The organism is Qipengyuania qiaonensis, assembly GCF_019711515.1.
GTDB lineage: Bacteria > Pseudomonadota > Alphaproteobacteria > Sphingomonadales > Sphingomonadaceae > Qipengyuania > Qipengyuania qiaonensis.
On the sequence record NZ_JAIGNO010000016.1, the window covers coordinates 1 to 46,173 of the forward strand.

General features: G+C 60.7%; 44 protein-coding genes. 27 read left to right on the forward strand and 17 right to left on the reverse strand.

Annotation, left to right across the window (positions count from 1 at the left end; translation table 11 throughout):
• Positions 1-95: 95 nt before the first annotated feature.
• The gene (locus K3174_RS15435; RefSeq protein ID WP_221560334.1) at positions 96-1,178 is read right to left on the reverse strand and encodes an isoaspartyl peptidase/L-asparaginase family protein; all 1,083 of its coding nucleotides are present in this window, start codon (positions 1,176-1,178) and stop codon (positions 96-98) included.
• 185 nt (positions 1,179-1,363) lie between these two features.
• Here K3174_RS15435 and K3174_RS15440 point away from each other — a divergent pair, with 185 nt between their 5' ends.
• The gene (locus tag K3174_RS15440) at positions 1,364-2,326 is read left to right on the forward strand and encodes an SDR family NAD(P)-dependent oxidoreductase (protein ID WP_221560335.1); all 963 of its coding nucleotides are present in this window, start codon (positions 1,364-1,366) and stop codon (positions 2,324-2,326) included.
• A gap of 10 nt (positions 2,327-2,336) precedes the next feature.
• Here K3174_RS15440 and K3174_RS15445 read toward each other — a convergent pair whose 3' ends face one another.
• Positions 2,337-3,338, reverse strand: coding sequence for a zinc transporter ZntB (locus K3174_RS15445; protein ID WP_221560336.1), 1,002 nt, complete (start codon positions 3,336-3,338; stop codon positions 2,337-2,339).
• Between the two features lie 120 nt (positions 3,339-3,458).
• Between K3174_RS15445 and ispG the strand changes: the two genes are divergently transcribed.
• The 3 genes from ispG to K3174_RS15460 are packed head-to-tail and all read left to right on the forward strand — an operon-like array spanning position 3,459 to position 5,961.
• Positions 3,459-4,598 (forward strand): flavodoxin-dependent (E)-4-hydroxy-3-methylbut-2-enyl-diphosphate synthase, encoded by a 1,140-nt coding sequence (gene ispG / locus K3174_RS15450; RefSeq protein ID WP_221560337.1) that lies wholly within the window; start codon positions 3,459-3,461, stop codon positions 4,596-4,598.
• Between the two features lie 43 nt (positions 4,599-4,641).
• A complete protein-coding gene (locus K3174_RS15455; protein ID WP_221560338.1) occupies positions 4,642-5,193 on the forward strand; it encodes a retropepsin-like aspartic protease family protein in 552 nt (183 codons plus the stop codon).
• Between the two features lie 60 nt (positions 5,194-5,253).
• Entirely contained in the window at positions 5,254-5,961 is a 708-nt protein-coding gene (locus tag K3174_RS15460) for a murein L,D-transpeptidase catalytic domain-containing protein (RefSeq protein ID WP_221560339.1), read from the forward strand.
• A 6-nt stretch (positions 5,962-5,967) separates the two neighbouring features.
• Here K3174_RS15460 and K3174_RS15465 read toward each other — a convergent pair whose 3' ends face one another.
• Positions 5,968-7,332, reverse strand: a complete 1,365-nt coding sequence (locus K3174_RS15465) for a L,D-transpeptidase family protein (protein ID WP_247712226.1) — start codon at positions 7,330-7,332, stop codon at positions 5,968-5,970.
• A gap of 204 nt (positions 7,333-7,536) precedes the next feature.
• Between K3174_RS15465 and K3174_RS15470 the strand changes: the two genes are divergently transcribed.
• Positions 7,537-8,427 (forward strand): DMT family transporter, encoded by an 891-nt coding sequence (locus tag K3174_RS15470; protein ID WP_345719670.1) that lies wholly within the window; start codon positions 7,537-7,539, stop codon positions 8,425-8,427.
• On the opposite strand, the gene K3174_RS15475 is transcribed toward K3174_RS15470, so the two are convergent.
• Positions 8,424-8,576, reverse strand: a complete 153-nt coding sequence (locus tag K3174_RS15475) for a hypothetical protein (RefSeq protein WP_221560341.1) — start codon at positions 8,574-8,576, stop codon at positions 8,424-8,426. The two genes, K3174_RS15470 and K3174_RS15475, sit on opposite strands and share 4 nt — an antisense overlap.
• A gap of 219 nt (positions 8,577-8,795) precedes the next feature.
• Here K3174_RS15475 and acnA point away from each other — a divergent pair, with 219 nt between their 5' ends.
• On the forward strand, positions 8,796-11,468 hold the full coding sequence (acnA, locus tag K3174_RS15480; RefSeq protein WP_221560342.1) for an aconitate hydratase AcnA: 2,673 nt from the start codon (positions 8,796-8,798) through the stop codon (positions 11,466-11,468).
• A 23-nt stretch (positions 11,469-11,491) separates the two neighbouring features.
• Positions 11,492-12,211, forward strand: coding sequence for a prolyl hydroxylase family protein (locus K3174_RS15485; protein ID WP_221560343.1), 720 nt, complete (start codon positions 11,492-11,494; stop codon positions 12,209-12,211).
• Positions 12,212-12,229: 18 nt separating this feature from the next.
• On the opposite strand, the gene K3174_RS15490 is transcribed toward K3174_RS15485, so the two are convergent.
• The 7 genes from K3174_RS15490 to ruvA form a co-directional block, all read right to left on the reverse strand.
• Positions 12,230-13,264, reverse strand: a complete 1,035-nt coding sequence (locus K3174_RS15490; protein WP_221560344.1) for a PEP-CTERM sorting domain-containing protein — start codon at positions 13,262-13,264, stop codon at positions 12,230-12,232.
• A gap of 216 nt (positions 13,265-13,480) precedes the next feature.
• The gene (gene ruvB / locus K3174_RS15495; RefSeq protein ID WP_221560345.1) at positions 13,481-14,509 is read right to left on the reverse strand and encodes a Holliday junction branch migration DNA helicase RuvB; all 1,029 of its coding nucleotides are present in this window, start codon (positions 14,507-14,509) and stop codon (positions 13,481-13,483) included.
• Positions 14,503-14,730, reverse strand: a complete 228-nt coding sequence (locus tag K3174_RS15500; RefSeq protein ID WP_221560346.1) for a hypothetical protein — start codon at positions 14,728-14,730, stop codon at positions 14,503-14,505. Before K3174_RS15500 ends, ruvB begins: the two co-directional genes overlap by 7 nt.
• Before the next feature lie 31 nt (positions 14,731-14,761).
• A complete protein-coding gene (locus K3174_RS15505) occupies positions 14,762-15,274 on the reverse strand; it encodes a DsrE family protein (RefSeq protein ID WP_221560347.1) in 513 nt (170 codons plus the stop codon).
• A 33-nt stretch (positions 15,275-15,307) separates the two neighbouring features.
• Entirely contained in the window at positions 15,308-15,706 is a 399-nt protein-coding gene (locus tag K3174_RS15510; RefSeq protein ID WP_221560348.1) for a GFA family protein, read from the reverse strand.
• Entirely contained in the window at positions 15,703-16,107 is a 405-nt protein-coding gene (locus K3174_RS15515; RefSeq protein WP_221560349.1) for an NUDIX hydrolase, read from the reverse strand. The genes K3174_RS15510 and K3174_RS15515 overlap by 4 nt, the downstream gene beginning before the upstream one ends.
• Entirely contained in the window at positions 16,104-16,700 is a 597-nt protein-coding gene (gene ruvA, locus K3174_RS15520; protein ID WP_221560350.1) for a Holliday junction branch migration protein RuvA, read from the reverse strand. The genes K3174_RS15515 and ruvA overlap by 4 nt, the downstream gene beginning before the upstream one ends.
• 334 nt (positions 16,701-17,034) lie before the next feature.
• On the opposite strand from ruvA, the gene aroC reads away from it, so the two are divergent.
• Entirely contained in the window at positions 17,035-18,102 is a 1,068-nt protein-coding gene (gene aroC / locus K3174_RS15525) for a chorismate synthase (RefSeq protein WP_221560351.1), read from the forward strand.
• 73 nt (positions 18,103-18,175) lie between these two features.
• On the opposite strand, the gene K3174_RS15530 is transcribed toward aroC, so the two are convergent.
• Entirely contained in the window at positions 18,176-18,913 is a 738-nt protein-coding gene (locus K3174_RS15530; RefSeq protein WP_247712227.1) for an alpha/beta hydrolase, read from the reverse strand.
• Positions 18,914-19,311: 398 nt separating this feature from the next.
• Between K3174_RS15530 and K3174_RS15535 the strand changes: the two genes are divergently transcribed.
• The 4 genes from K3174_RS15535 to katG all read left to right on the forward strand — a co-directional run bounded on the left by K3174_RS15535 (position 19,312) and on the right by katG (position 25,223).
• On the forward strand, positions 19,312-20,223 hold the full coding sequence (locus tag K3174_RS15535) for a LysR substrate-binding domain-containing protein (protein ID WP_345719671.1): 912 nt from the start codon (positions 19,312-19,314) through the stop codon (positions 20,221-20,223).
• Between the two features lie 285 nt (positions 20,224-20,508).
• A complete protein-coding gene (gene ahpC, locus K3174_RS15540) occupies positions 20,509-21,075 on the forward strand; it encodes an alkyl hydroperoxide reductase subunit C (protein ID WP_221560353.1) in 567 nt (188 codons plus the stop codon).
• A gap of 170 nt (positions 21,076-21,245) precedes the next feature.
• Positions 21,246-22,835 carry an alkyl hydroperoxide reductase subunit F gene (ahpF, locus tag K3174_RS15545; protein WP_221560354.1) on the forward strand — a complete coding sequence of 530 codons (1,590 nt, stop codon included), beginning with the start codon at positions 21,246-21,248 and terminating at the stop codon, positions 22,833-22,835.
• A gap of 195 nt (positions 22,836-23,030) precedes the next feature.
• Positions 23,031-25,223, forward strand: coding sequence for a catalase/peroxidase HPI (gene katG / locus K3174_RS15550; RefSeq protein WP_221560355.1), 2,193 nt, complete (start codon positions 23,031-23,033; stop codon positions 25,221-25,223).
• 136 nt (positions 25,224-25,359) lie between these two features.
• Here katG and K3174_RS15555 read toward each other — a convergent pair whose 3' ends face one another.
• From K3174_RS15555 to K3174_RS15565, 3 genes are read right to left on the reverse strand one after another with little or no spacing between them, the layout of a single operon-like run.
• Positions 25,360-25,920, reverse strand: a complete 561-nt coding sequence (locus K3174_RS15555; RefSeq protein WP_221560356.1) for a Smr/MutS family protein — start codon at positions 25,918-25,920, stop codon at positions 25,360-25,362.
• Entirely contained in the window at positions 25,917-27,110 is a 1,194-nt protein-coding gene (gene mltA, locus K3174_RS15560) for a murein transglycosylase A (protein WP_221560357.1), read from the reverse strand. Before mltA ends, K3174_RS15555 begins: the two co-directional genes overlap by 4 nt.
• A 25-nt stretch (positions 27,111-27,135) precedes the next feature.
• Positions 27,136-27,789 (reverse strand): Tim44/TimA family putative adaptor protein, encoded by a 654-nt coding sequence (locus K3174_RS15565; protein WP_221560358.1) that lies wholly within the window; start codon positions 27,787-27,789, stop codon positions 27,136-27,138.
• Positions 27,790-28,042: 253 nt separating this feature from the next.
• On the opposite strand from K3174_RS15565, the gene secB reads away from it, so the two are divergent.
• From secB to K3174_RS15585, 4 genes are all read left to right on the forward strand, one after another.
• Complete coding sequence (gene secB / locus K3174_RS15570) at positions 28,043-28,576, forward strand: protein-export chaperone SecB (RefSeq protein ID WP_221560359.1); 534 nt, start codon at positions 28,043-28,045, stop codon at positions 28,574-28,576.
• A gap of 30 nt (positions 28,577-28,606) precedes the next feature.
• Positions 28,607-30,178 carry a murein biosynthesis integral membrane protein MurJ gene (murJ, locus tag K3174_RS15575; protein ID WP_221560360.1) on the forward strand — a complete coding sequence of 524 codons (1,572 nt, stop codon included), beginning with the start codon at positions 28,607-28,609 and terminating at the stop codon, positions 30,176-30,178.
• 4 nt (positions 30,179-30,182) lie between these two features.
• Complete coding sequence (gene trpS, locus K3174_RS15580) at positions 30,183-31,196, forward strand: tryptophan--tRNA ligase (RefSeq protein WP_221560361.1); 1,014 nt, start codon at positions 30,183-30,185, stop codon at positions 31,194-31,196.
• A 146-nt stretch (positions 31,197-31,342) separates the two neighbouring features.
• A complete protein-coding gene (locus K3174_RS15585; protein WP_221560362.1) occupies positions 31,343-32,044 on the forward strand; it encodes a DUF4136 domain-containing protein in 702 nt (233 codons plus the stop codon).
• Between the two features lie 145 nt (positions 32,045-32,189).
• Here the strand turns inward: K3174_RS15585 and dut are convergent, their stop codons facing one another.
• Entirely contained in the window at positions 32,190-32,675 is a 486-nt protein-coding gene (gene dut / locus K3174_RS15590; RefSeq protein ID WP_221560363.1) for a dUTP diphosphatase, read from the reverse strand.
• A gap of 201 nt (positions 32,676-32,876) precedes the next feature.
• Here dut and rfbA point away from each other — a divergent pair, with 201 nt between their 5' ends.
• The 11 genes from rfbA to K3174_RS15645 all read left to right on the forward strand — a co-directional run bounded on the left by rfbA (position 32,877) and on the right by K3174_RS15645 (position 44,963).
• A complete protein-coding gene (gene rfbA / locus K3174_RS15595) occupies positions 32,877-33,767 on the forward strand; it encodes a glucose-1-phosphate thymidylyltransferase RfbA (RefSeq protein WP_221560364.1) in 891 nt (296 codons plus the stop codon).
• The gene (gene rfbC, locus K3174_RS15600) at positions 33,767-34,312 is read left to right on the forward strand and encodes a dTDP-4-dehydrorhamnose 3,5-epimerase (RefSeq protein ID WP_221560365.1); all 546 of its coding nucleotides are present in this window, start codon (positions 33,767-33,769) and stop codon (positions 34,310-34,312) included. The genes rfbA and rfbC overlap by 1 nt, the downstream gene beginning before the upstream one ends.
• Positions 34,309-35,157 (forward strand): dTDP-4-dehydrorhamnose reductase, encoded by an 849-nt coding sequence (gene rfbD, locus K3174_RS15605; RefSeq protein WP_221560366.1) that lies wholly within the window; start codon positions 34,309-34,311, stop codon positions 35,155-35,157. Before rfbC ends, rfbD begins: the two co-directional genes overlap by 4 nt.
• Entirely contained in the window at positions 35,150-36,208 is a 1,059-nt protein-coding gene (gene rfbB / locus K3174_RS15610) for a dTDP-glucose 4,6-dehydratase (protein ID WP_221560367.1), read from the forward strand. Before rfbD ends, rfbB begins: the two co-directional genes overlap by 8 nt.
• Positions 36,209-36,566: 358 nt before the next feature.
• Positions 36,567-37,958, forward strand: coding sequence for a glycosyltransferase family 2 protein (locus K3174_RS15615; RefSeq protein ID WP_247712228.1), 1,392 nt, complete (start codon positions 36,567-36,569; stop codon positions 37,956-37,958).
• Between the two features lie 9 nt (positions 37,959-37,967).
• Positions 37,968-38,783: a DUF5672 family protein gene (locus K3174_RS15620; protein ID WP_247712229.1), complete on the forward strand. Its 816-nt coding sequence runs from the start codon at positions 37,968-37,970 to the stop codon at positions 38,781-38,783.
• Between the two features lie 271 nt (positions 38,784-39,054).
• The gene (locus K3174_RS15625) at positions 39,055-40,218 is read left to right on the forward strand and encodes a KpsE/RkpR family capsule polysaccharide export protein (protein ID WP_221560369.1); all 1,164 of its coding nucleotides are present in this window, start codon (positions 39,055-39,057) and stop codon (positions 40,216-40,218) included.
• 3 nt (positions 40,219-40,221) lie between these two features.
• Complete coding sequence (locus tag K3174_RS15630; RefSeq protein WP_221560370.1) at positions 40,222-41,004, forward strand: ABC transporter permease; 783 nt, start codon at positions 40,222-40,224, stop codon at positions 41,002-41,004.
• The gene (locus K3174_RS15635) at positions 41,001-41,648 is read left to right on the forward strand and encodes an ABC transporter ATP-binding protein (RefSeq protein WP_221560371.1); all 648 of its coding nucleotides are present in this window, start codon (positions 41,001-41,003) and stop codon (positions 41,646-41,648) included. Before K3174_RS15630 ends, K3174_RS15635 begins: the two co-directional genes overlap by 4 nt.
• 144 nt (positions 41,649-41,792) lie before the next feature.
• Entirely contained in the window at positions 41,793-42,209 is a 417-nt protein-coding gene (locus tag K3174_RS15640; RefSeq protein ID WP_221560372.1) for a hypothetical protein, read from the forward strand.
• Between the two features lie 12 nt (positions 42,210-42,221).
• Positions 42,222-44,963, forward strand: a complete 2,742-nt coding sequence (locus K3174_RS15645; RefSeq protein ID WP_221560373.1) for a glycosyltransferase — start codon at positions 42,222-42,224, stop codon at positions 44,961-44,963.
• 16 nt (positions 44,964-44,979) lie between these two features.
• On the opposite strand, the gene K3174_RS15650 is transcribed toward K3174_RS15645, so the two are convergent.
• The gene (locus K3174_RS15650) at positions 44,980-45,636 is read right to left on the reverse strand and encodes a hypothetical protein (RefSeq protein WP_221560374.1); all 657 of its coding nucleotides are present in this window, start codon (positions 45,634-45,636) and stop codon (positions 44,980-44,982) included.
• Between the last annotated feature and the right edge of the window lie 537 nt (positions 45,637-46,173).

Here is a 46,173-nt window from a genome sequence, read left to right on the forward strand (position 1 = left end):
GTCCGGGTTCGGGCATGTAAGCGACAGGCAATACGCCAATATCACAAAAGGGGCCGGAGCAATCCGGCCCCTTTTTCTATGCTTCCGCTATCGGGCTACTCGTCGGCGTAGATCGCCACTTCGTTGAAGCCCTCACTTGTCGCTCGGCCACGGTACATTCCGCTGGTATTGAAACTGAATATGGCATGCCCATCAGGGGTTACAACGATCACCCCGCCATCACCGCCGAGATTTGCGACCTCGTCAATCACTCCCGTCGCTATCAATTCGATGTCATCGTTTGACAGTGGTGGTCGTGCCCAACATTCTCTGAAAGTGCCGGGTTCAGTTGGGCCGTCACAAGTAGCCTGCTCCATCAACCGTGCCTGACGAATTTCGGAGCAAATCTCGTGCGCCACCCCGACACGAATGAAGAACTCGCCCCACCCCGTCGCGGAAACGGCACAGCTACGATTGTCGGCATAGGTGCCGGCTCCGATGATTGGCGCATCGCCGATGCGGCCCCAGCGTTTACCGGTCATTCCGCCTGTCGAAGTGCCCGCTGCCATGTTACCGTCCTGATCGAGCGCTACCGCACCGACGGTGCCGAACTTCACGTCGACATCGATGGCCGAAAGCTGTTCTGCTTTCATCCGCTTGAGCGATTCCCTGCGTCGTTCGGTTTCGAACCATTCGGGTGACATGCGTTCAAGCCCCTGTTCGGTAGCAAAGGCTTCCGCACCTTCGCCTGCCAGCATCACATGCGGGCTATCGACCATCACCTTTCGCGCCAGCCGGATCGGGTGGCGGACACCGGTCACACCCGCAACCGCGCCCGCATCGCGCGTGCGCCCGTCCATGATCGACGCGTCGAGTTCGATATCGCCGTCCCAGGTCAGCACGGCCCCGCGCCCGGCATTGAACAGCGGATCGTCTTCCATCGGTTCGATTGCCGCTTGAACGGCATCCATCGCGCTGCCCCCTTCACGCAGCACCTTTGTGCCAGCTTCGAGCGCATTCTGCAGCGCCGCGCGATAGGCAGCATCCTGCTCGGGCGTCATGTCGTCACGAGCGATTGTTCCGGCGCCCCCATGGATCGCGATAGACCAGCGTGGTTCCTCCTGTGCCTTGGCAGGTACTGCAGCGAGAAATGAAAACGCGGCGACCGCGTAAGCGACGAGTGCAAAGGAGTTTCTCATGAGCGGAAGATAGCAACCAGAGTTACCTACTCAATCCGTTCCAGCGGTTTTTCAGATGTCCGCGATACGCGACATCCCCCACGCACCTGATCGAGAGAGCTTGTGTTGATACAAAACCCGGTGCGGGATTAATCATCCCGCGCTTCCTTTTATGCGCTATGCGACGGCAAAACTGGAGAGAGCGCATGAGCAAATTTGGATTTGACAGCACGGCGGACGATGTTCTCGAAGCCTGCGACCTTAGTGGGCGCACCGTGCTGGTTACCGGCGGATATTCGGGTCTTGGCAGGGAAACCGCCAGGGCGATGGCGGCGAGAGGCGCGCATATCATCCTTTCGGGTCGGGATGCGACAAAGCTGGGTGCGGCAGCCGACGATATTGCAGAGGCAACCGGTGGTCGGATCGACACGCTGGTCTGCGATCTCGCTTCTCTCCAGAGCGTGCGCGCCGCCGCGGAAGAGGCCAATGAACACTTCGACAAGATCGATCTGCTGATCAACAATGCGGGCGTGATGGCCTGTCCGCTTTCGCGCACTGCGGACGGGTTCGAGATGCAGTTTGGCACCAACCATCTCGGCCACTTCCTGCTTACCAACCTGCTGATGCCGCTTGTCGAAAGGGGCGACTCTCCGCGCATCGTCAACCTGTCCAGCCGCGGCCATCATATCGACCGCGTCCACTTCGAAGATCCGAATTATGAAAGCCGCGAATACGACAAATGGCAGGCCTATGGCCAATCGAAAACAGCCAATATCCTGTTTGCAGTCGGGTTGGAGAAACGCCTCGCAGGCAGGGGTATTCACGCCTTTGCGCTGCATCCGGGCGGGATCCAAACCAATCTCGGGCGACACATGAGCGAAAAGGACATGGCCGATCTGATCGAGCGGATTCGCCAATCTGCAGAAGAGAGCGGGCAGGAACCACAGGGTTTCAAAACCATACCGCAGGGTGCGGCAACGACATGCTGGGTCGCCACGACCGACGAATTGGCGGATGCAGGTGGGCTCTATTGCGAGGATTGCCATGTCGCCGATCAGGACGACGAGGATCGGATGGGGGGCGTACGCAGCTACGCGCTCGACGCGGACAATGCCGAACGCTTGTGGGCAATGAGCGAGAAAATGGTCGGCGAGACGTTCGCTTACTGAAAGGCCGACATCACAGCCATCTGAGCCGGCGGAAGACGACGAGCAGGCCGACGAACAGCAGTGCACAAAGGGCGACCACTCCCCAGAAGGCATCCGGATTGTCCATACCCGGCATGCCGCCGACATTGATGCCGAGCAACCCTGTAAGGAACCCCAGCGGCAGGAAGATGCCAGCCACGATCGTCAGCATGTAGGTGGCATGCTCGCTGCTGGCGAGGCTGCGCGCGCGGATCTCGTCCTGCAGCACCAGTGCACTTTCCTTGCTGATGTCGATATCGTCCAGATAGCGGCGCAGGCGTGCGATGCTTTCGGCGATTTCGCGCCGGTCGTGATCCTCGAACCACGTCGGCGCATCGCGGCTGATCTGTTCCAGTGCTTCGTGCTGCGGCGCCATATGCCGCTTGAGGCCCAGGCAATTGCGGCGGATCGTCGAGATTTGCTTCAGCATGCGCTCGGCGTGATCGTCCGGATCGTCATTCTCGAGATCGTCGAGCACTTCGTTCATGTCGACGATCGACTGGCTCATCCGGGCAATCAGAAATTCGGCGAGGAGGGTGATTGTCGCACCGGCATCGGTCGGGCCATTGCCGCGGTCGATCTGGGCGAGTACTTCGCGCGGCGTCTGCAAGGGATGGCGTCGCAAGGTGACCAGACGCCGCCCGTCGCTCCAGAACTGCATCGAGATCATATCCTCGGGCTCGGCACCCGGGTTGAAGTTGATGCCTCGCAGCGTTCCGACCAGCGTATCGCCTTCGCGAAAGGCCCGTGGGCGGCTCTGGTCGCTGGTCAGCAGTTCCGCGGTCGGCTCCGGGATGTGCAGGTGTCCTTCCAGCCAGTCCCGCACACCATCACGATTGCGACAGACATGGAGCCACAGCACCTCGTGATCCGTCGCCGGTTGCCACCGGAGCGCTTCGTCCCACCCGATCGGCCTGCCCGCCCCGCGCCCATCGAGTACGCGCCCGAACAGCAGCGGGGTTTCGGTCTCGGCAGCGTCGGTGGCCTCGCTCATGCAAGACTGGATGCCGCATCTTTGTGCGCCGGGAAAGGGGTAATGCGGGCGAACGAGGCCGAACGGACGCAGAAGGCTCCGTCATTGCCCCTTCACACTGGGCACTCTATAATGCTGGTCATGTCTTCCGTACGTCCGTGGCGCGATATTCAGCGCCGTCAGTCTCGCCAGATCATGGTCGGCAGCGTTCCCGTCGGGGGAGATGCGCCGATTACCGTGCAGACCATGACCAACACGCCCACCGAAGATGTGGCCGCCACGATCGACCAGATCCGTCGCTGCGAAGATGCGGGTGCGGACATTGTCCGCGTATCCTGCCCCACGGCTGAAGCGACCGAGCATTTCGACAAGATCACAAAAGCGGCCAATGTGCCGATCGTCGCCGACATCCATTTCCACTATAAGCGCGCTCTCGAAGCGGCGGACAAGGGTGCGGCCTGCCTGCGTATCAACCCCGGCAATATCGGCTCTTCGGAGCGTGTTGCCGAAGTCGTGCGTGCGGCCAAGGCCAATGGCTGTGCTATCCGCATCGGCGTCAATGCCGGCAGCCTCGAGAAGGATCTGCTCGAGAAATACGGCGAGCCCTGCCCCGAGGCGCTGATCGAAAGCGCGCTCGACCACATCAAGCTGCTGCAGGATCACGACTTCCACGAATACAAGGTCGCGGTTAAGGCCAGCGACGTTTTTCTCGCGGTCGCCGCCTATCACGGGCTGGCCGATGCGGTGGACTGTCCGCTGCATCTCGGCATTACCGAAGCGGGCGGGCTTGTGGGCGGCACGGTCAAGAGTTCGATCGGCATCGGCAGCCTGCTATGGGCCGGGATCGGTGACACCATCCGCGTCTCGCTTTCCGCCGAGCCCGAACAGGAAGTGAAGGTCGGCTACGAAATCCTCAAGAGCCTCGGCTTGCGCACGCGCGGCGTCCGCGTGGTGTCCTGCCCCAGTTGCTCGCGCCAGGGCTTCGACGTCATCCGCACGGTCGAAACACTCGAAAAGCGGCTGGAGCATATCAAGACGCCGATGAGCCTTTCGGTGCTCGGCTGCGTGGTCAATGGCCCCGGCGAAGCGCGCGAGACCGATATCGGCATTACCGGAGGCGGCAATGGCAAGCACATGGTGTATCTGTCGGGCGTGACCGACCACCACGTCAAGAGCGAGGATATGCTCGACCACATCGTGAGCCTGGTGGAGGCCAAGGCGGCGCAGATCGAAGCGGGCGAAGCCTTGGCCTTCGACCCGCATGCGGAAGCTGCGGAATAGGCCCTTTACCCGAAATTAAGCTTGATCCGGCATCCTTGCGGCCATGCGCGAGGCCCTCCTTCTTGGCATAGCCCTGGTGGCATTCGTCGGCAGCGCCTTCGTGCCCGGCGGCGCCTTCGACTCGGCGACGCGCGGGGCGCAGACGCTCCTGGGCAATGATTCCGGCAACACGGATCACGCGCCGCAGCCACGGAAAACGGAAGATGTCAGCTACGCGGCATGGGTGGCCGGCGTTACCGAGCTACCCCGCGCGGTCGACGGCCATTTCTACACCGAAGCGCTCGTCAACGGTTCGCAGGTCAACTTCCTGATCGATACCGGCGCAAGCGTAGTGGCGCTCACCGGAGCCGATGCGCGCGCGGCAGGATTGTACTGGTCGGATGCGGATGTAGCGCCGATTGCACGCGGTGCATCGGGCCCGGTCTTCGGCATCAACGTGGCTCTCGAGCGGGTATCGCTCGGCGGCCACGAGGCGCGCAATGTTAACGCGATTATTGTGCCGGAGGGACTCGAGATTTCGCTGCTCGGCCAAAGTTTCCTGTCGACCGTCCAGCCGGTTCGCATCGAGCAGGACCGCATGATTCTGGGCGAGTAGGCTGAAACCGCGCAGCAATGTTCATGGCGCGGCCAGCAGCGGCCTGTTAGGGTGCCAGACATGAAAAGACGGGAACTGCTCAAGGGTTCGCTTGCCGCCGGTGCAGCCATGGCCTTGCCAACAAGCCTGTTCGCGCAGGTCAACATCACCGCTGCACGCGATACCAAGCTAATGGCCATCGCTCGGGAAGAACTGGCGCGCGCAGGCGCGAATATCTGGCGCAAGGACGTCGTCGGAATCGCTGATTTCGGATTGCACTCGGCGCAACGGCGTTTCCATTTCGTCGATCTCGAGAACGAGCGCGTAACCAGCTACCACGTCAGCCACGGCACCGGCTCCGACAGCGAACACGATGGCTGGCTCAAGCGATACTCGAATATCGAGGGTAGCGAGGCTTCGAGCCGCGGCGCCTTCATGACACGTAGCTGGTATGTCGGGCGGTACGGCACCTCGATCCGTCTCGATGGGCTGGACCCCACCAATTCCAACGCTCTGCCCCGCGCCATCGTGATGCATCAGGCAAATTACGCGACCCCCGAACATGTCGACCGCTTCGGCCGCCTCGGGCGATCGAACGGCTGTTTCGCCATGGGCCCGGTCCAGTTCGACCGTGCCCTGATCGACCTGGCGGGCGGGCGTCTGCTAGTGTGCGGAAGCTATGGTCTCGCAGAAGACGGCACCCGCGTTGCACCGCCGGTCGCGCAATACGACCTGCTGCGCAACGAATATGGCGGCACGTTCGAACGGACGAACCCGGGCGTCTACTGAGCGCTCTCAGCTCGTCTGCAGATCGTCGACAATCTCTACCACCTCTTCGCTGGTTTGACGTGCACGATCGCTCTGACGGGGCGCGTCGAGTGCCGCAAGCACCGGCGCGTCACGGCCATAGATGTCGGCAAACTTCGTCAGATTGCCGCTCACGTCGACACCGTAGGTGAAATAGGTGATGTAGACCGGCCACTGCTTTTCCATCGCATAGCGCGTATATTCGCGGCTGGCCGTAATCTCCGACACCTCCTGCTGGATTGCCGGCAGTTCTTCGCGGTTCGACGCATTGCCCAGCATCGACATGGTCATGGCCAGCTCGCGTGCGCCCTGCACCCGAATGCAGCCGTGGCTCAGTGCCCGGTCATCCTGATTGAACAGCGCTTTCGCCGGCGTATCGTGGAGGAAAATCGCATGTTCGTTGGGCATGTCGAGCTTCATGAGGCCCAGCGAATTGCCCGGCCCCGGCTGCTGCACCACGGTCACCCAGCCATTGGCGCCCTTGGTAGCCTTGTAGCCGTTCGCACGCGCCCAGCCCGGATTGCCGAGCACCCTCGCGCCGAGCCCTTCGCCCTTCACGATCGACTGCGGCACGGTCCAGGTGGGATTGAAGATCACCGCCTCGACCGTTTCGGCGAGTTGCGGCGTCGCGGTGCGCCCCGGCTTGCCGACCACGACGCGGTAATTCTTGATGATCCGGTCGTTAACCGTCAAGCGGAGCTGATACTCGGGCACATTGGTCAGCAGGTACTGCTTGCCCAGATCGCGTCCGAGCCAGCGCCAGCGATCCATGTTGGCGCGGATGAGCTTGCGCTTGGCCGGATCGGTGGTTTTTGCAAGCTCGCTCTTCAGACGGGCGTAATCGGGCGACACCGGATTGAGCGCGGTCAGCGTGCCTGCAACGTCACCTGTCTCCACCGCCGCCTTCAGCAGGCGGTCCGAAGGAAGCAGATCGGGATCGGGATCGACCACGAACCACTGGCGGCGCGCATCCATCGGCGTGCGACCGTCACGCAGATCCTCGACCAGCCAGACGAAGATTTCGCTGGCGATTTCGTTGAGCGCAGTCCCCTCGCCGCCGTCAATGGCGGCCGACAGTTCGGCACTGCGGTAATCTTCGGGCACCAGCCCTTCCGCCTTCACCGTGGGAATGAAGGCCAGCAGCTTTTCGGCTTCGGGGACGGTCCATTCGCGCACGAGCACGGGAAGTTGCTGGACGACCTCGCCCGACGACATGCGGATATCGTCGAAGCTTTCATCGACGCTCGGCTGCGCCCGTGGTTTGGGGGCATCCGCCGTGTAGTCGGGCAGTTTCTCCTTAACCTTGGCCGGTTCGGGCGGCACAAGATTTTCCGGCCCATTATTCTGAGCCATCACCGAAGTCGCACAAAGCGCCGCACCCATTGCGGAGCCGATAATCAAACGAAAGCGTGTCATAAGTCCTACCAGATGCGCCCCGCGCCCCTGCAGCGCGTGTGGCGGGATAATAACCCAATACACAAGTCTATTCCAATATCCCGGCTTTCACAGGGCTGAATTAGCGATGACTGTGCGACGATGTGCAGATAGAGCAGTTCGGTGACCCGCGACAACACCCTGATGCCGATATTCGTGACCGCATTCGCAGTTGCCTGCCTTTCGTTGATGGATGCCTTCATGAAAAGTGCCGCGCTGGCGGTCGGGGCGCTAACGGCGGCTTGGCTGCGCTCGGTCATTGCGACCGGCATAGCCCTTCCGTTGTGGCTTGGGCGGGGCGGACGCTGGCCGCGCCCGGACGTGCTGAAGATCCACCTGCTGCGGTCTGCGGTTGCGACCTTCATGGCGCTCTCGTTCTTCTATTCGATCACCAAGCTACCATTGGCCGAAGCGATCGCAATCAGCTTCATCGCACCCTTGATCGCCCTCTATCTGGCGAGGGTCATGTTGGGAGAGACCATTCGTCGCGAAGCTATCTTTGCCTCTATACTCGGTTTCGCCGGAACATTGGTCATCATTGGCGGCCGCGTGGGGCAAGCGGATTTCGATAGCGACACGGCGCTTGGCCTGGCCGCCATTCTGGCCTCGACATTGCTCTATGCCTACAGCTTCATCCTGATCCGGCGGCAATCGCAAGTTGCGGGACCGACCGAGATCGCCACGTTCCATTCGGGCGTTTCGGTTCTCATCCTGGGTCTCGCCATCCCGTTTCTGTTTGAAATGCCAGGGCGCGAGACGATGATCGATCTTGTTGCCTCCGCGGTGCTCACCGTCGCGGGGGCCATGGCTTTCGCTTGGGCATATGCCCGAGCCGAGGCACAAATGCTCGTACCGCTGGAGTATTCGGGGTTTCTCTGGGCATCGCTCTTCGGTTGGCTGTTCTTCACGGAAGAACTGACCCTGCCGACCGTGATCGGAACCGCGATCATTATCGCATCATGCTGGGTTGCGACGCGCAAGACCCGCACCGCTACGGTGCCGGAGGCTGTCTAACCGTTGCGAGTGATCTGGCTTGCCCGCCCATTTCCATCGGCAAAAGTGAACGCCGCGACAAAGCATGCGGCGACGCCAAGCGCGGCAGCGATTACTGCGAGACGCAGCTTGCGCTGTGAGCGCGCGCCCGCGTCAGATAACAGAGACATGTAATTCCTCCCTCATTCCGGCCAATAAGGACCAAACGGCATATTTGCCATGATTTTGCCTTAATAATGACCGGGCCCGCCATTGGGTTCCGCCAGCCACCTCATGTTGCAGTGCCGCAGACTTGATTTTTACGGCGTTCCGGCGCAGGTGCGCGGCACATTCTGCCGCATCGACCATTGGTCGAGTGACGGCCCTCTAACGAAAGGACAGACGCGCGCATGACTCAGGTCGGCAAGGACACGCTCGGAACCCGCTCAACTCTCACCGTGAACGGCAAGGATTACGCCTATTATTCCTTCGCGAAGGCGGAAAAGACGATCGGGGACGTGTCGAAACTGCCCTTCAGCCTGAAGGTCCTGCTGGAAAACATGCTGCGTTTCGAGGACGGAGGCTTCACCGTCTCGACAGACGACGCGCAGGCGCTCGCCGACTGGCAGAAGAACCCGTCGACCGGCAAGGAAATCCAGTACCGCCCCGCCCGCGTGCTGCTGCAGGATTTCACCGGTGTGCCTTGCGTGGTCGACCTTGCCGCCATGCGCGACGCCATTTCGAAGCTCGGCGGCGATACCGCCAAGATCAATCCGCAGGTTCCGGTGAACCTTGTGATCGACCACTCGGTCATGGTCGACGAATTCGGTCACCCCAAGGCCTTCGAAAAGAACGTCGAACTGGAATATGCCCGCAATGCAGAGCGGTACGACTTCCTCAAATGGGGTTCGAAAAGCTTTCGGAACTTCTCCGCCGTGCCCCCGGGCACCGGCATCTGCCACCAGGTGAACCTCGAATACATCGGCAAGGGCGTTTGGTCGACCGCAGGCGAGGACGGCCAGATGGTCGCCTATCCCGACACCTGCGTCGGTACCGATAGCCACACCACCATGATCAACGGTCTGGGCGTACTCGGCTGGGGCGTTGGCGGGATCGAAGCGGAAGCTGCAATGCTGGGCCAGCCGGTCTCGATGCTGATCCCCGAAGTCGTCGGCTTCAAGCTGACCGGCGCGATGGCCGAAGGCGTCACCGCCACCGATCTGGTGCTGACTTGCGTCCAGATGTTGCGCGAAGTCGGCGTGGTCGGGCGTTTCGTCGAATTTTACGGTGAAGGCGTCGCCAAGCTGTCGCTCGCCGATCGCGCGACCATTGCCAACATGGCCCCCGAATATGGCGCGACCTGCGGCTTCTTCGGCATCGACGACAAGACGCTGGAATATATGCGCCTGACCGGGCGCGACGAAGACACCATCGCGCTGGTCGAAGCCTATTCGAAAGAACAGGGCATGTGGTTCACGCCCGAGAACGAGCCGGTTTTCACCAAGACGCTCGAGCTCGACGTGTCGAAGGTCGTCCCCTCGCTCGCCGGCCCCAAGCGCCCGCAGGATCGCGTCGCGTTGCCGCAGGTGGATGAGCTCTTCAACAGCGATCTCGAGAAGATCTACAAGAAGAGCGCTCCGGCGCGGGTCGGCGTGGACGGCAAGGACCACGACATCGGCGACGGCGACGTGGTGATCGCCGCGATCACCAGCTGCACCAACACGTCCAACCCCGATGTGCTGATCGCCGCGGGCCTCGTTGCCAAGAAGGCGAACGAGAAGGGCCTCAAGCCCAAGCCCTGGGTCAAGACCTCGCTTGCGCCGGGATCGCAGGTGGTCACCGACTACCTTGAGAAGAGCGGCCTGCAGGACGATCTCGATGCGCTCGGCTTCGATCTCGTCGGCTATGGCTGCACCACCTGCATCGGCAATTCGGGCCCCCTCGCTCCGCCGATCAGCAAGGCCATCAACGGCAACGACATCGTCGCCGCCTCCGTGCTTTCGGGCAACCGCAATTTCGAAGGCCGCGTATCGCCCGACGTGCGCGCCAATTTCCTCGCCAGCCCGCCGCTGGTGGTTGCCTATTCGCTGCTCGGAACGGTCACCAAAGACATCACCGAAACGCCGATCGGTCAGGACCAGAACGGCAATGATGTAATGCTCGCCGATATCTGGCCGACGAATGACGAAGTGCGCGAACACCGCACCAAGAACATCGATCGCGACATGTTCGAAACCCGCTATGCCGACGTCTACAAGGGCGACGAGCACTGGCAGGCGATCAATGTCGAGGCCAGCGACACCTATCGCTGGAACCCGACCAGCACCTATGTCGCCAGCCCGCCCTATTTCGAAGGCATGGGCATGGAACCGGCGCCGGTCACCGATATCGAGGGTGCAAAGCCGCTCGCCATCCTTGGCGACTCGGTCACCACCGACCACATCTCGCCTGCCGGCTCGATCAAGGAAGACAGCCCGGCTGGCACCTATCTGCAGGAACATCAGGTCGCGAACGCCGATTTCAACAGCTATGGCAGCCGCCGTGGCAACCACGACGTGATGATGCGCGGCACCTTCGCCAATATCCGCATCAAGAACGAAATGGTCCCCGGCGTCGAGGGTGGGTACACCACCTATAATGGCAAGCAGATGGCGATCTACGACGCCGCCATGAAGCACAAGGAAGACGGCACGCCGCTGGTGGTCGTTGCCGGCAAGGAATACGGCACCGGCTCGAGCCGCGACTGGGCGGCCAAGGGCACGATCCTCCTGGGCGTGCGCGCGGTGATCGTCGAAAGCTTCGAGCGTATCCACCGTTCGAACCTCGTCGGCATGGGCGTGCTGCCGGTCCAGTTCAAGGAAGGCGACACGCGCACCTCGCTGGGGCTCACAGCGGCCGACAGCTTCACGATCAAGGGGCTTGCCGACCTGACCCCGGGCCAGGATATCGAAGTCGAAGTTACCCGCGAGGATGGCTCGAGCTTCAGCTTCACGGCGCTGTGCCGCATCGATACCGCCAACGAGATGGAATATTACCGCAACGGCGGCATCCTGCATTACGTGCTGCGCAAGCTCGCGGCATAACCCATGATGTGCGCCGCCGTAGCATGTCGGTTCTGAGCCGCTTTTCGAGGCTGCTGGGGCGTTCCGAAATCGATCCACGAGCCGATCCCGCAGTCATGCGCGGGATCGGCGATGCGGTTCGCGATCGCCTTAGGACCGACCCGCAGGTGCAATCGCGCGGCGGCGACAAGGCCGATCTGTTCCTGATGCGCGGGCTGCTGACCGCGCAGGAATGCCGCAAGCTGATCGCCATTATCGACAGCCGCATCCAGCCTTCCGTGCTGTTCTCGGAGAAAGTGGCGCCCAAGGGGCGCACCAGTTCGACGCACTTCTTTTCCGAAGACATGCCCGAAACCCTCGCGCTCTCGCGCAAGATCGGTGATGTGACCGGCATCGCCCGCGTCCATGCCGAACCTCTCCAGGGTCAGCGTTATCGGGTCGGGGAGGAATATCGCCATCATCGCGACCATTTCCGCCTCGATCGCCCGCATTGGCAGGTCGAACGGCGGCGCGGCGGGCAGCGTAGCTGGACCGCGATGGTCTATCTCAATGCCGTCGAGGAAGGCGGCGAGACCGAGTTTCCCGAGCTCGACCTGAGGGTCGTGCCCGAACCCGGCTTGCTGCTGATGTGGGACAATATGGACCGCAAGGGACACCCCAATCGGGCAACGCGGCACGCTGCCCTACCCGTGCAGGCGGGCGAGAAATACGTCGTGACGCAATGGTACCGGCAGGGCGAGTGGAGCCTGCGCCAGCGCGACTAGGGCCGCGCCGTCAGGCGATCAGGCGCCGCGCTTGATACGGAACTTTCGGCGACCGAGGATCGCCGCTGCCGCCATCCCGAACAGCGCCATCATCGGCGGCGCGGGCACATCCGTGCCGCTCGTCGTGCCGGAAGTCGTCACAATGCCCGTGGTGGACACCACACCGGTTGTCGAAACCACTCCGGTGGTGGAAACGACGCCGGTCGTCGAAACGACACCGGTTGTTGAGACTTCACCAGTGGACGTCGAGACTTCACCAGTGGACGTCGAGACTTCGCCCGTAGAGGTGGAGACTTGGCCAGTCGATGTCGAGACTTCCCCGGTAGAGGTAGACACTTCACCGGTGGAGGTGGAAACCTCGCCAGTCGATGTCGAGACTTCGCCGGTGGAAGTGGACACTTCGCCCGTGGTCGTGGTCGAGCTTACTTCACCGGTGCTGGTCGATACGCCGCCCGTAGTGGTCGAACTGGAAGTCGAACTCGAGGTGGAGCTGCCGCCACTGGAGGTCGAGGTGGAACTTCCGCCCGTCGACGTGGTGGTCGAAACGATCACGTCCCCGGGTTCGCCGCCGGTGGTCGTGGTCGAGTTGACGACCACACTGCCGCCGCCGCTCGAACCGGTGAAGAAGCCACCGAAAAAGCCACCGCCGAAGCCGCCGCCATAGCCACCACCGCCGTATCCGCCACCGGGTATGGAGCGGGCCGAACCGCTACCGCCGACAGGTGCCGCCGCAGGCAGCGGCGGGACGGGGACGGGCACCATCGCCTGGCGATAGACCGGCGGACAGATATTGTCGGGATTGTAGGCTGCCTGGGGCGAGTCGGCCGGTACGCATTCAACCTGCCGTGGCGGAATGGTGCGGGCGCGCGGCACGGTGGCCCGCGGTACGGTGCGCGGCTTGATCTGCTTGACGGAAGCCTGCTTGACCGATTTCGACTTGTATTGCGGATTGTCCGTAAGGGGCTTCTCTGCAACGTGCACCGCGCCGCCGGCAAGCAGGGCACCGCCCGCCGCAGTGGCCGAGAGTTTGGCAAGAGCTGACTTGACCGACATCGCTTGTACTTCCCTTTGCGACCGGACAGGGATGAAGACATCTTCCCTGCCGCAGTCCTGGACCTTGTCTAACGCGAATCCCGATGCGGTATTCGCACGAATTCACTGATCGCTAGTTCACCTAGAAAGTAAATTTTTCACCGAATTGCGAGGCTTGCGCAAGCGGCGTCCCGTTTCGGGACCGAAATCTTTAGCATTCCTGCCGCAGCGGTAGCTTCACTTGTCGAACATATCCCCCTGCGGCCGCGAGGGGGGTGTGATGCCGAGATGCTGCCAGCCGCCATCGTTGAGGCAGCGCCCGCGCGCCGTGCGGGCGATCAGGCCGAGTTGAATGAGGTAGGGTTCGATCACTTCCTCCACCGTGTCGCGGGGTTCCGACAGACCCGCGGCCAGCGTTTCGACACCCACGGGTCCGCCTTTATAGGTGGTCGCGATCATGGTGAGATAGCGGCGATCCATCGAATCGAGGCCGAGCGAATCCACCTCCAGCCGGGTCAGCGCCTCGTCGGCCACTCTGGTCGTGACCACCGGTTCGCCCAGCACGCTGGCGAAGTCGCGCACGCGGCGCATCAGGCGCCCGGCGACCCGCGGGGTGCCGCGCGACCGACGGGCGATCTCGCGTGCGCCGCCTTCGTCGATGCCCATGCCGAGCAGGCCGGCGCCGCGGGTGACGACCCTGAGCAGTTCGTCCTCGGTGTAGAAATTGAGCCGCACCGGAATGCCGAAGCGGTCGCGCAGCGGCGTCGTCAGCAACCCCTGCCGCGTGGTCGCACCGACCAGAGTGAAGGGCGGCAGGTCGATCCGCACGCTGCGCGCACTGGGTCCCTCGCCGATGATGATATCGAGCGCACGGTCCTCCATCGCCGGATAGAGCACCTCCTCGACGACGGGATTCAGCCGGTGGATCTCGTCGATGAAGAGCACGTCGTTGGGCTCGAGATTGGTCAGCAGCGCCGCCAGATCGCCCGCCTTCGCGATTACTGGCCCGCTGGTGGCGCGGAACCCGACGCCGAGTTCCTTCGACACGATCTGCGCCAGCGTGGTCTTGCCGAGACCCGGCGGGCCGAAGAACAGCACATGGTCCATCGCCTCGCCGCGGCCACGTGCGGCTTCGATGAACACGCGCAGGTTCTCGTGCGCTGCTTTCTGCCCGACGAATTCGTCCAGCGACTTGGGACGCAGCGCGGCATCCGGGTCGTCCGGCTGGCGCTCGGGAGAGTGGAGGGAGACGGGTTCGGTCACCATTTCTTTTCCTGCGCCAGCAATTCGCATTGTCCCTTAGAAAGGCGGAGAATCCCGATCCGAACCGGCATCCAGCCAATCCAGACGCCTCCACGCTCCTCACACTTAGCAACGTCATCGCGATAGTCAGCGATCTGCGCGACCAATGCCCCGATCACTGCGACCATGAACAAGGCTAGACCTCCCCATAGCTTGATGGCCGGGTTGAGCTTGATGTTGCCCATTATGCCGCGAACGAAGATCACGTGCACACCATCAAAACGGGTTCTCCGTATAGCCCGCCTGCTGCAACAGGGCGTGGGCGGTCATTGCCGACAGCGCCATCTCGACGCCGGGGATCAGGTCTTCCTGCGTCACGCCATAGACTGCCGCGCTCTGGCCGCAGACGATGAAGCGCACGCCGTGTTCGAGCATCACCTGCACCATGTCGGCCGAGGTGTTGTCGGGCTTCGCCAGGAGATCGTTCACCGCCTTGCCATGCACCACCACGGCAACGCGGATATTCTCCTCCGCCACACCATGGGCGACGTGCATGTTGATGAAGCGCGCCGCGCTTTCGAGGCGCCGGTTTAGCTTGCCCTCGTCCGCCGGCTCCAAGACGTCGAAAGCCACCGCGAATTCGCTATCGGCGGGAACTTCGCCGATGCCCTCGACCGGCGCATGCGGCCCGAACCGGGTGAATACCGGCCCTGTCTTGAAAACGCTCATATCCTGCGCGGCGAGCGGTGCCGCAAGCAGCAGAAGCGGGGCAAGGAACAGGGGTTTCATGGGCGATGCCTCCTCAGACCTGGCGGCCGGCTGTCAGTCATAATGCTCGATCCCCTCCCCCACGATCGCGATCCAGCTATGCTTGCGCGCCTCGTAAACCGAATAATTCGGGGCCGGAAAGGCAGGGTCTGCAAAGCGCCCGACGGGGATCGCCACAAGATCGCGGTGCGGGCGAGCGACATACCATACCTCGGACCCGCAGACAGAACAGAAATGGTGGTCGCTGGTGTTGCCGTTTTCGGCGGTGCGGGTCCAGACACGATGCTCGCCTTCGGTCGTTACCTTGTCGGCCGGAAAGCGCGCCTGCGCCGCGAAGGCGGAACCGCTGCGCTTCTGGCAATCGAGGCAGTGACATACGGAAATCCGCACCGGCTCACCTTTGCATGCGGCGGAGAGCCGACCGCACTGGCAGCTGGCGACACGCGCTTTCATAGACGCTTTCCTTCCAGCGCCAGCGGGAGAATATGATCCCGCGTCAGCGGCGCGAGTTCGACGGGGCCAGGGGCGCCGGGTGCGATCCAGCGGGCTTCGGCCAGTTCGGCCCCGACCCGGTAAGCGCCGGGTGAGCGGCAGGCGAAGATCTCGGCCTTTACAAGACAGTCCGGCTCGTTGGCGGCGGGCGCGGTTGCACGGCCGAGATACCCCAGGTCGTCCTCCGACAAGCGCAGCGACAGCTCCTCTTCGAGCTCGCGCAGCAGAGTTTGTGCCGGCTTCTCACCGTCCTCGATCTTGCCACCCGGTTGCATGAACGCGGTTGTCCCACGCTTGCGGACGAGCAGGATACTGCCCGCCGCATCCCGCAACACCGCTACCGCGATCCGGATCACGCTCATCCCGCAGCCCGCTTGAGCGCGACGCGGATGAGGTCGCCCTCGCTCGCGCCTTCGCCCAGTTCGCCCTGCGCCGCAGCCACCGCGCGCGCGGCGACGACGGGCTTGAAGCCGAGATTCTCGAGCGCGCTCACCGCGTCGGCGCTGGAGCTACCAGACAATTGAGCCGCTGGTTCGACCCCGCCCCTGGGCACCACTCCGGCCTTGTCTTTCAGTTCGTTGACGATGCGGCCCGCCAGCTTCGGTCCCACCCCATTGGCCCGTGCGACCATCGCCGCGTCGCCATTGGCGCAGGCCTGCTGCAGCTCGCCGGTCGACAGCGCGGAGAGGATCGCCAGCGCCACTTTGCTGCCGACGCCCTGCACCTGCGTGAGCAGGCGGAACCAGTCGCGCTCGGCGCTTTCCGCGAAGCCGAGCAGGCGCATGTCGTTCTCGCTCACCTGCAGATCGGTATAGACGGTACAGGACTCGCCCACTTCGCCGAGCGCGCTGAGCGTCCGGGCCGAACAATGGACGAGATAGCCGACGCCCGCGACATCGATCACCGCCCAGTCGGCACCGGTTTCGTCGAGCAGGCCCTTCAGCTTCGCAATCATGTGTCCCGTTCCGCACCACGCTTCAGTCCTTGAGCGCGTTTTGTTCCTGCCGACTCGGCGGCAATTTGGCTAGCCCCGCCGTGAACTTGTGCGCCATCGGCTGCGTCGCCTTGTTCAGGCTTTTGCCCGGAAAGCTGAAACATGGACCGCCTGTTACACCGTCCAAGAACGAAAAAATCCGTCGAGGTGAGCGCCGCGCGTGGACCCGACGATATACAGGCAGGCGATGCAAAGGTAACGGCTCATCCGCTGACCATGCCAAGTTGCAGCGAAGTAGGAAAATCTTCGCCGCTCCGCCGCTCGACAGTCGCTGCACTTGCGCTAAGACACGCGCATGAGCTGGAACACATTCGGACGGAGCCTGCGCTTTACCACCTGGGGCGAAAGCCACGGCCACGCCATCGGCGCGGTGGTCGACGGGTGCCCGCCGGGGGTCGACCTGTCCGAAGCCGATATCCAGCCCTTCCTCGATGCGAGGAAGCCCGGACAGAACAAGTTCACGACCCAGCGCAAGGAGCCGGATGAGGTCCGCATCCTGTCGGGCGTGTTCGAAGGCAAGACCACCGGTACGCCGATCAGCCTGTTGATCGAGAATACCGACCAGCGATCGAAGGATTATTCGGAGATCGCCAACACCTATCGCCCCGGCCATGCCGATTACGCCTATGACGCGAAATACGGCTTTCGCGACTATCGCGGCGGCGGGCGCAGCAGCGCGCGCGAGACGGCGATGCGCGTGGCGGCAGGCGCGGTGGCGCGGCTGGTCATTCCCGAGGTGAGCATCCTCGCCTACGTCGCGGAAATCGGCGGGGATGCGATGGACCCGGCGAATTTCGACCGCGAAGAGATCGCGCGCAATCCCTTCTGGTGTCCCGACGCGGATGCGGCCAAGCGCTGGGAGAAGCTGGTCGACGAAGCGCGCAAGGCGGGATCGTCATTGGGCGCGGTGGTCGAATGCGTGGCCAGCGGAGTGCCCGCCGGCTGGGGCGCGCCGGTCTATGCCAAGCTCGACGCGGATCTGGCGGCGGGCATGATGAGCATCAATGCGGTCAAGGGCGTCGAGATCGGCGACGGCTTCGGCGCGGCGCGGCTGACCGGCGAGGAGAATGCCGACCCCATGCGCCCCGGAAACGACGGCCCGCGCTTCGAGGCCAACCATGCCGGCGGGATCGCGGGCGGGATCAGCACCGGCCAGCCGGTCACCTGCCGCGTGGCGTTCAAGCCGACGAGTTCGATCTTCACCCCGGTCGAGAGCATCACGTGTGACGGCGAGGCAACCGAAGTGCGCACCAAGGGCCGCCACGACCCCTGCGTCGGCATCCGCGGCACGCCGGTGGTCGAAGCGATGATGGCGCTGGTGCTGGCCGATCACAAGCTGCTGCACCGGGGGCAGTGTGGGTAGCGGACATTCGGCTTGCGTCTCTAAACTCAGTCATTCTGAACACCTCGTTCCGCTACTAAGAGCAGACATCGTATCAGGTCCCTGAACGAAATCGTCCCAGCACGCCGATGCTCTCCATCCACTGCCTGACCTCCCTTGGCCATTCCCGCGTGATCGGATCGTCTGTCGGTCGCATTCCGAACGCATGGCCGCCCGTGGCGTAAAGGCGCAGATCGACCGGCACCCCGGCGTCAGTGAGAGCTAGCGCATAAGCCATGGGGTTCCGGACATCGTCGACCGGATCATTCATCGCATGAATAATGAGCGTCGGCGGCGCCTCGGGGCTAATCTCAACCCAAGTCTGTAGTTCCAGACTGTTCCTGCCTTTGCTGTTGTCAAGAACCTTCGCGTTATAAGCGACGATGGCGAAGTCGGGCCGCGGGGATTGCTGATCGGCCGCATCAGTCAGTTGATAGGTCCGTGCGACGGTGTTGCTCATATTTATAACGAGATAGGCGCCCGCGGAAAATCCGATCGCGCCGATCTTGTGCGGATCAATGCCATAGGTCGATGCACGTTCTCGCAAGAGGCTGATTGCGCGCTGGGCGTCTTCCAGCCCGAGCAGGACCTTCGGACGTTGCTGCTTCCCATCGACACGCGGCCAAACCTGAGGCGTCCGGTATTTCAGCATGGCGCAGGTCATTCCCTGCCGGACGACCCAATCGCAAATTTCCGTGCCTTCGAGGTCGGTCGCGACCGCGTGAAACCCACCTCCGGGGATGACCAGCATCGACGCGCCGGTGTTGCGCCCCTGGGGCCTGTAGATCGTCATGGTGGGGCGCGTGACGTAACTCGCCCAATGCCATTTTTGGCCCGCAACGAGCGACGAACCGTTACCGGTATGTTCGGGATGGTCGCCGCTATCGGGTTTCGCGAGCGGAACGTCCGCGGGCCAAAGCGGGATTTGCGTGCCGCCTTCGGTCGGCTGCCAGACGCCTTCCTTCTCCACCTTGGGAACGGTTGCTCTTGAAGGCGTATCTTCCTGTGCTTGAGAGCATGCCGGACCAGCGAAAGCCAACGCCAAGAGAAGAGAGGAAGAAACGGCTCTGAACCACGGCATTATCTTTATCTCCTGCCTTCATTGCAGCTATTGAACTAAACTCATGGGAGCGTTGGTTCAGGAAACGATGGCTATCGCAGGTAATCGGTTCCGGCAAAGGAGATGTGGTCGTGCCTGACAAGAGGAAACCTAATAGCCAAGCGCTGACCACCATATCCCTGAACAACCTGCGCGCCTTTGAAACTGCCGCGCGTCATCTGTCCTTCACCGTCGCAGCCGATGAATTGGGCGTCACGCAGGGGGCGGTGAGCCATCAGGTTAGGGCGCTCGAGGACCGGCTCGGCATGAAGCTGTTCCGCCGGACGCCCAAGGGCCTTACCATCACCGACGAGGGCCTCACGCTGTTCCCGACGCTAAACGACGCATTCGCGAGGATGACCCGTCTGTTCGCGCGCTTCGATCACGGCGAGCGGCGAGAAGTCCTCACAGTCGGCGTCGTCGGCACGTTTGCCTTGGGATGGCTGCTACCGCGCATCGCAGATTTCGAGCGGACGCATCCTTTCGTGGACCTGCGTCTTCTCACCAATAATAACAGGGTGGATGTCGCTGGTGAGAGCCTGGACTGCGCAATCCGCTACGGGGACGGTGCGTGGCGAAGCCTAGAATCGACGCATCTGATGAGGGTATCGATGTCGCCGCTTTGCGCGCCGGAACTTGCCGATCATTTCCGGACGCCGAATGATCTGCGTGGCGCCACGATGCTGCGCTCCTACCGGGGGCAAGACTGGTTCGCATGGTTGGCCGCGGCGGGGTTGGACGACTTTCCCTTACGCGGCCCAATTTTCGACTCCTCGACACTGATGTCTCAAACCGCCATGCGCGGTCACGGCATTGCCGTGCTTCCGTTGGAGATGTTCGAAGTCGAGCTGGACGGCGGTGATTTGGTTCAACCGTTCGCGATCACCGTCTCTACGGGCTCATATTGGCTCGTCCGCCGGCAAGCCAGCGACCTGACCGACGCATTCATGGCTTTCCGAGATTGGCTCTGCGCCGAGATTAGCGGCGAAGCAGAATTGAGGTAGACAGTCTATTCTAACCATCGTTTCAGAACGGCAGCGATCGCCGGCTGCTTCCCAAAACCTGCCAGTCAGCTACCCACCCATAGCCGGACACTCACAAAGTACGTGAAGCCCCACTTCATTGCAAAAAAGGCAACCTAATGGCCGCAACGTTGCACTTTTCGAAAGTTCCAACCATTTGATCGATTATTCCGATGCTCGCAATCGCAACATATCGCTTTTGTGCATCGCAACAGGCCCTATCTGTGGTTCGACAGTTTCAACCCGAACACACGGAGAATCAAAACCATGGGTATCATCGGAAGCCAGATCAAACCGTTCACCGCCACCGCTTTCCAGGCCGGCAAGGACTTCTTCGAGGTCACCGACGAGGACGTGAAGGGCAAGTGGGCCGTGTTCTTCTTCTATCCGGCCGACTTCACCTTTGTCTGCCCGACCGAACTCGAAGATCTGGGCGAGCAGTATGCGATGCTCCAGAAGATGGACGTCGAAGTGTATGGCGTGTCGACCGATACCCATTTCAGCCACAAGGCCTGGCACGACACGTCGGAAAAGATCGGCAAGCTGCAATTCCCGTTCCTGGGTGACCAGAACCACGTCCTCGCAACCAATTTCGACGTGCTGCGCGAAGGCGTGGGCCTGGCCGACCGTGCGACCTTCGTGGTCGATCCCGACGGCGTGATCCAGATCATGGAACAGACCTGCGAAGGCGTCGGCCGCAATGCCAACGAACTCGCGCGCAAGATCAAGGCCGCCCAGTATGTCCGCGCCAACCCCGGCCAGGTCTGCCCGGCGGCTTGGGAAGAAGGCGGCGAAACGCTGGCTCCCTCGCTCGATCTCGTCGGCAAGATCTAAGCGTTAATTCGCCAGACAGATCGGACGGCCTAGCGCCGTCCGTACAACAACCCGAGCGATAAGACTCGGGTCGCTGGAAGGCCCGGGGCATCCCCCCTCCCCCCGCCCCGGGCCTTTTCCTCTCCCTGGATTTTTGCAGCCCCTTTCCAGCCCACGCCCGGAGTCCGCCCATGCTCGATGCAACCATGATCCAGCAGCTCAAGACCTATTTCGCCAATCTGCGCGAGCCGATCGAACTGGTCGCCTCGCTCGGCGGGGATGACAAGAGTGCACAGACGCGCGAATTGCTGGAAGAGATCGCCGCGCTGCACGATTTCGTGAGCGCGAGCTTCGATGGAACCGATGCAAGGAAGCCCAGCTTCGTCATTCGCCGCGCCAGCGATGCGGAAAAGTGGGTCCGTTTCGCGGGCCTTCCGATGGGGCACGAATTCACCAGCCTGGTACTCGCCCTGCTGTGGGCCGGAGGGCACCCGCCCAAGGTCGACGCCGATCTGCTGGAGCAGGTTCGCGGGCTGGAAGGCGATTTCAACTTCGAGATGTATTTCTCGCTGAGCTGCCACAATTGCCCCGACGTGGTGCAGGCGCTGACGCTGATGGCGCTGGAGAACCCGCGCATTACCGCCACGCTGATCGAAGGCGGCACCTTCCAGGACGAGGTGGACAGCCGCGAAGTGATGGCCGTGCCCGCGACCTTCCTAAACGGAGAGCCGTTCTACAATGGCAAGATGGAACTGGCCGAAATCCTCGCGCGGCTCGACACGGGCAGCGAGGAGAAGGCGGCGGAAAAGCTTTCGGGCAAGGATCCGTTCGAAGTGCTGGCGATCGGCGGAGGACCCGCGGGGGCCGCGACCGCCATCTACACCGCACGCAAGGGTTTCCGCACCGGTATCGCCGCCGAACGCTTCGGCGGGCAACTCCACGACACGCTGGGGATCGAGAACCTGCCCGGCACGCCCTATACCGAAGGGCCGAAGCTGGCGGGCGAACTCAAGCGCCATGTCGGCGAATACGAGATCGACCTGATGGATCTGGCCAAGGCCGTGAAACTGGTCCCGGCCAAGGAGGAAGGCGGGCTCCACACGGTCGAGCTGGGCAATGGCGCCAGCCTCACGGCGCGCAGCCTGATCATCGCCACCGGCGCGCGCTGGCGCAATCTCGGCGTGCCCGGCGAGGCCGAATACCGCAACAAGGGCGTGGCCTATTGTCCGCATTGCGACGGCCCGCTGTTCAAGGGCAAGCGCATTGCCGTGATCGGCGGCGGCAATTCGGGTGTCGAGGCGGCAATCGACCTTGCCAAGATCGTCGGACACGTCACGCTGATCGAGTATGACGACAAGCTGCGTGCCGACGAGGTGTTGCAGAAGAAACTGCGCAGCATGGGCAATGTCGAGATCGTGACCGGCGGTCAGACCACCGAGATCACCGGTGAGGGCGGCAAGGTGAACGGGCTTATCCTGAAAAACCGCAGCAGCGGCGAGGAACGCCGGATCGAGCTCGAAGGCGTTTTCGTCCAGATCGGTCTGGTCCCCAACACCGAATGGCTGCAGGATTCGGGCCTGGAACTCACGAACTTCGGCGAAATCGTCACGGACGAGGAAGGGCGCACCAATCTTCCCGGCGTGTTCGGCGCGGGCGATGTCACCGATGTGCCCTTCAAGCAGATCGTCGTCGCGATGGGCGAAGGTTCGAAGGCCGGCCTCGCCGCTTTCGATTACCTGATTCGCACCGAACCGGTCGAGGATATCGCGCAGGCAGCCTGATTTCGTCACGCACCGGACACGAAAGCGTCGCCATTCCAACGGGATGGCGGCGCTTTTCGCATATGGGGCACGTTTGGCCGCATCATCGCCAAAGGCAATCAAATCGACGCAATTAATCGATTGGACGAATTACCGGGAAAGGCGCATCCCCTCTGCGACCTACCCCCCGAGTCTATGAGAGTGGAGAGACGAACGATGGATGCGAAGACAGGCGAAATGAGCGGCTGCCCGATGCATGGCGACGGCGGCGTACGCGCCCTGCTCGGCCGGACGAACAAGGACTGGTGGCCCGAAATGCTGGCCACCGAGATTCTCAACCCCAACGGCCCGACCAATCCCCTGGGCGACGACTTCGACTATGCCGAGGCCTTCAGCAAGATCGACTACAAGGCGCTGAAGGACGATCTGACCGCGCTGATGACCGACAGCCAGCCCTGGTGGCCGGCCGATTACGGCCATTACGGGCCGTTCTTCATCCGCATGGCCTGGCACGCCGCAGGCACCTATCGCACTGCCGATGGACGCGGCGGCGCCAATAGCGGGCAGCAGCGTTTCGCCCCGCTCGACAGCTGGCCCGATAACGGCAATCTCGACAAGGCGCGCCGCCTGCTGTGGCCGATCAAGCAGAAATACGGCGACAGCCTCAGCTGGGCCGACCTGTTCATCCTGACGGGCAATGTCGCGATCGAAAGCATGGGTGGCCCGATCTTCGGCTTCGGCGGCGGCCGCGCCGACGTGTTCGAACCCGAGCGCGACATCTATTGGGGCAGCGAAGACAAGTGGGTCAACGAAGGCGTCCAGACCCGCATCGCGCCCGAGCACGGATTCGAGCAGATCGAAGGTCCGCTCGCCGCGATCCAGATGGGGCTCATCTACGTCAATCCAGAAGGTCCGCAGGGGAACCCGCACGACCATGAGGGCATGGCGCGCGACATGAAGGAAACCTTCCGCCGCATGGCGATGAACGACGAGGAAACCGTCGCGCTAACCGCCGGTGGCCACACCTTCGGCAAGGCACATGGCAATGGCGACGCTTCGGCGCTTGGCGCGGCCCCGGCCGGCGGCGACCTTGCCGCGCAGGGCTTCGGCTGGGTCAGCAGCGCCGATCACGGCGGGATCGGAGAGCACGCCGTCACCAGCGGCATCGAGGGCGCCTGGACCAACACGCCCGACAAATGGAGCGAGAATTATTTCCGCCTTCTGCTCGATTACGAATACGAGCTGGTGCAGTCGCCCGCGGGCGCGAACCAGTGGCAGCCGATCGACCAAAAGGAAGAGGATATGGCTCCGGCGGCATGGGATCCGTCGATCAAGGTTCCGACGATGATGACCACTGCGGACATGGCGCTGAAGCTCGATCCCGACTATCGCAAGATCTCGGAGAAGTTCCGCGAAGATCACGAAGCGTTCAAGGATGCATTCGCCCGCGCCTGGTTCAAGCTGACCCACCGCGATATGGGCCCCAAGATCCGCTATCTCGGGCCGGAAGTACCGGCGGAAGACCTGATCTGGCAGGACCCCGTTCCCGCGGGCACCACGCCCTCGGACAGCCTCGTTGCCGAAGTGAAGGGCAAGATCGCCGATAGCGGGCTCACCGTAAGCCAGCTGGTCAAGACCGCCTGGGCATCGGCCAGCACCTATCGCAAGTCGGACCATCGCGGCGGTGCCAACGGAGCGCGTATCGCCCTCGCCCCGCAGAAGGACTGGGACGTCAACGAGCCCGCCGCACTCAAGAAAGTGCTCGACACTCTCGATGGGCTACGCGGCGACATGAGCCTCGCCGATACGATCGTGCTCGGCGGTGTGGTCGGACTGGAGATGGCGGGCGCGACCGACGTGCCCTTCACCGGCGGTCGCGGCGATGCGACGCAGGATCAGACCGATGTCGAAAGCTTCGACTGGATGGAACCCGAGGCCGACGCCTTCCGGAACTACAAGCCCAGGGCCCTGAGCGTGAAGACCGAGGAAATGATGCTCGATCGCGCCAGCCTGCTGGGCCTGTCGGTGCCGGAGATGACGGTATTGATCGGCGGCCTGCGTGTGCTCGGCGCGAACCATGGCGAGCGTGGCCATGGCCATCTCACCGAGCGGTCGGGCCAGCTCACCAACGACTTCTTCGTGCACCTCTACGACATGACCAATGTCTGGAAGTCGACCGACGACAGCGACGAGGAATACGTCGCGACCGACCGGGCGGGCAGTAACGAGAAGTGGCACGCAACGCGCGCGGACCTGATTTTCGGTTCGAATGCGGAACTGCGCGCCGTCGGCGAGATCTACGCGCAGAAGGGCGGAGAGGAAAAGTTCAAGCGGGACTTCGTCAGGGCCTGGACCAAGGTCATGGACGCGGACCGTTTCGACATTTCCTACCAGGCCTACCATGCCTGACAATTAGGCGGTCCGACCGATCGTCAACCGAGAGCCCCCGGCGCGCAAGCCGGGGGCTTTTCCGTTTACGCAATCGGGCTTTCGCGCCGAGTCATCCCATATTCGATCGCTCGCCCGCAGGTGGGCCAGGGCGATCTCAGCGCTCGCGTCTGAGGACGATGTAGAGTGCACCGTCGCCGCCATGGCGCTGGTGCGCACGGCGAACGGCAGCGATGGCCGAATGGTGGCTGGAGGCAGCCAGCCAGTCCAGCACCTTGGCGCGAATGGCGCCGCGGCGCGTGCCCCTGTCCGCCGCTTCCACGGGGCGCGGCTTGCCCGTGACGAGCAGGATCGTGCGTGCGCCGATCGCCCGTGCCTGCGCAATCCCGCCCATCAGGCGGTCATACGCGGCATCGAGATTATGCCCGTGCAGGTCGAGGGTGAATTCCGGCTGCAGCTGACCCGCCTTCAGGCGCCGATCCCAGTGCGAATCGAGCGCTCGATCCTGCACCGGAACAGCCTTCGGCGGAACGGGCCTTGCCTGTTCGGGAACGCGCGACGGGGAAGGTGCCTGCACCGGTCTCGGTCGGACAGGCGCCTGTGCCCGATGTGCCGGTGTGGGCTTGACCGGCTTGAGCGGGTGCAGCGGCTTTACCGTTGCAGCCAGCTTCTCCCATGCCTCCGCCTCGTCGGCCGACAGTCCGCGGGGTGCGCTCACCTGCGCGATTCGTGGCGCTGGACGGTCCCCTTCGGAACGAGCACCAGTGCCGAACCGCGCGAACTCATTCCACCCGCAATCCTGCGCGCATCCTCGCCATTGCCCCAGAATGTGTCGAACCGGTTGGCTCCCTTGATCGCCCCGCCGGTATCCTGTGCGATCCACAAGCCATCGGCAACGTCATGCTCCAGGTCGAGGAATACCGGAGCGCCATAGGGTACGTAATTGGGGTCGACCGCAACCGAGGATTCACGCCGCACCGGCACGCCCAGCGATCCGAGCGGTCCGTCCGTGTCGAGTTCGCGAAAGAAGATCCAGCTCTTGTTGAGCCGCATCACTTCCTGCCCCTGCACCGGATTATCGCGGATATAGGCCATGATGCCCTGCATCGAGGTGGCATAGTTCGTGCCCGGGCCGATCATGCCGCGTTCGCGCATGACGCTGCCGATGCCGACATATTCGCGCCCGTTCTGCCCCGCATAACCGATCCGCATCAGCGAATTGTCGGGCAGGCGCAGGAGGCCCGAACCCTGGATCTGGAGGAAGAAGAACTCGACCGGGTCGGCAGCCCAGGCGATTTCCAGCCCGCGATTGGCAAGGGCGCCCCGTTCGATTTCGGCGCGTTCGTAGAACAACACGAAGCGGCCGCTTGCATCCGTGCGACCGAGCGGGGGGCGTCCGGTGCGTTCGCTTTGCGGGATGTCGTCGTGCCAGTCGCGGACCAGTTCGGGCGGCATGGCATAGACCGGCACGTCGTAACCCGGCGCGCGCGTGCGACTGCCGCGGATTTCCGGCTCGAAATAGCCGGTCGCAAAAGCCGCGCCATCGCCCACGCGCGCGGTTTCGAAATAGCTGGTGAAGAAGCGCCGTGCGTCGGAAACGGGCCAGTTGCTCGCAGCCTCGCAAGCCGGGCGCCAGTCTTCCGCCCTGGTCAGCCCGCTCTGGTCCGTGCGTTTGAGCAATGAGGGGCAGGATTCGCGAAACGACGCCAACGCCGTGCTAGCATCTCCGGCGCCAATGCCGAGTGAGGTCGCGTCGGGCCCGCGCGAGATCGACGCCAAACCCGCGCTCGGCACGGGAACGGTCGGCGGCGGAACGGGAGTTGCGGATTGCGGGGGGCGGGCATCGGGCACCACGCGAACGCAGGCGGCCAGCGCCATGGTCGCCGCGATCAACAGCAGAATACGCATGGTCCCTCCTGGATTGTGCGGGGCGTCAGCCCTCGTCGGTCTCGTCGAGAATCCAGTTGGGATCGGACGCGCCGACATTGCGGGTGAAGGTCCACACATCGCGGCTTTCGATCGCATCGTCGAGCGAGCCGGCGATCACATTGCCATCGGCATCGCGGGTGACGGCGGCGATATCGGCAACGAACAGCACCGCGATCCGGGCCGTGCGTCCGTCGAGCTCGGCCGAGCGCACGCTGGCATCCTCGATCCGGATCAGCCGGTTGTCGAGCGTTTCGCCCGCTTCCTCGCGCGCATCGATGGCACCGGCGAAGCTGTCATACACATCGTCATCGGCCAATTCGCGCAGCGTATCCTTGTCGCCTTTCCAGAAAGCTTCGAGGACCATCCCGTAGGCGCCCTTTGCCCCTTCGAGGAAGCCGAGCAGATCGAAGCCCTGATCGGCGGCGGCGATGGCCCGAATGCCAGCTTCATTGGCGGGGGCACGATCGTCGCCCGCGCGCAGCACGACCGGCTGGCGCACGGGGCGCGGCGTACTATCTTCCTGCGGAGGCGCGTCGCTGCGTTCGAAACGGTGCGGGATTACCTCTTCCTCGTGCTCCGACCGACGCCCAAGCACCGAATAGAGCCGCAGCCCGAGAAAGGCAGCGATCATGGCGAGGATGACAATCTCGGTGATCACGTAACTAACCTACTTCCCAACTTCGTTCGCCCGAGGCGGTTCGCCACGGCAGTCCAACAGCTTTCCTGCCCTAGATAGGGAAGAATTACAAACCGACAATGTTCCTGCGATGAACAATGGCCTTGGTGCGGACCGGATGCGGGGTGCATTGATACGCGTGTCCGACAGTGCTAGGCGCGCGCCCCAACGGTCCAGCGCGACATTCCAGGCGCGCGGGCTTCCCGAATTTCGGATAATTGGAAAGCGATTGCACATGGCCGACGAAGGCGACGTTCTCACCGACCTCAACATGGATCCCGCAGCCGGCGCCAACGGTGCCGACAACCTGCCCAGCGCCGGCGTGATCTCGCAATATATCAAGGACCTTTCGGTCGAGAACCCGAACGCGCCGCAATGCTTCCAGTGGAACGAGCAGCCACAGCTCGACGTGCAGGTCAACATCGCTGCCGACAAGGTATCTGACGAAGTGCACGAAGTGACGCTCAAGGTCACCTGCACGGCCAAGACCAGCCAGGGCAATCTCTATCTAATCGACCTCGACTATTGCGGGTTGATGGGCATGCGCAACCTGCCTGACGAGCACGCCCACGCGTTTCTCTTCGCCGAGGCGCCGCGCATCCTGTTTCCTTTCGCCCGGCGAGTCATTGCCGATGCCAGCCGCGATGCCGGCTTCCCGCCGCTGATGCTCGACCCGATGGATTTCGGTGCGCTTTACCAGCAGCAGCTCGCCGCCCGTGCGCAGGAACGGCAGGGCGAGGAGGCGATACCTCCCGCCGGCGAAGCCTGAGTTCCTGACTTGCAAAGGGGGCTCTGACGCGTGAGCCTGCTCAAGCATGTCGGCACGATCGGCGGGCTGACCATGGTCAGCCGCCTCGCCGGGATGGCGCGCGAGATGATTTTCTCGCGCGTACTCGGCGCCAGCGCCGTGACCGATGCCTGGTTCCAGGCCTTCATCATTCCCAACGTCTTCCGCCGCCTGTTCGCGGAAGGCGCATTTTCTGCGGCCTTCGTGCCGATGTTTTCCAAACGCCTGCATGGCGACGGTGGGATCGAGGACGCACGCAGCTTCTCCGACGATGTGCTGAGCGTGTTCCTGCCGGTCCTGATCCTGCTGTGCGCGATCTTCGAGCTGGTCATGCCGGGAGTGATCTGGCTTTTGGGAGACGGTGCCCGCGACCCCGCGACGTTCGCCATGGAAGTCGATTTCGCGCGGATCATGTTCCCCTATATCCTGCTGGTCAGCCTGGTGACGTTGTTCACCGGCATGCTCAATTCGGTCAGCCGCTTCGCTCCGGGAGCGAGCTTCCCCATCATCCTGAACGTGATACTGGTGGTCGCGCTATTGTTCGGCGACTATGCCATGAGTGCATGGGGCTGGACGGCCACACAGGTCGGTTACAGCCAGGCATGGGCCGTCACGGCCGGCGGCGTGGTTCAGCTCGCATGGCTCTACTACTGGACACGGGTCGAAGGTTTTCGTCCGAAATTGCTGTGGCCGCGTATTACGCCTGAGGTGAAACGTCTTTCGATCATCGCTCTGCCTGCCGCGATCGGAGGCGGTGCGTACCAGATCAACACGCTGGTCCAGCTCTACTTCCTCAACCAGCTGGCCGAAGGTTCGGTGAGCTATATGAACTATGCCGATCGGCTGAACCAGTTGCCGCTCGGCATCATCGGCATCGCCTTGTCGACCGCGATCCTGCCGACGCTGTCCAAATTCGTGGGCAGTAGGAACAAGGAAGGTGCCGACCGCATCCAGTCCGATGCGATCGAGCTGTCGATGCTGTTGACCATTCCCGCCGCGGTGGCGCTGGCGATCTGCGCAACACCCTTCGTTACCATGATCTTCCAGGGCGGGCGCTTCGGTGCCGAAGATGCGGCTGTCGCCGGCGGCGTGCTGGCGGCGCTTGTTCTCGGCCTGCCAGCCTATGTGCTGGTTAAAGTACTGGTGCCCAATTTCTATGCCCGCACCGATACCCGGACGCCGGTCTACGCCGCCTTCATCTCGCTGATCGTCTTCGTCGCACTGAACTTCGCGATCGTGACCGATTTCGGCGTGGTTGGTGTAGCCTATGCGAGCGTGATCGGCGCGTGGATCAATGTCGGCTATCTCTACATCGTGCTGGTCCGGCGCGGATACTATTCCATTCCACTGGCATTGATCGGTCGCATCGCGCGACAGCTCCTGGCCGCAGCGGCAATGGGCCTCGCCTTGTTCTACGCGCGCGATTTGCTAACCGGTTGGTACGCCGCCGGGCTGTTTGCACGCCTCGCCGCCCTCGCGGTGCTCGTCGCCTGTTCGGCCATAGTCTATTTCGGCGTCGCCTTTGCCGTCGGCGCCGTCGATCGGCAGCGCATCGCTGCCCTGACCAAGAGGAAAGACCCCTAATATCATGCGCGTCGTCTCCGGCATCCAGCCCACCGGCAATCTCCACCTCGGCAATTACCTGGGGGCGATCCGCAACTGGGTACGGATGCAGGATTCCATGGGAGACGGGAATCAATGCCTGTTCTTCCTCGCCGATCTCCACGCAATTTCGATGCCGCACGATCCGGCCGAGCTGAAGCGCGCCACGCTGGAAATGGCGGCAGCGCTGGTCGCCTGCGGGATCGACGCGCAGAAGAGCGTGCTGTTCAACCAGGCGCAGGTGCCGCATCATGCCGAACTGCAATGGCTGCTCAACGGCACGGCGCGGATGGGCTGGCTGAACCGCATGACGCAGTTCAAGGACAAGAGCGGCAAGAACCGCGAAGGCGCCAGCGCGGCCCTGTTCACCTATCCGGTGCTACAGGCCGCCGACGTGCTGCTATACCAGACGACGCATGTGCCCGTGGGCGAAGACCAGAAACAGCATCTCGAGCTTGCCCGCGACATCGCGCAAAAGTTCAACAACGATTTCGCATCCGACGATGCACCCGTATTCACTCTGCCCGAACCGATCAGCCCGCCGCAGGCTGCGCGCATCATGAGCCTGCGCGACGGATCGAAGAAGATGAGCAAATCCGACCCTTCCGAAATGAGCCGGATCGAGCTGGTCGACGATGCCGATACGGTGATGAAGAAGATCAAGAAGGCCAAGACCGACCCCGAGCCGTTGCCGAGCGAAGCGGAAGGGCTGGCGGACCGGCCCGAAGCTTTGAACCTCGTCACCATCTACGCTGCCGTCGCCGATACCCCGATCGAAGGAGTGCTGCGCGAGTTCGGCGGCGAAGGTTTCGGCAAGTTCAAGCCTGCGCTGGGTGAATTGCTGGTTGAGACGCTGCGCCCGATTTCGACCCGCTTCAACGAATTGCTCGCAGATCGCGAAGCACTGGATGCGATCCTGGCACGCGGCGCGGCGCAGGCGCGAGATCTTGGCCGCCCGACCCTCGATGCCGCCTATGGCGCTTTGGGCTTCGTGCGATAGACCGAACCGGAACTTATTGATCGGGATATTCAATCCGGGTTCATAGTCATTCGTCTATCGCGGCGCACAGTAACTGGCAGTGTGCCTTGGGAATGCGGTGGGCTGCGTGAATCGTAACAGATTCGCAGATTTCGAAAGGACTGAGCATGACTGACCGCAAAAAGGGTTGGGGCCGAACTCTGAAGCTCGCGGCCGTACCGATGATCCTTGCGAGCCTCGCCGCCTGCGCCACGCCCTTCAAGGCCGATGTTTCGCGGTTCCAGACGCAGTTGCCCGCCCCTCAGGGCGAAAGCTATTTCGTTGTGGCCGACGATCCCGCGCTCGCCGGCGGGCTGGAATTCGCTCAGTACGCTGAACTGGTGGATGCCCAGATGTCGCGCCTCGGCTATGTGCAGGCCGCGTCGGCCGACAACGCATCGCTGCTCGTGCGGTTCGATTACGGCGTGGACAATGGCCGCGAACGCGTCCGCACCACCGGTTTCAGCGACCCGTTCTACAGCCCATGGTATGGCTATGGATCGCGCTGGGGCTATCGGTCGCGGCTCGGCTATTACCGCCCCTATTACGGCAGCCGTTGGGGCTTCGGCTTCTACGATCCGTGGTTCGGCGGCCCCGATATCCGCAGCTACACCGTCTATACCAGCGGGATCGACATGAAGATCGACCGCTCGGCAACGGGCGAGCGGCTGTTCGAAGGCAAGGCGCAGGCGGTATCGACGTCGAACCGTCTGCAATATCTGGTACCCAACCTGGTCGAAGCGATGTTCACCGACTTCCCCGGCAATTCGGGCGAGACGCTGCGCATTTCGATCGCACCGGAAAAAACCACGGTGCGTCGGGTCGACTGATCGCATACTTCCCGGACGGGACAACAAGAAAGGGGCGGCTCCGGATCGGGCCGCCCTTTTTTGTGTCGGCTTTCACCACTGAACTATCTCCTCCGCGCTTGTGAGCCAGTGCCACCAAGCCTCGGTAGAGGTGCGCAGAAGCCGATCAGCCTTCCTTGCCTGTTACGCCAGTAGAGCCAAATCCTCCCAAACCTCGTTCCGTCGAGGCCGAAAACTCCGAAACGACTTTGAATGTGGGCCTCAAAATCGGGACAAATACCATTTGGGCGATACGGTCCCCGGGGTTGATGACCAAATTTTCGCTGCCGGGCGGCGTGCGAAGCCAGGCGCTGATGAAGATCTCGTTCGTGTAGTCGGCGTCGATCGTGCCGACCGATTGCCCGAGAATCAGGCCTTTCTTGTGCCCGAGGCCGGACCGGGCGAGCAGGAAGCCCACCATGTGGGGGTCGTTCATGAGCAGCGCGATACCGGACCGCACCAGAACGGCCGGTGCCTGAGGCTGCAAGGTCAGCGGATCATCTATGCAGGCATAGAGATCGATGCCGGCAGACATCTCCGTCTGATATCGAGGCAGTCCCCAAATATGCAGCCTTTCATCCAGTATTTTCAATTCGATTTCGGGTGTCTGCACACGAAGGTTCCTTGTTCGAACAAGACTTGTTGCGGGCTAGGCTCTCGGTTTCGGCCACGCAAGGCCTGCAAAGAAGCGGGCAACATCAGGAAATGGTGGTGAGCCGGAAACGCGCCCAGCCCACGATCGATAGCGGTTGACCTTGTCGCGAGGTGCTGCAAGTCGCGGGCGAAGCTCGGCTCCCAATACTAGGACTTCAACTTGAGTACGATAGCGCGACGAGGCATTATTCTGGCAGGTGGGTCTGGTACCAGGCTCTATCCGCTGACACGCGGCGTGTCGAAACAGCTCATGCCGGTCTACGACAAGCCGATGATTTACTATCCGCTATCAACCCTGATGTTGGCTGGTATTCGCGATATCCTGATCATCACCACACCCGAAGATCAGGAGCAGTTTCAGCACGTTTTGGGCGACGGTTCGGATTTCGGCGTCGCGCTTTCCTATGCCATTCAGCCCAGCCCGGATGGTCTGGCACAAGCATTTCATATCGGAGCAGATTTCGTCGGCACCGATCCCAGCGCACTCGTGCTGGGCGATAATATCTTCTACGGCCACGGGCTACCGGACTTGCTGAGCAGCGCTACTTCTCAGCCAGACGGGGCAAGCGTTTTCGCTTACCGCGTCAAGAACCCCGAAGCCTACGGCGTCGTCGATTTCGACGAGGAGGGCAAAGCATCTTCTATCGAGGAAAAGCCAGCCGAGCCGAAATCGAATTTCGCAGTAACCGGCCTGTATTTCTACGACGGGACCGTGGTAGAACGCGCCCGCGATCTCAAACCGTCGCTTCGCGGCGAACTGGAGATCAGCGATCTCAATCGCCTGTATTTGCAAGACCGGCAACTGTCGGTGGAAATCATGGGCCGCGGCTATGCGTGGCTCGATACGGGCACACATGGTTCGCTTCTGGATGCGGCGACCTATGTGCGCATCACCGAAGAGCGCCAAGGCCTCAAGATATGTTGCCCCGAAGAAATTGCCTGGCGGCAGGGCTTTATCGACAATGCGCGGCTGGAGGCCATCGCAGCGCCCCTCGTGAAGTCCGGCTATGGCGAATATCTGATGGCCTTGCTTCATGAAGGATCGCGTTGATGCAGGTGATCCCTTGCGAAATCGACGGTCCGTTGATCATCGAGCCTATGGTATTTGGCGACGACCGTGGGTTTTTCCTGGAAAGCTGGAATGCAGAAAAGTTCGCCGCGAGCGGACTCAACATCGCTTTCGTGCAGGATAACCATTCGCGCTCGCAAAAGGGCGTGCTGCGCGGGATGCACTTCCAGAACCCCGGACCGCAAGGCAAGCTGGTCCGGGTGATAAGCGGAGCGGTCTATGACGTGGCGGTCGATCTACGCCGCGGTTCGCCGTCGTTCGGCAAGTGGATCGGCGTCGAACTCTCTGCCGAAAACAAGCGCATGTTCTGGGTGCCGCAAGGCTTCGCTCATGGGTTTCTGACGCTCGAAGACGATACCGACTTTCTCTATAAATGCGACGCGCCTTACTCGCCGCAAACCGAGCATTCGCTGGCATGGGACGATCCGGACGTCGGTATCGACTGGCCGACGCATGGCCTTGAAATTCAGCTTTCCGCCAAGGATCGCGAGGGCAAGCGTATCGGCGAAGTGGAGCCGCTGGCATGAAAGTCCTGATCACCGGCGCGGGAGGACAGCTAGGAAGCAGTCTCATCGCCTCAGCACCTGCCGACGCTCGGTTGCACGCGGTCGGCACTAGTGAATGCGACTTTACCATGCCGGATACCATCGCTGCACTGGTCGCGAAGGCGAGGCCCGATGTGATCATAAACGCCGCTGCTTACACTGCGGTCGACAAGGCCGAGAGCGAGGAAACGAAAGCGCGTGCAATCAATGCCAACGCGGTCGGCGCTTTGGTCGCGGCACATGCGGGAAAGCTGGTGCATGTTTCGACCGACTTCGTGTTCGACGGGGCATCGAGCCGCCCCTACCGCCCCGATGACGCGCGTGCGCCAGTTTCCGCTTATGGCCGATCCAAGGCAGAAGGCGAAGACCAACTCCGCGATCACGACATTCTGGTCCGCACGGCTTGGGTTTATACGGCTGGCGGAGCCAACTTCGTAAACACCATGCTGCGGCTGATGCGCGAGAAACCTGTGCTGAACGTCGTGGCCGATCAGATCGGCTCACCGACATGGGCACCCGGCCTTGCCGCTACCATCTGGCGATTGATCGATAAGGATGCGGCGGGCACTTTTCATCATAGTGATGCCGGGGTTGCCAGTTGGTATGATTTTGCCGTTGCCATTCAGGAAGAGGCGCTGACTTTGGGCTTGCTAGACAAAGCCATCCCGATCGTGCCGATCCCGACCAAGGCCTACCCAACCCCTGCCTCGCGCCCCGCTTTTTCGCTGCTCGATTGCAGCGCCACGCGCGATCTGCTGGGCGATGGTCACATTCACTGGCGCGAAAATCTGCGCATTATGCTGCAACAGGAACAGGCTTTTGGCTAACCTTCTCGTAACCGGAGGCGCTGGCTTCATCGGTGGTAACTTCGTACATTACTGGGCAGAGCGGCACCCCGACGACGCGGTAATCGTGCTCGACTGCCTGACCTATGCCGGCAATGAAGCGACAATTGCCAGGGTCGAGCAGGTCGAACTCGTCGTGGGCGACATCCGCGACAACAAGCTAGTCGAAAATCTAATTCGCGAACGCGAGATTGCCACGGTGGTGCACTTCGCTGCCGAAAGTCATGTCGACCGCTCGATCAGCGGCCCGGACGCATTTATCGACACCAATATCCTTGGCACAAACAGCCTGCTGAAAGCCGCCCGTGCGGTCTGGCTGGACGAGGGTAGCGGTCGCCCGCACCGCTTCCATCATATCTCGACAGACGAGGTGTATGGCTCGCTCGATCCGGATGACGCCGCCTTCAGCGAAACACACCCATATCAGCCGAACTCGCCCTATTCGGCATCCAAGGCGTCATCAGACCATCTTGTACGGGCCTATCATCACACTTTCGGGCTGGAGGTCACAACTACCAACTGCTCGAACAATTACGGGCCCTATCAGTACCCGGAAAAACTGATCCCACTGTTCCTGCTCAATGCATTGCACGGCCGGAACCTTCCGATCTACGGCGATGGCATGAATGTGCGCGACTGGTTGCATGTGAAAGACCATTGTCGTGGCATCGAAGCCTGCCTGGGCAGGGGAACGCCGGGCGAGACTTACAATATTGGCGGTGGCGAGGAACTGCCCAATATGTCCGTCATCGACCGCATATGCACCGAGGTCGACAAGGCGTTCGAAGAAATCGACGGGCTCGCCGCACGCTACCCGGATGCCCCCGCCGCGAATGGCAAGCCAACCCGCGAACTCAAAACCTTTGTAGCCGACCGCAAGGGTCATGACCGCCGCTACGCGATCGACGAAACCAAGGCGCGCGACGAGCTCGGGTATTCGCCACATCACAATTTCGAAAGCGGCCTTGCGGCGACGCTGCACTGGTATCTCGACAACGAGGACTGGTGGCGCGCTCTGCAGAAAGCCGCGTAAAGGGCAAGCAATTCCGAAACCCATCCAATTTGCTTCATCGGGCAATTAGCCTATCGCCGATGCAATGCGGAGGTCCGAGCCCAGTTTCGAAACCATGAATCGCGCACAAACAAATCCCGCTCGCAGTATCGGGTTTCGCCTGGCGCTCAGGCTAATGGTGCACTTCGATGCGTTGCTAGTCGACCCCAGGCGCTATTTCCGAGCTGCTTGGTCAAGGGTGACGGGCAAGAGACTGCGGGCCCGCCTCCTGCTCGCACCATTGCTCGGCGGATCGCGGTGGGCCTATGCATTGTGGCTTTCGCGAGGAAACGATAGCGCGGATGCGCGTCCTCGCCGATTGGAGAATGCCCCTTCGATAATGGCGTTGGTTCAAGTCGGCGCCGATATAGAAAGGACATTATCAAGCCTCGCCTCCGAGAATATTCCTGCCAAGAAGATCCAGGGGCTTCAAACAGCCGATCTTGCGCGATTGAGCAGAAATGATCCCGACGCGTGGATCCTGCCCATAACGAGTGGCGATATACTCGCACCCGGGGCCGGCGCGCTGTACCGCGAGGCCGCCGCCGCCGCACCGGCCGGCACTCTCGTAATCTACGCGGATGACGATATCATCGATACTCGTATGCGTCGCAGCACTCCGCATCTGAAGCCCGATTGGAACAGCGAGTTGTTCCGCCACTTCGATTATCTGACGGGTGCGGCAATCCTCAGGCTAAGTCAGGACAGCTTCGACGATCTAACGGACGACGGATGGCCACAACAGCTTGTTTCTCGAACAGTACGACGAAGCGAAGCAAACAACAGCTGCGTCATCCACCTGCACCAGATCCTGCATCATCGCCGCACCCGCTTTGCTCCAAAGCTGCCGTTTCCCCCTACAATGTTGGCCGAAGCGCGCGCAGACCTGCCGTCCATCAGTATTCTCGTGCCGACCCGCAACGGACTCAATCTGCTGCGCAACTGCCTTGATGGGCTGGCCCGGACCGAATATCCCGGACCACTGGAAGTTATCGTCATCGACAATGGCAGCGACGATACTGCAACACTCGAGTTCCTCGCCAGCCTGGACCCAAAATTTGCGCAGGTTTTGCGCGATGATGGACCGTTCAACTTCGCCGCCCTCAACAATCGTGCCGCGGATACGGCTTCAGGTGAGTTGCTGTGCTTCCTGAACAACGACATCGAAATGGTCGATCCCGCCTGGCTGACCACGATGTGCGAGCAGGCCTTGCGGGCAGAGGTCGGTGCGGTAGGTGCGCGGCTGCTTTATCCCGATGGTCGTATTCAGCATGCGGGGGTCGTCATGGGAGTGGGCGGAGGCGCTGCGCACGCACACCGGCTGCTCAGTCCGACTGAACCGGGCTATTTCGACCGGCATTCCTTACCGCAGTTCGTTTCAGCCGTGACCGCGGCCTGCCTGGTAGTTCAGCGACATAAATTCTTGGCCGTCGGTGGTTTCGACGCCGATCACTTTGCCGTTTCCTTCAACGATGTGGATTTATGTCTACGTCTTGGCAGCAAGGGTTGGCACACTCTTTATGAGCCGCGAGCCACACTTGTGCACCACGAATCCGTCACGCGCGGTTTCGATCGCGATCCGGCCGGCTCCGCACGCCTGGCTCGGGAACTGACAGCTTTGCAAAAACGCTGGGGTCCGTTTCATCTCGATAAAGGCCCGAATCGCTCGGCAGATCCGTTTCATCACCCTTGCCTCAGCCCGTTCAGCGAACAATTCGTGCTGGAACTCTAGAGACATCCGATGACCAGCGATACACTCATGCCCGCCGTGCCTGCACGACGTCTCCGCCTGGACGATGTGACGATGTGTGCCGTCAGTTCATCCAATGTCGAGGCCACGATCCGTGCGCTGGAAACCAGCCTTGTCTATATCGACGTGGCCGAGGCCATATTCTTCACCGATGCCGACCTGACCGAGGCCGGGATATTCCCTTCCGACCGAATCCGCGTGGTTCGCATCGAGAAGCTTTCGTCTGCCGAGGCGTATTCACGCTTCGTCATCAGCCGGCTGGCCGACTATGTACATACAAGCCACTGCCTAATCGTGCAGTGGGATAGCCATGTTATCGATCCGGCGCGCTGGCGGCCCGATTTTCTCGACTACGATTATGTCGGAGCCAGCTGGCCGCAATTCCAAGATGGGCATGATGTCGGGAATGGTGGGTTCTCTCTGCGCAGTCGGCGCTTGATGGATGCCTGCCGCCTGCCGGATTTCAATTCCCACCATCCGGAAGACGTAGCGATCTGCCGGACCAATCGTTCCATGCTTGACAGGCTCGGGTTGCGCTTTGCACCGGTTGAACTTGCCGACGCATTTTCTGCCGAACGAGCGGGCGATCCCAAGGAAAGCTTCGGCTACCACGGCGTTTTCCTGATGCCCGAGGTACTGGGAGCCGATCGCTTCTGGGAAATTTATGGAACGCTCGATGAGTACACGAGTTTGCGGCGCGATTTCGGCATCTTGCTGGCTTCGCTGCGGAAAGGACCGCGACCATTTTTCCGGTCGCTCAAGATGATCTGCGATCAATTCAACTGGCGGAGACTATATCGTTCGTGATCGGGGGCATCCCGAACACCCGTCGAACAGAACTTGGCGTTACTGGATGTTGTAGACGCAAGCACGCCTCTGGAGAGGGGCGATCACTTGGGCAACCTGACAGATTGCGTTGAAAGAGCGAGAAAATCCTTGCGATGATGTCAATAGGGGAGCCAGATCGAATTTCCTTGGGCATTCCGTCCGATTGCTGCTACAGGCGCCGCTCCCGCGCGCACTTGGCTACCCTTTACCACTGACGCGGTTTGATTCTTACCTGAACACAAAACTGATTATGCATCACGACAAAGAATTGCAGCGTCATATCGAAGCGACGGGCACCGAAAACAAACTTGTCGCATTGATCAAGCGATGGCGCTGGTTCACGCTGGTTGTGGTTCTTCCCTCCCTGCTGGCCACTCTCTATTATGGCTTCATTGCTGCCGACATCTACGTTTCGGAGTCGCGTTTCGTCATCAAGGCGCCGGACGGTCAAGGTGGCGGTGGATCGCCTCTCACTTCTCTATTGCAGAGCACTGGATTGGGTAGCGGAGAGGAGCAGGCCAGCGAAATCCTCGGATACGTGCAGTCTCGCGATGCACTCGCCGACCTTTCGGAACGAGTTGATGTCCGTGCCGTGTTCGGCTCTGCGCATGCCGATTTCGTTAGCCGCTTCCCGCTCATCTTTCAGGGCGATTCATTCGAGCACCTCTACAAATACTACAATTCGATGGTATCGACATCTCCAGATCCCGATACAGGACTGACTATTCTGGAAGTGAAAGCCTATACACCTGAAGAGGCGCAATCGCTGAATTTGGGTCTCCTCAACCTGAGCGAAGATCTGGTCAATCGCCTCAATCGGAGGGTCAACTCGCAGGCGATCACGGAGGCCGAAAATCGGGTAGCGGCGGCGCAGCAGCGCGTCCGAGATGCTCGCATACAGCTTGGAGCATATCGCAACAGTTCCGAAATCCTCGACCCACAGCAGCAGGGTATGGGCGTCTTGGCAGTCTCCAACGAACTTATCTCCAGGGAAGCTGCACTGCGGGCGCAATTGAGTGAGATGCGCCGGACAGCCCCCAACCATCCATCGATTCCAGCGTTACAGGAACGGATCGCATCCCTTTCGCAGCAGATCGCCTCACAGACAGGGCGTGCGGTCGGGACACCTGACGGCCTTGCTTCCAAACTCACCGAGTACGAAAACCTTCTGGTCGAGCAGGAATTCGCCACCCAGGTGCTTACGGCTGCCAACGCTTCACTTGAACAGGCCCGCGCGGAAGCTCTGCAACAGCAGTATTATTTAGAGAGAGTTGTGGAACCAAACCTTCCGGACGCTGCAATTCTTCCCAATCGGTTGAAGAGCATACTGGGGGTCGTCCTCGCCAGCCTTTGCATCTATCTGATCGGTTGGATGCTAGCGGTCGGCGTTCGTGAGCATGCACCCGAAGACTGAACTATGACGCAGTTCTCAAAAGGTTTGCGAGTTCAATTGCGGGTGATGCAGGCACTCATGATCCGCGAGCTTGTGACACGCTTTGGTCGCGAGAACATCGGCTTTTTGTGGATCATGGTCGAACCTCTCCTGTTCGCTGGATTGGTCGGCCTAGTGTGGACGTTCTTGCGAGGACAGGAAAAGCAAGGAATCGCGGTGGTGGCGTTCGTTGTGAGCGGTTACATACCGCTGACTTTTTTGCGGCACTCTTTCGGTCGATCTGCTAAAATTTTCCAGACTAACGGCGCACTGCTTTATCACCGGCAAGTGAAGATTTTGGATTTCATCTTCGTGCGCGTTTCGATCGAGGCGATCGGCGCGATGATGGCCTACATTTTTGCAGGTGTCGTGCTGTTCTTCTTCGACATGTTCCCGATGCCATACGATGTCACCTCGCTGGTGTCCGGATGGCTGATATACGTTCTTTTCGTCGTGTCGGTCTGCACGGTGCTAGCGCCACTATCCGAGATGTCGGAAGTGGTCGAAAAGCTCGTGCCCATAAGCGTGTACGTATCAATCCCGTTTTCAGGCGTTTTTAACATGGCGGCTTGGCTCCCACCGAACGTGCGCGAGGCGCTGATGTGGTCGCCACTTGTCACCGGAATGGAACTGATGCGCTTCGGCCTCTTCGGAGATTTGGTCACGCCCTACTACGATATACCCAAGGCGATTGGCATCACCTTAGCTTGCTTGGTGATTGGCCTGACGCTGTCACGCCGAATACGCCGTACGCTCTCCTTGTCATGATCACCTGCCACGATCTGCACAAAGAATACCGCACTGGTCATATCACGAAATCGGTGCTGAATGGGGTTGATTTTACAATCAATCCCAATGACCGTATTGGCCTGCTAGGCCGGAACGGTGCGGGCAAATCCACACTCATTCGGCTAATTGGCGGCGTGGAGATGCCGACCTCCGGAAAAGTTGTGAGGAAGATGAGCTGTTCTTGGCCGCTGGGGTTCACTGGTGGCTTTCAGGGCAGTCTCACAGGTTACGATAACGCCCGCTTTATCGCCCGCATTTACGACAAGCCCTACAGCGAAATGCGGGTCTTTGTGGAGGAGTTTACCGAACTCGGCATACAACTCCACATGCCGGTGAAGCAGTATTCGTCTGGCATGCGTGCAAGGCTAGCTTTTGCATTATCGCTGGCAATCGAGTTCCAATGTTACCTGATTGACGAAGTGATCATGGTAGGTGACATGAACTTTCGAAAGAAGTGCGAGCGGGCGTTTTTCGAAGTGCGCAAGGATCGTGCATTGTTGCTCGCGTCGCACAGCGTCAAAACTGTGAAACGGTTTTGCAACCGGGCCATCGTCCTGGATGACGGCATCGCCACAATGTATGAAGACGTTGACACAGGAATTTCCGTTTACGAAGCGCTATAAAAAGGCTCCCGCGCGGACATTTATTGTGTTTCCATTGCCTAATTTTTAGCGACCAAAGCAAGAAGGTGTGCTAGTTGTTTTTCGTTGAAATGCGCCTGTTATATTGAATCTAAATGTATTTCTCAGCCTAAAGAGATTGTTGCTATGAGTTCGGAAGTCGAGCAAAACGATCTGGACATTCAACGGGTTCTTCGCGCTGAAATAAGACACCTTAGGATCCGACAAGAGGTCGAGATCGCGCTGATTCATGCATACTACGCGATGAAAATGGGCGAGCCTGTCCGCAGCCAAACCACCTTAGAACAGCAGGCCGAACTTCTGGCATCTAGTCCGCTATTTGACGATCAATGGTACGAAAAGGCATATCTGCATAATGGGCAGGGCGGTATGGTCGCGACGCAGCACTATATTCGCGCCGGATCGTTTGAAGGACTGAATCCTGGTCCGGATTTCGACACAATGGCCTATTACTGGGCCAATCCCGACGTTGCGAAGGCCGGCTGGCCAGCCTTGGTGCACTATATTCAGTTCGGAAAGTCCGAAGGTCGTCCGCTGGAATAACGGAGACTTTTATTGATATTAGATGCTGCGGCGAATCCAGATGGAACCAAATCGAACGACTTGTTTGATTGGTTGCGAAGCCATCATGATGCACTTTCTCAACACGCCGCGAAAGTGCATGCGCTAGAACTCGATCCTCTGCTCTGGCGCGGTTATGGAGACCGCGTTCTCCCGAGGCTTCAGGCCTTGCTTGAATCCGGACCAGCGGTCGAACAGGCGGTGGCGGGTTGGGTCTTAGCGCGCTGGGAAGCCTCTCAGCAAAATTACGAAGACGCTTACCGAGCAATTCAAATATTTCATGCTCACCCTGAAGGCAGCCATGAATTGAACCATCCAGGGCCTGATCTTTTGGCGATTGAGTTGAGCCTTTCACAAGGCGACGTGCGGAATGCGCGAACTTTAGTGGAAAAGGGGATATCTAGATTTGGAGAAACGCCGGATTTCATTCTTGCACAATTCCTACTCGCCCAGGCGGAAGGCCGATCAGAGCACGGACTATCGAAAGTTCTAGGTGAGTTGCACGCACGTTCTGGACTGGCTTCGATGACGTTGAAGAAGGGAGATGAGCGTCTTTTCGACCGGCTGCAATCCGAAGCCATGCCGTCAACAACCTTTCAGGCAAGACATCAGCCACTCGTTAGCGTAATTGTGCCGGTCTTCAACTCTTCTGCGGAACTGCCGACCGCACTTCGGGGACTTCTAGCGCAAAGCTGGAAATCGCTTGAGATTCTCCTGATTGACGATGGATCATCGGACGATAGCGTTGTCATTGCCCGATCTGCTGCGGCGCAGGACCCGCGTGTTAGGGTAATTGAGGTTGGTCGCAACGAAGGCGCGTATGCCGCGCGCAACTTGGGCTTAGCGGAAGCGAGCGGCGCATTCGTTACGGTTCACGATGCCGACGACTGGTCTCACCCGCAAAAGATTGAACTTCAGACACGCGCCCTGATGGAAAATCCTACGCTCAAGGCTTCGATTTCGCACTGGGTTCGCATGAGCAGCGATATGGAAGTTACTCGCTGGCGTATGGAAGAAGGCTGGATCCACCGCAATGTTTCCTCGCTCATGCTACGTGCCGAATTGCGCGAAGAGTTAGGCTATTGGGATCGCGTGAAAGTAAATGCCGATACCGAATATTACTATCGCATCATGCATGCTTATGGCGGAGGCGCAATCAAGGAGGTCTGCCCTGGCGTTCCACTGGCCTTCGGTCGAACGTTACGCGGATCATTAACCAATCAGAGTGCGACACATTTACGTAGTCAGTATCACGGAGTTCGGCACGACTACATGGAAGCCGCACATGATTGGCATCGGCGATCTTCAGAACCTTCCAGTCTTTTCCTATCACGCATGCCGGTCAGGCGTCCGTTCCGCATACCGCCAGCAATAGCCATTGGCGATACCGAGGCTCCGGCTAGTGAGTTCGACCTTATTGTTGCATCGGACTTGATGGACGAAGACTGGTATCTACTGAATAACCCCGAAGCAATGCAGGCGAAAATCGGCGGCACGCGACACTATCTAACTTCGGGCGCAGCTGGCAATCGCGATCCAGGTCCGCTGTTTAGCACGAGCGGCTATCGCTTGGCTCATAATCTCGGACCAACTGAAAACCCACTATTGCATTTCCTGCGCGTCGGGGAAAAAGACGGCGCGCAAAAATTGCCGGCGCTAATAGGAAGGCGGGACCGGCACTTTTTAGATCGCAAACGCGTTTTGGTGTTCGCGCACACATCGGGCGCTACACTGTTCGGCGCTGAACGCAGCTTTCTAGATGTTGTTGCCCGATTGACGAAAGACGGTTTCGCACCAGTTGTGGTCCTGCCATCTCTGCAAAACCCGGCCTATCTCGAGCAGTTGATGGAAATGGTTGTCATGGTTGAGGTATTGCCACAGCTCTGGCGTCATGGATTGCATCCACCACATCCCAAAACTATTGATGCAATTCGCTCGTTGATCCGCAAGCACAATCCTTGCGAAATTCGCGTCAACACGCTGACTTTAGAAGCACCACTTATCGCAGCTCGCTCCGAGTCCGTGCCATGCACAATGTACGTCCGCGAGCTCCCGGCCGAGGATGCGGCACTGTGCCGGGCGTTGGGGATGGGCTCCGGCGCACTGCGGCGTAGTCTGCTGGAACAAGTTGACCGTTTCATCGTGCCCTCACAGGTTGTGGCGGACTGGCTGGAATGCCCAGATCGCTGCACAGTGCGACCCAATGCCGTGGACGAAGAGCTATTCGATCTGCCGTTCACACCAGGACGGATTCTGAAAGTCGGTCTCATCAGCAGTAACGTAGCCAAGAAGGGGATTGGGGATTTCGTTGCAACAGCAGAGATGATCGCCGCATTAGGCCCCGCAATCCGCTTCTTGCTCATCGGCCCCCAAACACCAGACCTGGAACATTTGGGCACACTGCCTCCAAACGTCGACATTAGGGATTATGCTGATAGCCCAGCGGAAGCTATTGCCCAGGTCGACGTAGTGGCCAGCCTGTCGCATTTCGCTGAAAGTTTCGGCCGTACGGTGGTAGAGGCCATGGCCGCAGGGCGACCGGTAGTATGCTATAATCGAGGTGCTCCACCCTCGTTGATTGTCAGCGGCAAGACCGGCTTTGTCGCGCCAGCAGGTTCCATTTCAGGCGTTGCAGACGCAATTCTTGCGCTGGACGTAGCGCGGATACATCTTGGTAAAATGAGCCTTGCAGCACGACAGCGTGCACGTGAGATCCAAATTCAGGCTCTTTCCTAATCCCGGCAAGGAGCTTTCAGCCAGATTCGCCCACCCCAAATATGCGACGGCCTTCGGTTCTGCCGTTACGGATATAGTGTGAAAGTGCTGGTATCCCGGCTTTGGTCACGTCAGGGTAATTTTTGTGATACTTGAAAGCGCTAAAACGCGGTCCGGGATCACGCAATTCATATGCACCATGCATTACGTAGTGACGAATGGGGTCTTCACCACTTTGCGCAATGTCGGGATAGAGTTCCAGATACCAATCCGCATCGAACAGGCCGGATGTTTCGATCAGGGCCTTCTCCTGTGCCAGGCGGTCGACAGCGCGCCTGCGCGAGCGCGCGAGCTTCCATCTGGACAAGGCTCCATGCAACTGCCCATGTCCTTTCGATAGCATCGTCAGGATATGGTGTCGAAGCTGGGAGAATTCATGTATCGCTTTAACGCGTATGAGTTCCTTGTCCTTGAGAGCCAGAATATGGCCGAGCTCTGCAAGATCGGCCAATCGATCCTGATATTTTTGCTGAAGATTGGCGATCTGGGCCGCGCTGTCCGCAATTTCAGAGCGTAGCGCTTCCCGCTCGTTTTCCGCTTGCACGCGGCCAAGCTCCTCACGGTGAGCATCAGGTGCGCTTAGTGCTAGGTCATCGCCCTCCAAAGGCTCATCCTGCTCGGAAGGTCGAGACATAGTATACTCCTTATTCCAACTCATAGCACTCACGACAATATGGTCGTAGAAAATTGAGAAGGTTGGCAAGTCGGATTCGCCTTGGTTTGATCATTTCAACAGCGGTACGGCTGAAGTGGTCTCCAGCTTCCTTCAACTAGATTTAAGCCGACCGGTTGTCTTACCCGCGAGCGCTGTTGAAGCAATGGGTTGCGTAGCGGAGTCCATCGGGCGTGGCAAAGCAGACCATTGTTTATGAAGAGCGGCGACGAACGTCGCCGGGGCCGCATCGACAAAGGCCGAGTGTGAGCTCACCCGGTCGCAGTCCCAGGCCGCGATTTCCAACTTGGCATGAGCGAAACTCATGAACAGGTTTTAGACCAGCAGCTCGTCACGCATTCTGCTATTGAAGCGCTCAAAATAGCCGCTCTACATCGACTTGCACGAAGTCATCTAATACCACTTTACGCCTAGTTGCTACGTAAGCGTGGCCTGGAGGCCGCCTTGCCACTCCCCGGTCGGATAGTCTGATTGCTGCTCTTTTGTGGAGCGGTGATG

Excerpts from the sequence above, each read along its gene's own strand:
- K3174_RS15465 (WP_247712226.1), bottom strand. The coding sequence starts at position 7,332 with ATGGCTCAGAATAATGGGCCGGAAAATCTTGTGCCGCCCGAACCGGCC.
- K3174_RS15510 (WP_221560348.1), bottom strand. The coding sequence starts at position 15,706 with ATGAAAGCGCGTGTCGCCAGCTGCCAGTGCGGTCGGCTCTCCGCCGCA.
- K3174_RS15445 (WP_221560336.1), bottom strand. The coding sequence starts at position 3,338 with ATGAGCGAGGCCACCGACGCTGCCGAGACCGAAACCCCGCTGCTGTTC.
- K3174_RS15625 (WP_221560369.1), top strand. The coding sequence starts at position 39,055 with ATGCATCACGACAAAGAATTGCAGCGTCATATCGAAGCGACGGGCACC.
- K3174_RS15635 (WP_221560371.1), top strand. The coding sequence starts at position 41,001 with ATGATCACCTGCCACGATCTGCACAAAGAATACCGCACTGGTCATATC.
- ispG (WP_221560337.1), top strand. The coding sequence starts at position 3,459 with ATGTCTTCCGTACGTCCGTGGCGCGATATTCAGCGCCGTCAGTCTCGC.
- K3174_RS15515 (WP_221560349.1), bottom strand. The coding sequence starts at position 16,107 with ATGAGCGTGATCCGGATCGCGGTAGCGGTGTTGCGGGATGCGGCGGGC.
- ruvB (WP_221560345.1), bottom strand. The coding sequence starts at position 14,509 with ATGGTGACCGAACCCGTCTCCCTCCACTCTCCCGAGCGCCAGCCGGAC.
- K3174_RS15530 (WP_247712227.1), bottom strand. The coding sequence starts at position 18,913 with ATGACGATCTACAGGCCCCAGGGGCGCAACACCGGCGCGTCGATGCTG.
- mltA (WP_221560357.1), bottom strand. The coding sequence starts at position 27,110 with ATGCGTATTCTGCTGTTGATCGCGGCGACCATGGCGCTGGCCGCCTGC.
- K3174_RS15505 (WP_221560347.1), bottom strand. The coding sequence starts at position 15,274 with ATGAAACCCCTGTTCCTTGCCCCGCTTCTGCTGCTTGCGGCACCGCTC.
- aroC (WP_221560351.1), top strand. The coding sequence starts at position 17,035 with ATGAGCTGGAACACATTCGGACGGAGCCTGCGCTTTACCACCTGGGGC.
- K3174_RS15490 (WP_221560344.1), bottom strand. The coding sequence starts at position 13,264 with ATGTCGGTCAAGTCAGCTCTTGCCAAACTCTCGGCCACTGCGGCGGGC.
- K3174_RS15640 (WP_221560372.1), top strand. The coding sequence starts at position 41,793 with ATGAGTTCGGAAGTCGAGCAAAACGATCTGGACATTCAACGGGTTCTT.
- ruvA (WP_221560350.1), bottom strand. The coding sequence starts at position 16,700 with ATGATTGCGAAGCTGAAGGGCCTGCTCGACGAAACCGGTGCCGACTGG.
- ahpC (WP_221560353.1), top strand. The coding sequence starts at position 20,509 with ATGGGTATCATCGGAAGCCAGATCAAACCGTTCACCGCCACCGCTTTC.
- trpS (WP_221560361.1), top strand. The coding sequence starts at position 30,183 with ATGCGCGTCGTCTCCGGCATCCAGCCCACCGGCAATCTCCACCTCGGC.
- K3174_RS15500 (WP_221560346.1), bottom strand. The coding sequence starts at position 14,730 with ATGGGCAACATCAAGCTCAACCCGGCCATCAAGCTATGGGGAGGTCTA.
- K3174_RS15630 (WP_221560370.1), top strand. The coding sequence starts at position 40,222 with ATGACGCAGTTCTCAAAAGGTTTGCGAGTTCAATTGCGGGTGATGCAG.
- K3174_RS15475 (WP_221560341.1), bottom strand. The coding sequence starts at position 8,576 with ATGTCTCTGTTATCTGACGCGGGCGCGCGCTCACAGCGCAAGCTGCGT.
- acnA (WP_221560342.1), top strand. The coding sequence starts at position 8,796 with ATGACTCAGGTCGGCAAGGACACGCTCGGAACCCGCTCAACTCTCACC.
- K3174_RS15650 (WP_221560374.1), bottom strand. The coding sequence starts at position 45,636 with ATGTCTCGACCTTCCGAGCAGGATGAGCCTTTGGAGGGCGATGACCTA.
- K3174_RS15585 (WP_221560362.1), top strand. The coding sequence starts at position 31,343 with ATGACTGACCGCAAAAAGGGTTGGGGCCGAACTCTGAAGCTCGCGGCC.
- K3174_RS15435 (WP_221560334.1), bottom strand. The coding sequence starts at position 1,178 with ATGAGAAACTCCTTTGCACTCGTCGCTTACGCGGTCGCCGCGTTTTCA.
- K3174_RS15485 (WP_221560343.1), top strand. The coding sequence starts at position 11,492 with ATGTCGGTTCTGAGCCGCTTTTCGAGGCTGCTGGGGCGTTCCGAAATC.
- K3174_RS15455 (WP_221560338.1), top strand. The coding sequence starts at position 4,642 with ATGCGCGAGGCCCTCCTTCTTGGCATAGCCCTGGTGGCATTCGTCGGC.
- K3174_RS15460 (WP_221560339.1), top strand. The coding sequence starts at position 5,254 with ATGAAAAGACGGGAACTGCTCAAGGGTTCGCTTGCCGCCGGTGCAGCC.
- rfbD (WP_221560366.1), top strand. The coding sequence starts at position 34,309 with ATGAAAGTCCTGATCACCGGCGCGGGAGGACAGCTAGGAAGCAGTCTC.
- secB (WP_221560359.1), top strand. The coding sequence starts at position 28,043 with ATGGCCGACGAAGGCGACGTTCTCACCGACCTCAACATGGATCCCGCA.
- rfbC (WP_221560365.1), top strand. The coding sequence starts at position 33,767 with ATGCAGGTGATCCCTTGCGAAATCGACGGTCCGTTGATCATCGAGCCT.
- K3174_RS15440 (WP_221560335.1), top strand. The coding sequence starts at position 1,364 with ATGAGCAAATTTGGATTTGACAGCACGGCGGACGATGTTCTCGAAGCC.
- katG (WP_221560355.1), top strand. The coding sequence starts at position 23,031 with ATGGATGCGAAGACAGGCGAAATGAGCGGCTGCCCGATGCATGGCGAC.
- K3174_RS15620 (WP_247712229.1), top strand. The coding sequence starts at position 37,968 with ATGACCAGCGATACACTCATGCCCGCCGTGCCTGCACGACGTCTCCGC.
- ahpF (WP_221560354.1), top strand. The coding sequence starts at position 21,246 with ATGCTCGATGCAACCATGATCCAGCAGCTCAAGACCTATTTCGCCAAT.
- K3174_RS15615 (WP_247712228.1), top strand. The coding sequence starts at position 36,567 with ATGGCGTTGGTTCAAGTCGGCGCCGATATAGAAAGGACATTATCAAGC.